Origin of the sequence: Halonotius sp. F2-221B (assembly GCF_046719765.1) — an archaeon.
In the GTDB taxonomy this organism is placed as follows: domain Archaea; phylum Halobacteriota; class Halobacteria; order Halobacteriales; family Haloferacaceae; genus Halonotius.
On the sequence record NZ_JABEBY010000002.1, the window covers coordinates 165,946 to 216,062 of the forward strand.

Annotated in this window: 45 protein-coding genes (1 of these 45 running past the window's edge); 28 read left to right on the forward strand and 17 right to left on the reverse strand. The window is 63.6% G+C overall.

The window, feature by feature from the left end:
* From HKK80_RS02115 to glpK, 3 genes are all read right to left on the reverse strand, one after another.
* Positions 1–597, reverse strand: partial view of a Cdc6/Cdc18 family protein gene (locus HKK80_RS02115; RefSeq protein ID WP_411797959.1) — the 5' portion only. The gene continues 567 nt to the left of window position 1, outside the view; the window shows 597 of its 1,164 coding nt (coding positions 1–597); it begins with the start codon at positions 595–597; its stop codon lies off the left edge, out of view.
* 208 nt (positions 598–805) lie between these two features.
* Positions 806–1,801, reverse strand: coding sequence for a hypothetical protein (locus HKK80_RS02120; RefSeq protein ID WP_411797960.1), 996 nt, complete (start codon positions 1,799–1,801; stop codon positions 806–808).
* Positions 1,802–1,803: 2 nt separating this feature from the next.
* A complete protein-coding gene (gene glpK / locus HKK80_RS02125) occupies positions 1,804–3,354 on the reverse strand; it encodes a glycerol kinase GlpK (protein WP_411797961.1) in 1,551 nt (516 codons plus the stop codon).
* Between the two features lie 280 nt (positions 3,355–3,634).
* On the opposite strand from glpK, the gene glpA reads away from it, so the two are divergent.
* The 10 genes from glpA (at position 3,635) to hflX (ending at position 15,572) form a co-directional block, all read left to right on the forward strand.
* Entirely contained in the window at positions 3,635–5,380 is a 1,746-nt protein-coding gene (glpA, locus tag HKK80_RS02130) for an anaerobic glycerol-3-phosphate dehydrogenase subunit GlpA (protein WP_411797962.1), read from the forward strand.
* Positions 5,380–6,678, forward strand: a complete 1,299-nt coding sequence (gene glpB / locus HKK80_RS02135) for a glycerol-3-phosphate dehydrogenase subunit GlpB (RefSeq protein ID WP_411797963.1) — start codon at positions 5,380–5,382, stop codon at positions 6,676–6,678. Before glpA ends, glpB begins: the two co-directional genes overlap by 1 nt.
* Positions 6,675–7,979, forward strand: coding sequence for an anaerobic glycerol-3-phosphate dehydrogenase subunit C (locus tag HKK80_RS02140; RefSeq protein ID WP_411797964.1), 1,305 nt, complete (start codon positions 6,675–6,677; stop codon positions 7,977–7,979). Before glpB ends, HKK80_RS02140 begins: the two co-directional genes overlap by 4 nt.
* Positions 7,980–8,134: 155 nt before the next feature.
* On the forward strand, positions 8,135–9,397 hold the full coding sequence (locus HKK80_RS02145; RefSeq protein WP_411797965.1) for an FAD-dependent oxidoreductase: 1,263 nt from the start codon (positions 8,135–8,137) through the stop codon (positions 9,395–9,397).
* 91 nt (positions 9,398–9,488) lie between these two features.
* Positions 9,489–10,133 (forward strand): CheF family chemotaxis protein, encoded by a 645-nt coding sequence (locus tag HKK80_RS02150; protein WP_411797966.1) that lies wholly within the window; start codon positions 9,489–9,491, stop codon positions 10,131–10,133.
* Positions 10,134–10,234: 101 nt separating this feature from the next.
* Positions 10,235–11,665, forward strand: a complete 1,431-nt coding sequence (locus tag HKK80_RS02155; RefSeq protein ID WP_411797967.1) for a CRTAC1 family protein — start codon at positions 10,235–10,237, stop codon at positions 11,663–11,665.
* Positions 11,666–11,724: 59 nt separating this feature from the next.
* The gene (locus HKK80_RS02160) at positions 11,725–13,116 is read left to right on the forward strand and encodes a glycerate kinase (RefSeq protein WP_411798007.1); all 1,392 of its coding nucleotides are present in this window, start codon (positions 11,725–11,727) and stop codon (positions 13,114–13,116) included.
* A 64-nt stretch (positions 13,117–13,180) separates the two neighbouring features.
* Positions 13,181–13,363 carry a hypothetical protein gene (locus tag HKK80_RS02165; protein WP_411797968.1) on the forward strand — a complete coding sequence of 61 codons (183 nt, stop codon included), beginning with the start codon at positions 13,181–13,183 and terminating at the stop codon, positions 13,361–13,363.
* 47 nt (positions 13,364–13,410) lie between these two features.
* Positions 13,411–14,136, forward strand: a complete 726-nt coding sequence (locus HKK80_RS02170) for a ribosome assembly factor SBDS (protein ID WP_411797969.1) — start codon at positions 13,411–13,413, stop codon at positions 14,134–14,136.
* 140 nt (positions 14,137–14,276) lie between these two features.
* Positions 14,277–15,572, forward strand: coding sequence for a GTPase HflX (gene hflX / locus HKK80_RS02175; protein WP_411797970.1), 1,296 nt, complete (start codon positions 14,277–14,279; stop codon positions 15,570–15,572).
* A 42-nt stretch (positions 15,573–15,614) separates the two neighbouring features.
* Here hflX and HKK80_RS02180 read toward each other — a convergent pair whose 3' ends face one another.
* Together HKK80_RS02180 and HKK80_RS02185 are read right to left on the reverse strand one after the other, a co-directional pair.
* Positions 15,615–16,253 (reverse strand): TMEM165/GDT1 family protein, encoded by a 639-nt coding sequence (locus tag HKK80_RS02180; protein ID WP_411797971.1) that lies wholly within the window; start codon positions 16,251–16,253, stop codon positions 15,615–15,617.
* A gap of 50 nt (positions 16,254–16,303) precedes the next feature.
* Entirely contained in the window at positions 16,304–16,915 is a 612-nt protein-coding gene (locus tag HKK80_RS02185; RefSeq protein WP_411797972.1) for a metal-dependent hydrolase, read from the reverse strand.
* A gap of 92 nt (positions 16,916–17,007) precedes the next feature.
* Between HKK80_RS02185 and HKK80_RS02190 the strand changes: the two genes are divergently transcribed.
* The gene (locus tag HKK80_RS02190; protein ID WP_411797973.1) at positions 17,008–17,643 is read left to right on the forward strand and encodes a hypothetical protein; all 636 of its coding nucleotides are present in this window, start codon (positions 17,008–17,010) and stop codon (positions 17,641–17,643) included.
* The gene (locus HKK80_RS02195) at positions 17,640–18,269 is read left to right on the forward strand and encodes a hypothetical protein (protein WP_411797974.1); all 630 of its coding nucleotides are present in this window, start codon (positions 17,640–17,642) and stop codon (positions 18,267–18,269) included. Before HKK80_RS02190 ends, HKK80_RS02195 begins: the two co-directional genes overlap by 4 nt.
* A gap of 24 nt (positions 18,270–18,293) precedes the next feature.
* Here HKK80_RS02195 and lpdA read toward each other — a convergent pair whose 3' ends face one another.
* The 4 genes from lpdA to HKK80_RS02215 form a co-directional block, all read right to left on the reverse strand.
* Positions 18,294–19,757 (reverse strand): dihydrolipoyl dehydrogenase, encoded by a 1,464-nt coding sequence (lpdA, locus tag HKK80_RS02200; RefSeq protein ID WP_411797975.1) that lies wholly within the window; start codon positions 19,755–19,757, stop codon positions 18,294–18,296.
* A gap of 221 nt (positions 19,758–19,978) precedes the next feature.
* Positions 19,979–20,524 carry a cyclic pyranopterin monophosphate synthase MoaC gene (moaC, locus tag HKK80_RS02205; protein WP_411797976.1) on the reverse strand — a complete coding sequence of 182 codons (546 nt, stop codon included), beginning with the start codon at positions 20,522–20,524 and terminating at the stop codon, positions 19,979–19,981.
* A complete protein-coding gene (locus tag HKK80_RS02210) occupies positions 20,517–21,959 on the reverse strand; it encodes an NAD(P)H-hydrate dehydratase (RefSeq protein ID WP_411797977.1) in 1,443 nt (480 codons plus the stop codon). The genes moaC and HKK80_RS02210 overlap by 8 nt, the downstream gene beginning before the upstream one ends.
* Positions 21,960–22,243: 284 nt before the next feature.
* Positions 22,244–23,572, reverse strand: coding sequence for a sodium-dependent transporter (locus HKK80_RS02215; RefSeq protein ID WP_411797978.1), 1,329 nt, complete (start codon positions 23,570–23,572; stop codon positions 22,244–22,246).
* A gap of 120 nt (positions 23,573–23,692) precedes the next feature.
* Here HKK80_RS02215 and HKK80_RS02220 point away from each other — a divergent pair, with 120 nt between their 5' ends.
* The 4 genes from HKK80_RS02220 to HKK80_RS02235 all read left to right on the forward strand — a co-directional run bounded on the left by HKK80_RS02220 (position 23,693) and on the right by HKK80_RS02235 (position 28,427).
* Positions 23,693–25,237: an acyl-CoA carboxylase subunit beta gene (locus tag HKK80_RS02220; protein WP_411798008.1), complete on the forward strand. Its 1,545-nt coding sequence runs from the start codon at positions 23,693–23,695 to the stop codon at positions 25,235–25,237.
* A gap of 4 nt (positions 25,238–25,241) precedes the next feature.
* Positions 25,242–25,520, forward strand: coding sequence for an acc operon protein (locus tag HKK80_RS02225; RefSeq protein WP_411797979.1), 279 nt, complete (start codon positions 25,242–25,244; stop codon positions 25,518–25,520).
* Between the two features lie 90 nt (positions 25,521–25,610).
* On the forward strand, positions 25,611–26,510 hold the full coding sequence (locus HKK80_RS02230; protein ID WP_411797980.1) for a methyl-accepting chemotaxis protein: 900 nt from the start codon (positions 25,611–25,613) through the stop codon (positions 26,508–26,510).
* Between the two features lie 105 nt (positions 26,511–26,615).
* Positions 26,616–28,427 (forward strand): acetyl-CoA carboxylase biotin carboxylase subunit, encoded by a 1,812-nt coding sequence (locus tag HKK80_RS02235; protein WP_411797981.1) that lies wholly within the window; start codon positions 26,616–26,618, stop codon positions 28,425–28,427.
* A gap of 24 nt (positions 28,428–28,451) precedes the next feature.
* Here the strand turns inward: HKK80_RS02235 and HKK80_RS02240 are convergent, their stop codons facing one another.
* Complete coding sequence (locus tag HKK80_RS02240) at positions 28,452–28,778, reverse strand: hypothetical protein (protein ID WP_411797982.1); 327 nt, start codon at positions 28,776–28,778, stop codon at positions 28,452–28,454.
* A 121-nt stretch (positions 28,779–28,899) separates the two neighbouring features.
* Positions 28,900–29,394 carry a phosphate-starvation-inducible PsiE family protein gene (locus HKK80_RS02245; protein WP_411797983.1) on the reverse strand — a complete coding sequence of 165 codons (495 nt, stop codon included), beginning with the start codon at positions 29,392–29,394 and terminating at the stop codon, positions 28,900–28,902.
* 165 nt (positions 29,395–29,559) lie between these two features.
* Between HKK80_RS02245 and HKK80_RS02250 the strand changes: the two genes are divergently transcribed.
* The 7 genes from HKK80_RS02250 to HKK80_RS02280 all read left to right on the forward strand — a co-directional run bounded on the left by HKK80_RS02250 (position 29,560) and on the right by HKK80_RS02280 (position 38,498).
* Positions 29,560–30,783, forward strand: a complete 1,224-nt coding sequence (locus HKK80_RS02250) for an HD domain-containing protein (protein WP_411797984.1) — start codon at positions 29,560–29,562, stop codon at positions 30,781–30,783.
* Between the two features lie 64 nt (positions 30,784–30,847).
* Positions 30,848–31,462, forward strand: a complete 615-nt coding sequence (locus tag HKK80_RS02255; RefSeq protein ID WP_411797985.1) for a YIP1 family protein — start codon at positions 30,848–30,850, stop codon at positions 31,460–31,462.
* Positions 31,463–31,517: 55 nt separating this feature from the next.
* On the forward strand, positions 31,518–33,875 hold the full coding sequence (locus tag HKK80_RS02260; protein WP_411797986.1) for an OB-fold nucleic acid binding domain-containing protein: 2,358 nt from the start codon (positions 31,518–31,520) through the stop codon (positions 33,873–33,875).
* Positions 33,876–34,070: 195 nt separating this feature from the next.
* A complete protein-coding gene (locus HKK80_RS02265; RefSeq protein WP_411797987.1) occupies positions 34,071–34,661 on the forward strand; it encodes an archaellin/type IV pilin N-terminal domain-containing protein in 591 nt (196 codons plus the stop codon).
* A 129-nt stretch (positions 34,662–34,790) separates the two neighbouring features.
* A complete protein-coding gene (locus tag HKK80_RS02270) occupies positions 34,791–35,057 on the forward strand; it encodes a hypothetical protein (RefSeq protein ID WP_411797988.1) in 267 nt (88 codons plus the stop codon).
* A gap of 130 nt (positions 35,058–35,187) precedes the next feature.
* A complete protein-coding gene (gene rqcH, locus HKK80_RS02275; RefSeq protein WP_411797989.1) occupies positions 35,188–37,332 on the forward strand; it encodes a ribosome rescue protein RqcH in 2,145 nt (714 codons plus the stop codon).
* A gap of 56 nt (positions 37,333–37,388) precedes the next feature.
* A complete protein-coding gene (locus tag HKK80_RS02280) occupies positions 37,389–38,498 on the forward strand; it encodes a DUF4013 domain-containing protein (protein WP_411797990.1) in 1,110 nt (369 codons plus the stop codon).
* Positions 38,499–38,503: 5 nt separating this feature from the next.
* On the opposite strand, the gene HKK80_RS02285 is transcribed toward HKK80_RS02280, so the two are convergent.
* Positions 38,504–39,043 carry a CBS domain-containing protein gene (locus tag HKK80_RS02285; protein ID WP_411797991.1) on the reverse strand — a complete coding sequence of 180 codons (540 nt, stop codon included), beginning with the start codon at positions 39,041–39,043 and terminating at the stop codon, positions 38,504–38,506.
* A 57-nt stretch (positions 39,044–39,100) separates the two neighbouring features.
* Positions 39,101–39,466 (reverse strand): DUF555 domain-containing protein, encoded by a 366-nt coding sequence (locus tag HKK80_RS02290; protein ID WP_142444275.1) that lies wholly within the window; start codon positions 39,464–39,466, stop codon positions 39,101–39,103.
* 307 nt (positions 39,467–39,773) lie between these two features.
* Here HKK80_RS02290 and HKK80_RS02295 point away from each other — a divergent pair, with 307 nt between their 5' ends.
* Positions 39,774–39,938 (forward strand): hypothetical protein, encoded by a 165-nt coding sequence (locus tag HKK80_RS02295; protein ID WP_411797992.1) that lies wholly within the window; start codon positions 39,774–39,776, stop codon positions 39,936–39,938.
* A 29-nt stretch (positions 39,939–39,967) separates the two neighbouring features.
* On the opposite strand, the gene HKK80_RS02300 is transcribed toward HKK80_RS02295, so the two are convergent.
* Entirely contained in the window at positions 39,968–40,450 is a 483-nt protein-coding gene (locus HKK80_RS02300) for a cupin domain-containing protein (protein WP_411797993.1), read from the reverse strand.
* 141 nt (positions 40,451–40,591) lie between these two features.
* Here HKK80_RS02300 and psmB point away from each other — a divergent pair, with 141 nt between their 5' ends.
* The gene (psmB, locus tag HKK80_RS02305; protein ID WP_411797994.1) at positions 40,592–41,323 is read left to right on the forward strand and encodes an archaeal proteasome endopeptidase complex subunit beta; all 732 of its coding nucleotides are present in this window, start codon (positions 40,592–40,594) and stop codon (positions 41,321–41,323) included.
* A gap of 113 nt (positions 41,324–41,436) precedes the next feature.
* The gene (locus HKK80_RS02310) at positions 41,437–41,703 is read left to right on the forward strand and encodes a DUF2061 domain-containing protein (RefSeq protein WP_411797995.1); all 267 of its coding nucleotides are present in this window, start codon (positions 41,437–41,439) and stop codon (positions 41,701–41,703) included.
* Positions 41,704–41,760: 57 nt separating this feature from the next.
* Here HKK80_RS02310 and HKK80_RS02315 read toward each other — a convergent pair whose 3' ends face one another.
* The 3 genes from HKK80_RS02315 to HKK80_RS02325 form a co-directional block, all read right to left on the reverse strand.
* Positions 41,761–43,914 carry a PAS domain S-box protein gene (locus tag HKK80_RS02315; protein ID WP_411797996.1) on the reverse strand — a complete coding sequence of 718 codons (2,154 nt, stop codon included), beginning with the start codon at positions 43,912–43,914 and terminating at the stop codon, positions 41,761–41,763.
* 58 nt (positions 43,915–43,972) lie between these two features.
* Positions 43,973–45,505, reverse strand: a complete 1,533-nt coding sequence (locus HKK80_RS02320; RefSeq protein ID WP_411797997.1) for a hypothetical protein — start codon at positions 45,503–45,505, stop codon at positions 43,973–43,975.
* 271 nt (positions 45,506–45,776) lie between these two features.
* Positions 45,777–46,805, reverse strand: a complete 1,029-nt coding sequence (locus tag HKK80_RS02325) for an ATP-binding protein (protein WP_411797998.1) — start codon at positions 46,803–46,805, stop codon at positions 45,777–45,779.
* 606 nt (positions 46,806–47,411) lie between these two features.
* Between HKK80_RS02325 and HKK80_RS02330 the strand changes: the two genes are divergently transcribed.
* Positions 47,412–48,866, forward strand: a complete 1,455-nt coding sequence (locus HKK80_RS02330; RefSeq protein WP_411797999.1) for an APC family permease — start codon at positions 47,412–47,414, stop codon at positions 48,864–48,866.
* A gap of 3 nt (positions 48,867–48,869) precedes the next feature.
* The gene (locus tag HKK80_RS02335; RefSeq protein WP_411798000.1) at positions 48,870–49,523 is read left to right on the forward strand and encodes a potassium channel family protein; all 654 of its coding nucleotides are present in this window, start codon (positions 48,870–48,872) and stop codon (positions 49,521–49,523) included.
* Positions 49,524–50,117 lie beyond the last annotated feature (594 nt).

Genomic DNA, 50,117 nt, shown 5'->3' on the forward strand with positions numbered 1-50,117 from the left:
CGCGGTGTCGGCGGGCTTGCTGCGACCGACCGCCAGACAGCTGATCGATGATCGAAACGGTGCGAACTGCTCGAAAACGGTCGCGCTGTCGAGGGTTTCGGGTTCACCAACGTGGTCGACGGCGACAACGATCTGTCGATCCCGCGTTGCCAGCTGCGTCTCAAGCCGGTCGCACATCGCCTCGCTGCTGACCCCTTGTTTTGGGACAGCCGACGACGACAACGCCGCTACAACGGTATGGAGCAGCCCGAACGCCGACTGGGCGCGCCGGCTGTCGACGTAGAGAAACCGCACCTCGGTTGTCGGCTCGGCCCGCGTTGCGGTGTAGATCTGTGTTGTCTGATCGCCGTGCTGGCGGCTACACTCGGCAAACAGCGCGCGGACAACGGCTGATTTGCCCGAACCCTTCGGCCCCCAGACGTAGCTGTCGGCCGGCCGGTCGGCGTCGAAGATCGGTGCCAGCACGTCCAGTAGCTGCTCGATGACGGTACCGCGGCCGACCGGCTCGCTTGGATGTACCAGCGGGCTGATCGCGTCATACGTCGGCCGGGCGTCGTCGGCGTGCTGTCGACGGGCGATTCGATCCTGTAAGTCCATGATGTGCTCCCGGTGGTGAGGTCAGTGCTCGTGTTGTTCGTGGGTGGTGTCGGTGTTCGTGGTTAGTGCCGCGATGCGTCCCTGCTCCGTGCTGTGGGTATGAATGAAAAAGCGAAAACCGCATCACCAGACGACCGCCGTTGAGCGACGGTGTGATCGACTCCGGCTCACCAACGGGGTGAGCAAGGAGTGGTTGGTGGGTGTCGGTTTAGAGGCCGAGGCCGCCGAGACCGCCCCAGAAGGTGTCTCCGAGGACGCCCGCGGCGGTCAGGACAGCCGACAGCAGACCGGACATGAAGATGCCGAATGCCGGCGGGTCAACGTGGGTTTTGCCGTGCATGTAGAAGACACGGTTACAGATCTCACCCATCAGTGCACCGAAGGCACCGAAGAGCGCGCCGACGATCAGCACGACCGCCGGACTGTAGCCAGCAGCACTGGCACCCAGAGCACCGACAGCACCGGGAAGGGTGATGTGGTGGGTGACCGGGATGTTGTCGACACCGGCCTGCAGGAACACGAGGCTGGCTGCACTGATACCGAAGCCGATGAGCGGGCTACCGGTACCTTGGTAGGCGGCTGCACCGAGGATACCACCGATAATTCCGATGAAGGTAACGCCGCTCCATTTGTACTGCCACGGCAGCCAGATGCCGGGTGCTTCGTCCTCGTCGCGCTCCCACGGGCCGACATCGAAGAGGCCGTCACCGGTGACCTCGCCGATGATGCTGTAGCCGAAGGCAACACGGTGGATCAGCGCGGAAACGAAGACCATCAGCGCGATGTTGTCAGTCGGGATGCCGACCGTTCGACCGAGGCCGGTGCCGACCATCCCGAGGATGCCGAAGATACCACCGACGAGCAGTACGTCGGTTTTCTGGGTACCAGCGGCCCACAGGATGTTCTTCCCGTCATCGATGTAGCCTTGCTTGGCTGCGTATGCGGCTGCGGCCGCACCAGCGGCGAAGCTGATGTGCGGGCCGAAGACCGGACCGAAGCCGAGGTAGCCGGTGAACCCACTGGCCGTCAGTGAGGCACCTTCGCCTGCACCGTCAAGACCGATTGCACCTGCAGCCTCACCAGCAATGACCATGAAGCCGGTGAAGATGAAGGCCGGTAGTGCGCCGATAGCAGCACCGAAGGCACCGCCGGCGAAGGCGGCGATATACCACGTCGGATCAACAAGCGTTGGATTCAGTACCATCGTTAGTCACCACCCTCGTCTCGGGCCCAGTCTTCGGATCGCTCGACGGCGTCTTTCCAGCGGTCGTAGTTGACTTCGATGTCGGCGTCTTCGTCGACGGGGAAGCGTCGGTCGACCTGCCAGTTGTCGCGGAGTTCGTCAACCGTGTCCCAGTAGCCGACGGCGAGGCCGGCGGCGTAGGCGGCACCGAGGGCGGTCGTCTCGTCGACGACCGGCCGAACGATCTCCGTGCCGATGATGTTCGACTGGAGCTGACAGAGGAAGTTGTTCTTGACCGCTCCGCCGTCGACACGCAGACTGGAGAGGTCGATGTCGGCGTCGGAGACCATCGCTTCAGCCACGTCTTTGGTCTGGTAGGCGATGGATTCGAGCGTGGCGCGAACGATGTGTTCGCGTCGGGTACCACGCGTCATGCCGACGATCGTTCCGCGTGCGCGCTGATCCCAGTGCGGGGCACCGAGGCCAGTGAACGCAGGCACAACATAGACGCCGTCAGTCGAGTCGATGCTGCGTGCGAGTTCTTCGGACTCCGCAGCGTCCTCGATGAGCGTCATGTCTTCGAGCCACTCGATCGCGGCACCGGTGATAAAGATCGACCCCTCAAGGGCGTACTGCACGTCGCCACCGGATTTCTGGAAGCCGATCGTGGTCAGCAGGCCGTGATCGGAGCTGACGGCCTCGTTGCCGGTGTTCATGAGCATGAACGAGCCGGTACCGTAGGTGTTCTTGGCGTCGCCAGCGTCGAAGCAGGTCTGGCCGAACAGCGCGGCCTGCTGGTCGCCGAGCGCGCCTGCAACAGGCACTTCGGCACCGAGGAAGCCGTCGGCGTCCGTGCTGCCGTAGGTTTCGTCGTCAGAGGACGGACGCACTTCGGGCAGAATCTCCCGCGGAACGTTGAACTCGTCGAGGAGTTCGTCGTCCCATTCGAGCTCGTTGATGTCGTAGAGCATCGTGCGGGATGCGTTGGACACGTCGGTGATGTGATTTCCAGTAAGGTTGTAGATAACCCACGTGTCCGGGGTACCCATCATGAGCTCGCCGTCTTCGGCGCGGTCGCGGACATCCTCGGGCCGCGATCGCTGGAGCTTGATCGGGTCGGCGTTGTCGAGGATCCACTCTGTCTTCGTCGCCGAGAAGTACGCATCACATTCGAGACCCGTTTTCTCACGGATCTCCTCGACGGTCAGCGTGTCGGTGCTTTCGTCTTGGATCTCTTCGACGCGGTCGGTGGTACGTCGATCCTGCCAGACGAGGGCGTTGTGTACTGGTTTGCCGGTTTCGGCGTCCCAGATAATTGTGGTCTCGCGCTGGTTGGTGATCCCGATCGATTCGAGCTGCTCGGCATCAAGATCCTCTTTATCGAGAGCCTCGTTGATGACGAGCTTCGTGTTCTCCCAGATTTCCATCGGGTCGTGTTCGACCCAGCCGGGCTCCGGATAGATCTGCTCGTGTTTTTCGTAGGCTTGCGATACGACGTTTCCGTCATGGTCAAAGACCATGAAACGAGTTCCAGTCGTCCCTTGGTCAATTGAACCAACGTATGTTTCTGACATGTGTATTCACCACACTCCTTGTGGGGGCCGTTCCCCCGTCGGCGGCGAACCGTTCTTTACGACCGGTTCCACCACCACGGGTAAACACTATGGAAGAACGTGATAAATGTTACTCCCGTCCCCAAACTTGACTGTAGTTCCCGGCTGCTTCGGGTAGTTTGCGAGACACTCACACACATGAATAGAACGTCAGACACGCGCCGGTCATGATGGCTCAGTGACGGGTATCCTCGTTAGGGGGTAAACTAAAGTCATTATAGTTCAAACGGGAATTGAACGGATGAGTAGCCAACCACACGTTCTCGTGATCGGCGGCGGTTCGACCGGGTGCGGCATCGCGCGCGACCTCGCGATGCGCGGACTCGACGTGACGCTCGTCGAACAGGGGAACCTCACCCACGGAACGACAGGACGGATGCACGGCCTCCTCCACAGCGGTGGCCGGTATGCGGTTGCCGACCAGGCCAGCGCGAAGGAGTGTATGATCGAAAACCGGATCCTGCGGGATATCGCCAGCCACTGTGTCGAAGAGACCGGCGGGTTCTTCGTCAAACGCCCGGAGGACTCCGAGGAGTACTTCCAGAAGAAACTGGAGGGCTGCAAGGAGTGTGACATCCCGGTTGAGGTACTGTCGGGCGAGGAAGCCCGAAAAGAAGAGCCATATCTCGCCAAGGACATCGAAAAGGCGATCCGCGTCCCTGACGGGGCGGTCGATCCCTTCCGGCTCTGTGTGGCCAACGCCGCCAGTGCGGAGGAACACGGCGCGCGCATCGAGACACACGCGCCCGTGGTCGACGTACTCAAAGAGGGCGACGAGGTCGTCGGCGTCGAGGTCGAACACGAATCGGGCCCGGGCAAACGCGTCCACCGCGAACCCGGCACCCGCGAGGAGATCCGCGCCGACTACGTCGTCAACGCGACCGGCGCATGGGCCGGGCAGATCGGCGAGATGGCCGGCCTCGAACAGGAGATCGAGGTTCGCCCCGGCAAAGGTGTCATGACGATCATGAACACCCGCCAGGTCGACACCGTCATCAACCGCTGTAAACCAAAGGGTGACGCGGATATCGTCGTCCCCCACGAGACGACAGCGATCCTCGGCACCACAGACGTTGAGGTTGATGATCCCGAGGACTACCCCGAAGAGCAGTGGGAGGTCGATCTGATGATCGACACGCTCAAAGAACTGGTGCCGATCCTCGAAGAGGCCCGGACGATCCGCTCGTTCTGGGGTGTCCGCCCGCTCTACGAGCCGCCGGGAACGGGAACAAGCGACTCGACGGACATCACCCGGGACTTCTTCCTGCTCGATCACGCCGAGCGCGACGGCGTCGAAAACTTCACCTCCATCGTCGGCGGGAAGTTCACGACCTACCGGATGATGGGTGAGGATATCTCCGATCACGTCTGTGACAAACTCGGCATCGACGCCGAGTGTCGCACCGACGAGGTGCCGCTGCCCGGCAGTGAGGACTTCTCGGTGCTGGACGATTACATGGAGCAGTACGGCATCCGCTCGCCGATCGGTCGGCGAAGCACCCAGCGACTTGGCTCCCGCACCGACGAGGTGCTCGATGTCGACGGGCCGAATCCGGTTGTCTGTGAGTGTGAAGCTGTCACCCGTGCTGAGGTACAGGACGGCATTGAGGGCTCAGGATCCGATCTCAACGCCGTGCGCCTTCGCACGCGCGCGTCAATGGGTAACTGTCAGGGTGCGTTCTGTACGCATCGCATGGCCGCCGAGCTCTACGACGAGTACGACGAGGAAACCGCCTACACCGCCTGGGATGAGCTCTACCAGGAACGCTGGAAGGGTGAACGCCACGCGATGTGGGGCCGCCAGCTCTCACAGGCCGCGCTCAAATACTCCTTACACGGCACCACGATGAACCGGGATAAGGACGCCGCGACGACCGACACCGTCATCAGCGACTTCACCGCCTTCGACACCGGTGTCGGGGCATCACCGAGCGACGGGACGGCCGGGACGGCGGCAACTGACGGCGGGCGGCGGGGAGGCGACTGATGGCAATCCGCGAGGATGTGATCGTCATCGGCGGCGGCCTCGCCGGTTCGATGGCCGCTCTTGAGGCGGCCGACGGCGACGCCTCAGTCCGACTTATCACCCACAAAAAGAGCACACTGCGCCACGCCAGCGGGCTGATCGACGTGCTCGGCTATCTCGACGAGGAAGAGCCGGTTGCTGATCCCTTTGCGGCAATCAGCGAACTGCCGGATGATCACCCCTACTCGATCGCCGGCGCGGCCGCGGTTCGCGATGGGCTCGCCCGCTTCGATGAGGCGGTCGGCGACACCTATCAGGGCGACCACACCGACAGCAACGCCCTCCTGCCGACGTTCGGCGGCGCGATCAAACCGACCGCCCGGTATCCCGACGCCGCCGCGGCCGGCCTCGCCAGCGACAGCCGCGACATGTTGGTCGTCGGCTTCGAGGAGCTCACCGAGTACAACGCCGGGATGTTGGCCGACCACCTCGACGCTGCCGACGTGCCGTTCGACGTTGACGGCGTTGAGCTCAACTTCCCCGGCGAGTACGCCAACGACTCCCGGGTGACGCGGTTCGCCAAACGCCTGGATGCCAACGAGGATGTCGACCACGACGGCCGGACGATGGGTGCTCGCCAGGCGCTCGCAGCGTCGGTCGAACCCCACCTCGGCGACGCCGAACGTGTCGGCTTCCCGGCCTTCCTCGGCGACGACCACGCGGCCGACGTGCGGGCCGATCTCGAACGCGAACTCGGCGTCGACGTGTTCGAGATCCCGATGGGGCCGCCGAGCTTCCCCGGGATGCGGCTGGCCGACCGGCTGAAAGCCGCCGTCGACGACGCCGGGATTCATATCTCCGCCGGCAATCCGGTCATCGACTACGAGGCTGACGGCGACGAAATCGAGGCCGTCATCGTCGACAGCAAGGGTCGGGAGGTGCCACACCACGCCGAGGAGTTCATCCTTGCGACCGGCGGACTTGTCGGCAAGGGGATCGACTCCGACCGTGACGGCACCGTCAAGGAGCCGGTCTTTGACTGCCACATTCCACACTCAGACGACCGGTATGACTGGTTCGACGAGGAGGCCTTTGGCAACCAGCCGTTCGCCCACTTTGGCGTCCGGATCGATGAGGGGATGCGCCCGTTGGACGCCGACGGCTCCCCGGAGTTCAGCAATCTCCGGGCGGCCGGCGGCGTCGTCGGCGGGACGGATCCGGTCGCCGAGAAATCCCAAAGCGGGATATCGCTGACGACCGCCGCGGTCGCGGGGCAACGGGCGCGTGAACGAGCTGCGAAACGAGAGGTGAGCCAATGAGCGACGCACAACAACCAACTGATTTCGATGCCACGACGACAGTAGATGAGTACGAGCCGGTCGATGTCTTCCCGTCCAGTGAGGATATGGATCTCCGGCCGGGTGCCGACAACTGTTACAAATGCACGAGTTGTGACACGTCCTGTCCGGTCGCGGAGGTCGAAGAGGACTTCCCCGGACCGAAGTTCCAAGGGCCCGAGCAGTGGCGGCTCAAACGCCACGAGGATGTCGACATCGACGACTCGATCCTCGAGTGTTCGAACTGTATGCGGTGTGACGACGCCTGTCCGTCGAGCGTCCCGCTGAGCCAGATGCACAACACCGCCCGCGGGGAGTACGTCGAAGAGCATATGGACAAGCTCTCCAGAAACTACATCCGCAACCGGATCCTCTCGAACTACCGGACGATGGCCTCGATCGGCAGCAAGGTGCCACGGCTCGCCAACTTCGTGATGGGACTGGGCATCACGAGCTACCTCGGCGAGAAGATCATGGGCATCCCCAGCGAGCGGGATGTTCCGGAGTTCGCCACCGAGACTTTCCGGAGCTGGTTCAAGAAGCGCGGCGGCTCGAAGGTCAGCAACCCGGACAAGCAGGTCGCCTATTTCCACGGCTGTTACTCCAACTACAACACCGTCGAGGTCGGCAAGGCGATGGTGCGTGTCTTCGAGGAGTTCGGCTACGAGGTGCTGGTGCCGAAACAGCAGTGTTCCGGCACGCCGATGTTTGCTAACGGGATGCTGAAAGACGCCCGCCGCGAGGCGGAGGTCAACGTCCGCGAGCTCGGCGAGGCCATCGACAACGGCGCGGAGGTCATCGCCTCATGTACGTCCTGTTCGATGGCACTCCGCCAGGAGTACCCTGAGCTGTTCGATATCGACGGCGTCGAGGAGCTCTCCGAGCACACCTGGGAGGCCCTTGAGTTCCTCCGTGTTAACGAGGATCTTGGCCAAGCGATCCAGGAAAGCGAGGTTGACCCGCAGGCATTCGCCTACCACGCGCCGTGTCACGCCCGCAATCAGGGCCTCGACCGACAGGCCGTTGAGCTCTTCCGTGATCTCGACGGCGTCACCATCGAGGATGTCGGTGACTCCTGTTCGGGGATCTCGGGAACCTACGGCTGGAAGTCCAACCACTACGAGACCTCGATGAAGATCGGCGCGGAGATGTTCGAGCATATGGAACACGCGGAGGGCGACGTGGGGATGACCGAGTGTCCGACCTGTGCGATGCAGATGAACCACGGGACGGGCTACGAGATCCGCCACCCCCTGGAGCTGCTCGAAAAAGCCCTCGTATAACCGCTGTTTCTCCCCGCTTGCTGTTGCTGTCGATCACGTCACTCCCAACATCGCAGGCGTCGATCGCTGATGCTGGGGTTTTTGACTGTGGGAACCATACACATGTTGCTCCCGGTTCGCGCACGCGATACTAAAACATGCCGGAAGCTGAATCCATGGCTCACACAACCGTACTCGTAATCGGCGGCGGCGGCACCGGTGTTGGAACAGCACGTGATCTCGCCCTTCGCGGCGTCGACGTGACGCTGGTCGAACGCGGTGGCCTCGCCAGCGGCACCTCGGGCAGCTCACACGGGCTGTTACACAGCGGCGCGCGGTACGCCGAATCGGATCCAGAGGGGGCCGCCGAGTGTATCGATGAAAACGAGACGCTTCGGGAGATCGCTGGCCACTGTATCAACGACACCGGTGGCCTGTTCGTCCAGCTGGAACAGGATGATCCCGACTACTTCGAGGCAAAACTCGAGGCCTGCCACGAACACGGGATCGACGCCGAGGTCATCGATGGCGACGAGGCACGCAACCGTGTTCCCGACCTCAGCGACGGGGTTGAACGGGCGATGGTCGTCCCCGACGCGGCGATCTATCCCTCCCGACTTACCGCGGCCAACGCCGAAAGCGCGGCCAACCACGGCGCGACGATCCACACCAACGCGCCGGTGACCGATATCACCGTGGCCGACGGCCGCATCGAGCGTGTCGAGGTCGGCGGCGAGGCAAACACGACCATCGAGCCGGCGTACGTTGTCAACGCGACCGGCGCGTGGGCCGACAAGATCGGCGCGATGGCCGGCGTTGACTTCGAGATGAAGCCAACCAAGGGTGTCATGCTCAGCGTCGAATACGAGGGCCTTGAGCCGGTGCTCAACCGCTGCCGGGAGCCATCCGACGGCGATATCATCATCCCACACGAGGGTGAGGCTGTCCTCGGCACGACAAGCATCGAGGTTGACGATCCGGATGACTACCCCAAAGAAGAGTGGGAGGTCGAGCGGATGTTCGAGGAGTGCGGTGCGATGGTTCCCGGCATCGAAACCCATGAGATCCGTCGCAAATGGTGGGCGTGTCGCCCGCTGTACGCACCCGACGAAAGCGGCCGGGCGGACTCCGGAACGGGCGACGAACGCGGCATCTCGCGGGATTTCACGCTGCTGGATCACGCCGACGATGGGGTCGAAAACTTCGCCAGTGTTGTCGGTGGTAAGCTGACCACCTACCGGATGATGGCTGAGGCAACCGCCGATCACGTCGCCGCGGAGTTGGGCGTTGCTGCGTCCTCGACGACAGCCACGGAGCAACTCCCCGGGGCGTCTGACCCTGCTGAACTCGATCGCTTGGTCGCCAAATACAGCGAACCACAGCCGACCGACGCCGGTGTCGTCGCCGATCTGTCCGAGTCGACCGCTGCCGGCGACTGAGGCGGCTGGTGTGACCGCCGGTAGCTGCTCGGGGACGGATCCACCGACCGGCTGTCCGGTAGTTTATCGGGTTCCGTTCTTTACGGCAGCTATGCCCTCCGATTCCGACGCCGATGCGGTGCGGGATCGGTTAGTTGAGCAGCCAGCAGACGGTGGTGAGAGTCCGCTTACCGACGCCCCGGCCGGGGTGCGACACCCGGCCCGTCGTGGCGGCCGTGTCACCGACGTGCCCGTCGTCGCCGCGCGGCTGACGCTGACCGACGAGACGCTGCTGTTTCGGGCGGCCGACGGCGACCTCGCTGACTTCGATATCCGGCTCGCCGATATCATCTATCTCAGAGACGGCCAACAGGAGGTCAACGGAGAGCCCGTCGAGAGCCTTGTTCTCCGCCATATCGACCCACCTGCCGATGCCGTGACGACGAAGGTGAGCCTCTGGGATGCCGACGCCCACGACCGACTCACCACGGTTGTCACCGACTACTACCGACAGCACCGGGAGGCTGTCGCCGAACTGGAGCTGTCGACCCAACAGCTGGAGGTTCTCGTCACCGCCTACTCAGCCGGTCGTGAGTTCGATCCTGCGAGTATGCTTCCGAAGGCGGCCGACGACATCGCCGCCATCTTCGACCCGCTTCGCCGCGCCGACCTCCTCCGAGAGGGCGACACCGGCGTCTTCCTCACCGGGCGCGGTCACATGGTTGTCAACGAAACCCTCGATGACGAAACCATGTAACCCCCGGTCGTTGCAGTATCGGCACCGCGCTGGCAGTAGTGGTTGCGCCACCGATGCCGCCGATCCGAGTGTTCTTATTCTCCGGTCGACTCGGTCACGCTATGTTCCGGGATCGGTCGGCCGCGATCGCCGACAATCAGCCGCGAATCGGTGCCGGCGCGGCGGTCACCACCGGTTCCGACGGACCGCTTATTCTGATCACGGGTGTCGGCTGCCCAAACCAACTCCGCTCGTGGGTCGACGGCCGCCTGCAGGATCGCGCCTGCGGGATCATCGCCGACGCAAACCGGGAGGCTGTTGGCGTCGCGGCGGCGGATCTCGATGCCGACGGGACGGAAGAACTCTACGTTCACAACGCTGACACCGACGGCGGCTCCTGTGGGACAACCGATCTCTTGCTCAACCGCATCGATCACAACGGGCGGCAAGTCTGGTGTGATGCGTTCGCCCACGCGGTCAACGCCGACCGTGGCAACCTCACCGCCGGCCGGTCGGTCGCCGCCCTCGACCGGTTTGGCACCGGCCGCTACGGGATGGTTGTCGCCAGCTCCGCGGCGACGACCCGCTGTTATGAGCTCGGCGACGACGGCGAGATCACCGATATGGCCGATGTGGTTGGGTTGGATATCAGCTGTGAGGCGCGCTCGCTGCTCGCCGCTCCGCTTGTCACCGATCGCATGGATCTGTTCGTCGGCGTCGACGGCGGCTCCAACCGCTTGTTCCGCAACGATGGGGGCCACTTCGTCGATGTCGCCGCCGAGCAGGGCGTGGCTGCCCCGGCGGCTGACGCCCGCGGCGCGACGCTCATCGACACCGGTGACGGAGCCTTCGCCATCGCGGTCGCGGGTTGGGAGGCTGACTCCCATCTTTTTGTGCCGAGCAATGGGGGGTTCACCGACCGCTCGCCGTCGGCGTTCACCGCACCGACACAGGCGCGTACGCTGCTGGCGGCGGATTTCGACAACGACGGCCGCCAGGAGCTGTTTGTCAACGTCTGTGGTGGCCCCAACCGCCTCCTTGCGCCTGTCGTCGACATCGACCCTGGTGGCGGAGCAGGCGACCAAACGGCCACAGATCGCCAGCCAGCCGCGTGGGAGTCCCGCTCGCTTGGCGCGGCGGCCGAACCCGAGATGCGTGGCACCGGCGCGGTCGTCGCCGACCTCGACGCCGATGGCCGGCTGGAACTGTTGGTCGTTCACGGCGACGGCGACGCCCAGCCGCTATCGCTGTATGACGCTCCAACCGACAACGACTGGCTCCGCGTCCGGCCAACGACCCAGTACGGCGCGGCAGCCCGCGGCGCGGTCGTCACCCTCGATACCGACTGCGGCCGCCATCGACGCGTGATCGACGCCGGCAGCGGCTATCTTTGCCAGTCGGAGCCGGTTGCCCACTTCGGTCTCGGCGGTGCGACCACGCCCAAACAGACGCCTCGCCGGCTCACGGTTCGCTGGCTCGATGGCCGGGAGCGAACGATCGACGACCCCACCCCGAAGACGACCCACGAGATCGCCCACCCCGCCAGCGAGTAGCGGGTGCGGTGGTCGATCGCCCCGAGCTTTTTGCGTCCGTCCCACCCAGTAGTATGACAGTGATCCGGAACCGCGACCACCTGCCAGATTCCCCTGCTCACGAGGTTGCCCTCGACTGTCTCACCGCCGGGATCGAGGCCGCCGATCCCGCGCGACTGACCCGTGAGGCGGTGTCACTGGCGGACGGGACGCTGACCGTCGGCGACGCGAGCTACGACCTCGCAGACTACGACGAGGTGATCGTCCTCGGCGGCGGGAAGGCCGCGGCCGTCGTCGCCACGGAGCTGGCGGCGATCCTCGGCGACCACCTCGATTGTGGCCTCGTTGTCACCGATTCGCCGGATGCCTCGCCCGTCTCGACGCAGCGTATCGAGGTGCTTGCCGGCGATCATCCGATCCCCAGCGAACGCGGCATCGAGAGTACCCGCCGGCTGTTGGACGCCGCCGCGGCCGCCGACGCGTCGACGCTGATCCTCGGTGTCATCACCGGTGGCGGCAGCGCGCTCATGGCCGCTCCTGCGGCAGGGTTCTCGCTGGCCGATCTGGGGGCGACGACCGACGCGCTGGTGGCCTCGGGGGCGACGATCGACGAGATCAACGCCGTCCGCAAACACTGTTCGGCGATCAAAGGCGGCCGGCTCGCGGCGGCGACTCAGCCCGCCGATGTCTGTTCGCTCGTTGTCAGCGATGTCGTCGGCAACGATCTTGCGACCATTGCCAGCGGCCCCTTTGTGGGGGATCCGACGACATACGCCGACGCCGGTGAGGTGATCGATCGCTACGATTGCGATGTGCCAGCAGCCGTTGTCGACCACCTAGATCGCGGCATAGCCGGCGAGATCGAGGAGACGCCGACGCCCGGCGATCAGATTTTTGAATCGGTGACGACGACGATCATCGGCGACGGGCTGACCGCGGTTCGGGCCGCCGCCGACCGCGCAAGCGAGGCCGGGTTTGAATCAGTTGTCCTCTTCTCACGGATCCGCGGTGAAGCCCGCGAGGCGGCGAAAACACAGGTGGCGATCGCCGAGGAGAGCCACGCCAGCGGCCAGCCGATCGCCCCGCCAGCGGTTGTCGTTTCCGGCGGCGAGACAACCGTTACCGTCGAGGGTGACGGGGATGGCGGCCCGAACCAAGAGTTCGCGCTGTCGGCCGCGGTCGAACTCGCCGCAGCCGCGGCCGACGACAGCAACGACGGCGACGGCGTTGGCGACGGCAACGCGGCTGGCGACACCGTCGTTGCCGCCGTCGACACCGACGGGATCGACGGCCCGACCGACGCTGCCGGCGGGATCGTCGACAGCGAGACGGTGACGGCTGCCGCGGGCCGTCGTGCGCTCGCTGCCAATGACGCCACACCACTGCTTGCCGAGGCCGACGCGCGCATCGAGACCGGCCCGACCGGGACGAACGTCAACGATCTGCGGGTCGTTGTGGTCGGTGATTCGTGACGAAGCGGCAACATCCGTCACGACGAGTAGACAGCTTAACATACCGAGGCCCACCTGTTCCGATATGGTCGATCCGACATCCGATATCGGGGAGGACGTCGACGAGGCTGACGCCCCCGACTGTGCGGTCTGCGGCGAACGTATCATCGAACTGCCGACCCATCGCGTCATCGCCACTGTCGAGGACGGACAGATCGAACACACCCACTTTTGCTCCGACGACTGCCGGGCGAGCTACCTGGAGTAAGCCAGCCGCGGGGAGCGTTTTTATGATCCGCGGTGTAACGCTCTGGTATGATCTCCCTTGAGGATGCAGTCACCGCGCGGCTGGAATCCCACGGCGCGCGCTTTGAGGTACTGATCGATCCCGACGCCGCCCTCGAAATCAAACGCGATGAGTTCGACGGCGAGCTTGAGGATGTGATCGCCGCCGAGGACGTCTTTGAGGACGCCTCCCGTGGCGACCGGCCCGCCGAAACCGACCTCGAAGATGTCTTTGGCACCACCGAGCCACTGGAGATCATCCCCGAGGTGATCACACGCGGTGAGATTCAGATCACCGCCGAGCAGCGACGCGAGATGCAGGAACAGAAGCGCAAACAGCTTATCAATACCATCGCGCGCAACGCCGTTAACCCGCAGATGGACGACGCCCCGCACCCGCCGGAGCGGATTGAGCGCGCCCTGGAAGAAGCCGGCTTCCGGATCGATCCGATGGAGCCCGTCTCCGAGCAGGTCGATGACGCCCTCGAAGATCTTCGCCCGGTGATCCCGATCCGGTTCGACGAGGTGACGATCGCGGTACAGCTTCCGGCTGACTACGCCGGCAGCGGCCAGGCCGAGGTGCGGCAGTACGGCGAGCTAGAGCGCGAGGAGTGGCAAAGCGACGGCTCGTGGGTCGGCGTCATCACCTTCCCCGCCGGCCTCCAGAACGACTTCTACGACATGGTCAACGAGCTCACCAGTGGCGAGGCCGAAACACGGGTGATCAAAGACGAAGACGACATCAAAACCCGGTGACCCGCCGAGAGGTTCTTCATGCTTCCGGCCCATCGTTCGGTATGGACGTGGTTCGCACTGGCCGTCAGTAACGACCGCTTTGATCGGCCGGCTACCTCCCAGTTCGACCGGTTGACATCCGACCAGCGTGGAGGCCACCGATGAACGCCGTGCTCGCCAAGCGCGTCGACAGCGGCACGGCTGATCTGTCGGAGCTCCGTGATCTCGCGGCGGCGGCCGGCTACGAGGTCGTCGGCGAGCTCACCCAGACCAGGAAGGAGGATTCGGCCCACCACTTCGGTGAGGGGAAGGTGACCGAACTTGCCGAGCTGGTCGCCCGCACCGACGCCGAGACCGTCATCATCGACAACGAGGTCGGTCCCTATCAGATGTTTAACATCGGGCGCATTCTCCCCGAGGAGACCGAGGTACTCGACCGGTTTACACTCATCCTCACGATCTTCGGGCAGCGCGCCCAGACCCGGAAGGCCCAGCTCCAGGTCGAACTCGCTGAGCTTCGCTACGAGCTGCCGCGGGCGTCGGTGAAAGCGAGCCTTGCCAAACGCGACGAGCGGCCGGGGTTCATGGGGCTCGGGGAGTACGACGAGAGCCGCGAACAGGATATCAAAGCCCAGATCGCCTCGATCAAAGACGAGCTGGATTCGATCGCCGAGAAGGAAGCCCAGCGACGCGCCGAGCGTCGTGATTCGGGCTTCGATCTGGTCGCCCTCGCGGGGTACACCAACGCCGGTAAGTCGACGCTGCTCCGCCGGCTGGCCGCCGAGCTCGATGTCGACGAAAACGCCGAGAAACACCCCGATCTCGACGAGGTCGCCGAATCCCAGGATATGTTATTTACTACTCTTGGGACGACAACCCGGCGGGCCGAACTGGAGCGACGAGAGGTGTTGTTGACCGACACTGTCGGTTTCATCTCCGATCTCCCCCACTGGCTTGTCGAATCCTTCGAGTCGACGCTGGATTCGGTCTACCGGGCGGATCTGGTGTTGCTCGTCGCCGACGCCAGCGAGCCGGTCGCCGAGATGCGCGAGAAGCTGGTTACCTCTCACGATACCCTCCATGAGCGCAACGAGGCTCCGATCCTCACCGTCTTCAACAAGACCGACCTGCTCTCGGCGGACGAGCTGGCCGACAAACAGGCCGCGCTCTCGGCGCTTGCGCCGAACCCGATCGCCGTCTCGGGGAAGACCGGCGACAACATCGACACACTCCGGGCGCGCGTCGAAGCCGAACTCCCCGACTGGGAACACGAACGCCTGCTGGTGCCGATGGCCGACGACACGATGAGCTTTGTCTCGTGGCTCTACGATCATGCCCACGTCGAGACCGAATCCTACGAGGGCGACCAGGTGCTGTTGGAGTTTGATGCCCGACCGGCGATCGTCGAGCAGGCCCGATCGAAGGCCGCCGCGCTCACCCCCGTTGAATCAGCTTGATCGCCGTTGGGCCATCTGCTAGCGGTGTCGCAGCGATCGCCCTTACAGCGGGAGAAACGATCGCCCGATCGTATACGACGCGACGATATCGAGGCCGAACAGCACGAAGATCCCGGCGGCCACCCGGTGAAACCACGTTTGGTCGAGCCGGTGGGCTGTTTTGCTGAAAAACAGCGCGGTCGCCAGGCTCACCGGGATGATCGCCAGCATCTCGCCGATCCAGATCGCCGGTGTCGCCCCGTACTGGACGGCCAACCCAATCGTGACCAACTGTGTTTTGTCGCCGAACTCGCCGAAGACCATGAACCAAAACGAGGGGAGAAACCCATGGAGTCGCTCCGGGAGTCGTGCTTGGATCGCCGCCAGCCGGCTGCCTTCCGGGGCGACTTCCGGCGTCGCAACGCTGTCGACGGTCGTATACAACAGCCAGCCCCCGAAGATGAAAAACAGGCCTGCGGTGATGGCGTCGAGATACAGTTCCGGGAGCGCGCCCTTCAGCGCGTTGCCCAGCAGGATCTCGAGGATCGTCCAGCCGCCGAACGCCGTCGACGCGCCGGCAACGACCATGTAGGGGTTGTACCGCGTCGCCAACCCGGCGATCACAAGCTGGCCCTTCTCGCCCGGTAAGGCAGTGAGCTGTAGAATAAACGCGGTGCCGACGATGCCGATGAACGACTCCATTCAGTGCGAGAAAATTAGATATGTCTAAGTATTACTTTTATGGATTCGAACTATTGCTCGTCGCGCCGGTATCGTTCGGGGACGTACTCGACGACCGGATCGGGGACGGTGTCGGCGACGACCGGTGCCAGCGATGCGAGCCGCCGCCGAAGCAGCCCGTAGCCGACGGCGACGATGAGCGTGGTGGCGACAAGCCACCGGAACGTTGGCGGCATCACGGCGACAAGCGGGAGTCCGACCAGCAGCGACAGCCCTACATCCTCGGGCGCGCCGTCGTAGCGCACCCACCGCTTGGGTGCGCGCCACTCGCCGGCGACGTGATCGTAGACCGCCCGCTCGGAGGTGTTCTCCCATGGCCGGAGTTCGAGGCCGCCGCCGTAGCGATCCATCTGACAGTGGCCGGCGGCGGCGACGACGGCGGCAGCGAGGCCGACTGCAGGCGGCGACCCAACAACGGCCGCGACGATCACCGCCGGGATCGCCGCCAGCGAGTAGCCCGTCGGGTAGTGGAGGGTTCGCCGATGGCCGACGTACAGATCCAGATCCGGCCAGATCCCCCCGAGGAGGCCACCGATCAGCGCGGCGGTCGCGGATTCGGGAGCCAGCCACAGCAGCGGCGCGCCGACCGCAAGCCCGACCAGCGCGTGGGTTGGCAACATCATAGCCTCCCGGAGGTGGTGGGGTGGAATAAACACGTCGCCCGGTGGGGTGCCGTGTCGCTGGCTTTATCGCCGTCTCAGTGCTTTGGTCTGCCATGACGCCCCAACGGCCCTCCGAGCCGCCGCTTCCCGATGCCGTCCCTGACGCGTTGGAACGGCTGTTTCGTGATGGCCGCGGCAATGCGGTCGTGGCGTGGCTGCTTGTTGCTGTGCTCCTCGGCGTGTTTGTCGAGAGCCTGCTGAGTGTCGACTACCGGTGGATCCTGTTTGTGGCTGCCGTCGGCGGCGTGGTCTGTCTTCCGCCGCTTGCCTACCGGGAGTGGCGGGTAATGCTCCCCTGGGAGTTGCTTGTGTTGGCGTTGCTTCCGATCCTTGTTCGCGGCCTTGTCGGCGGCACCCTTGGCACTGTGGCGACCTACATCTCCTTGGCGGCTCTCGCCTTGCTCGTCGTTGTCGAACTCCACATGTTCACGTCGCTGACAGTGACCCACTGGTTTGCGGTCGCCCTTGTCGTGTTGACAACGCTTGCGGTCGTCGGGGTGTGGACGATCTTCCGGTGGAGTGCCGATCAGTATCTTGGCACCACCTTCCTCGTTGACAACGAGACGCTGATGATCGAGTGGCTCTATGTGACCCTCGCCGGCATCGTCGCCGGGATCCTGTTTGACAGCTACTTCAGCCGGCGGGATCGCCAGCTGTGGCGCGTGCTTCGGCGGGTGATCGGCCGATGATGTTGCCCCGGCCATCGCCATCGACACAGCGGCGACTCACGCTTGTGATGCAGCTCTTGCTGTTTGCTATCGTTGTATACGGTTTATACGCTGGTCAGCCGAAGGCGATCACCAACGGCGGCATCGGGTTGGCGGTGACGCTGTTGCCGGCTGTTTTTCGTCGAAACTACCAGTTTTCACTCGATCCCTGGCTCGGGTTGTGGATCACGACGGCAGTCTTTCTCCATACTCTGGGGTCGGCTGGGCTCTACGCACAGTTTGGGTGGTGGGATAGTGTGACACACGCGCTGTCGGCCTCGCTTGTCGCCGGTGTCGGCTACACGGCCGCGCGTGTGATCGACCTCCACAGCGAGGCAATTCATGTCCCCAAACAGTTCGTCTTCGTCTATCTGTTTATCGTGGTGTTGGCCTTTGGGGTCATCTGGGAGCTGTTTGAGTTTGCGCTCGATCTGCTCAGCACCGAAACCGGGATCACGATGCCGCTGGCCCAACACGGGCTGGATGATACGGTCGTCGATATGCTCTACAACTCGCTTGGCGCGCTGTTGGTCGCGCTGTTTGGCCAAGTCCATCTCACCGGGGTTGCCGAATCGCTGCGTGATCGGCTGTTGGTCTCTGGATCGTAATCGACAGCGGTGCCGCCGGTGTGGTTAGTGGGTGTGGATTGACTCACCCTGGGCGTCGGCTGCGGCCTCCATGACCGCCTCTGAGAGCGTCGGGTGGGGGTGGATGGTTTGGGTGATCGCCGAGAGATCCAAGCCCGCGTTGATGGCGACGGTGAGCTCGCCGATCATCTCAGACGCATCCGGAGTGACCATCTGTGCGCCAAGCAGCCGGCCGGTCGGCTCGTCGGCGACAATCCGGACGAAGCCGTCGGTTGCCGACATTGTCCGCGCTCGCCCGTTGGCAGCCAGCGGAATCTTCCCGACGACCGGTGTGTAGCCGGCGTCCTCAGCGTCTGCTTCGGTCTGTCCAACGGTCGCGATCTCGGGATCGGTGAAGACCGCCGCTGGCACCGCGGTGGTGTCGATGGCCGCCGGGTCGCCCGCGATCGCCGCGGCGGCGATCGCTCCCTCGTACATGGCTGTGTGGGCTAACATCGGCTCGCTGGCCACATCGCCGACCGCGAAGATGTGGTCGTGGGGTGTCCGACCCTGGGCATCGGTCGGAATGAAGCCGTCGTCGGTGGGCTCGATGTTGATCGCTGCAAGATTGACGGTGTCGGGGGCTGGCTGCCGGCCGGCGACGACCAATACCGCGTCGGCCGCATACTCACTTGTCTCTCCGTCCTCCGTTTCGGTGGTGACCACGATGCCGTCGTCGACCTGCTCCCACTCGGTCGCCGCCTCGCCGAACTGGAAGTCAACCCCGAGCTCGGTGGCCTGCTCGCGGACGACCGCGGAGATCTCATCGTCGTACATCGGGAGCACGTCGTCGAACATCTCGACGACCGTCACGTCGGTGCCGAGTTTGGTGAGCGCCGTCGAAAGCTCCATGCCGATGTAGCCGGCCCCGACGACGAGCAGTTCGTCGGGCATCGACGACAGCGAGAGGATGTCGGTCGAACTCAGGACGTGTTCGCCGTCGGGCGCAAAGCCTGGGAGTTCGATCGGCTGGCTCCCGGTGGCGACGATCGCGTACTCGAACTCGACGGTGTGATCACCATCGTCGGTGGTAACACTCGCGTGGTGGTCGTCGACGAACTCCGCGATGCCGTCGACGATGGTGACGCCGTTGGCCTGACAGATCTGCTCGATGCCGCCGGTCAACTGGCCGACGACGCCGTCTTTCCAGTCGATGAGCCCTTCCATATCGACGTCGACCGTCGCCGATATGCCGAGCTCCTCGGCGGTGGTCGCCTCATGGGCGATATCCGCGCCGTGGATCACCGCCTTCGAGGGGATACACCCCGTGTTGAGGCAGGTGCCACCGAGGGCATCTCGCTCGACGAGCGTGACATCGAGCCCGCGTTGGGCAGCCTTGATCGCCGCGACGTAGCCGCCGGCACCGCCGCCAAGTATCAGTACCTCCGTCGTGTCGGGAACGTCGCCAGTGGAGTCAGCAGCTGTTGTCCCATCCGCACCGGCCTCGGTGTCGGTTGCATCAGTTGTCATCCTCTCACGATACACACCCACCATTAATATTGCTTGTGATGCACAATACAAAAAATTGAGATCGCAACATGTTTGTCGCAGGATCACGTTATCCGTGTAGATCCGGAGCAGAAGGCGATATTAGCTCTTTACCGGTAGCTACGTTGAATAGTATTGCCTTAGAAAAACACTATAATGTCTGTGAAATGAACGCTCCACCCCGCCGATCACACCGGAATAAACTATTCAGTGCTATACCGAATCTTTTCCTTGCTGCTGACTCCCACCCCGTCGATCCGTGTGTCAGGATATTGGCCGTCAGCATCCTTTTCGGCCGCCTTACACATATCCCAGACGACGTTTAATCCGGTCGTCACCCCCTCTAAGGCCTCCATCTCGCAGCCGGTTTTGCCCGTTGTTTCGACGGCGACCGTCAGCCGAATCCGGTCGTCGGCGACCGAAAACTCGGTGTCGACGTTTGTGATCGGGATCTGGTGGCACAGCGGGATCGACTCCCAGGTGTGTTTGACCGCCTGAATCGCGCCGATCCGGGCGGTGGCGAGCACATCGCCCTTCCCGATGTCGTTGGCTTCGACCGCCTCAATCGTCGATGGCTGGAGGTGGATCGTCCCCTCGGCGACGGCCCGGCGGTCGCTGTCGGGTTTGTCGCCGACATCGACCATCTGGGCGGCCCCCGAGTCGTCGGTGTGGGTTAGCTCGGCGGCCTCGTCGGTTGGTTCCGTTCCGTGGGTCGTCGGCTGCGTGGGCTCGTCGGTTGGCTCACTCATCGGTTGTTAACGCCTCCGGGAGCCGGTTGAGTAGATCTGTCGCTACAAGGCTGTCGCCGACGGCGTCGGCCGCCAGATCGCCGGCGCGGCCGGTGACGTAGGCGCCGACCGCCGCAGCCGCCCGCGGCTGTTCGGTTGGCAGCAGCGCGCCGACCACCCCCGCCAACACGTCGCCGGTGCCGCCGACGGTCATCCCCGGGTTGCCGGTGCGGTTGATCCGGGTTGTCTCGCCGTCGCTGATGATGTCGTCGGCCCCTTTGACCAGCAGCGTGTGCCCGAGGTCGGCCGCGAAATTGCCAACTTGGTCGGCCAACTGCTCGCGGTCGTCGGCACTCGGCCCGCCCATCCCAGCCAACTCGCCGTGGTGGGGCGTGCAGACCAGCGTCGCGTCGGTGTCGACATCGGGGACGACGCTCAGGGCATCGGCGTCGACGACGACTTGTCCGTCGTAGTGCTCCAGGAACGCGCCCACAGCTGCCCGGGTCGACTCGCTGTCACCGAGTCCCGGGCCGCAGACAACGGTGTCGACTTCGGCAGCCCGACTCAGCAGGTCGTCGACGACGCTTCGTGTCACCTGCCCGCCGGCGAGGGGGTGGACGATCAGGTTCTCGCTGTAGCCCTGTACCTCGTCTGCGACCGACTCGGGGCAGGCAACATGAACGAGATCGGCACCGGCTCGGAGGGCAGCCTGACCGGTCAACGCTGGCGCGCCGGTGTAAGGGCCGCCACCGATCACCAGTAGCTCGCCGTGGTCACCCTTGTGGCTCTCGGCGGCCCGCTCGCGCCCTCGGAGATCACCGGGGCCGACGAACCGCTCGGCGGCTGCCGGGATGCCGATATCGGCGACGCTCACCGCGGCCTCAAGGGCGTCGAGACCGGGCTTCATGTCGTGGAAAGTGACGACGTGATCGGCCGCGACCGCGTCGCCGGCGGCTTTCCCGGTGTCGGCATCGACGCCGGAGGGGACATCGACGGCGACGACCGGTGTGTCGGCGGCGGTGATCGCGCGGGCTGCTGTCGCCGCCGGCTCTCGGAGCGCGCCGGTGACGCCGGTGCCGAGCATCGCGTCGACGATGCAGTCGGCCCCGGCGAGATCAAGATCGTCGATTGCGGTCGAATCGGTGATCGTTGTCGTCGGGATCTCGGCGGCTTGGAGGGCAGCCCAGTTTTCGCGGGCGATGTCGCTGCCGATACGATCGGGGTGGCCGAGCAGGGCGATTTCGACATCGTACTCATCGAGAAACCGGGCGGCGACGAAGGCGTCGCCCCCGTTGTTCCCGCGGCCACAGACGAGGATCACGCGGTCGTTGGGATCGACATACTGTCGGACGACGCGGGCGACGGCGTTGCCGCTTGATTCCATCAACTGCTTGCGTGGGACACCGAGGGCCGCCGCGTTCGCGTCGACGGCTGCCATGCGGTCGGCGGTGAGCATACGCTTGCTGGGTGGTCGAGGGAGTTAATCGTCGGGGTCAGTTACTAACTTATGTTCAGATACGGAGTTGTGTACGACGAATAGGTGTTGAAAGCCCTCGGCTCTCTCGGCTCCCGGGACTCGTTGCGCTCCTCGTCGTTCGCGGTGCTCACTCCTGCGGTGCTTACGTCGTCCGGGTTCGCCGGGAGAGCCTCGCCCTTTCAATCCGCCAGGGATGTGGTTTGATCGGCTGGCCGACTTGACTGCTTGGCTGCTTGTCTCTACAGGGGGGTTATGAGTCGGTCTTAGAAGAACGATTCCTGCAGGAAGCCGATGTAGTCCCGCACCGACAGCGCGAGCGTGATCGCAAGCACGATCGGCACGACGTAGCGCAGCGTCGTCAGCCAGATGGCTTCGATCCGGCCATCGCTGGCTCGTCCCTTGCCGAGTTCTTCGATCGCCTCGCCGGCGTACACCCAGCCGATGAAGATCGACAACAACAGCCCACTGAGAATCAGGAGGATGTTGTTGGCAAAGAGATCGTAGGCGTCGAGATAGGTCAGATCGAGGGCGGTCGGAATCCCCACGACGAACAACACCCCCGCCATCCCGAGGGCCGTCGGCACGCGGTCGACATCGAAGGTGTCGGTGACGTAGGAGACGACGACCTCGAAGATACTGAACGCGCTGGTCAGCGCGGCGACCAACAGCATGAGGAAAAAGACGCCACCGAGGAGCTCACCGCCGGGTAACTGTTGGAACGCGCCCGCGAGGCTGATGAAGATCGAGCCGGCTCCGCCCTCGCCGGGATCGATCCCCTGGGTGAACAGGAACGGGAAGACAACAAGCCCGGCCAACAGCGCGATGATTGTATCGAGGACGACGATGACACCCGCGTCCTGCAGGAGATTGCGATCCTCGCCGATGTAGGAGGCGTAGGTGATCATAATCCCCATCCCCAGCGACAGGGTGTAAAACGCCTGGCCAGCCGCCGCCGGGAGGATCGAGACGGCGTCGCCGACGATCGTGCTGAGATCCGGCGCGAGATAGTAGCTGTAGGCGGCTCCCGCACCATCGAGTGTCGCGCCGTAGCCCGCCAGCCCGACGAGCAGGACGACGACCGTCGGCACCATCACCGTGGCTGCCTTTTCGAGCCCGTTGCGAATTCCCAGGGCGACGATGCCGGCGACCGTCGCCATGAACAGCCCGTGGTAGGCGATCGCGTTGGTGCCGGAGGCCGTACTCAGGAAAAACGCCTCGGCGTCAGCCCCGTAGCCGCCGGTGAAGCTGGCGACGACGTACTGGATCACCCAGCCGCCGACGACGCTGTAGTACGAGAAGATGATGAACGCGGCGATCGCGCCGACCGCGCCGGCGGCCTTCCAGCTAGGGTGGCCGAGCCGCTCGAAGGCCCCGATCGGGTTGCGGTTCGACCGCCGGCCGATAACGAACTCCACGAGCAACACCGGGACGCCGACCCCGACGACCAACAGCAGGTAGACGACGAGAAACGCCGCCCCACCCGACTCACCGGTCAGGAACGGAAACCGCCAGATGTTGCCCAGCCCGACCGCACTGCCGGCCGCGGCGAGGATGAAGCCGATGCGTGTAGCCCAAGTTGCGCGTTCGTCCATTACGCGCCTGTTTTGCGAACAGGCAAATAAGGCCGTTTGTTGCCGACGACAATCGGTTGCGGAACCCTTTTTGCGCCCGTCGCTGTCGGAGGTAGCAATGACTGGTGGTCGCCGATGACGATGGACGACCGCATCGAGGAGCTGCGGGCCAAGCGCGAGGCGGCCCGCCAAGGCGGCGGCGAAGACCGCATCGCCAAACAGCACGACAAGGGCAAAAAGACCGCCCGCGAGCGCATCGACTACTTCCTTGATGACGGCACCTTCCATGAGTTCGACCAGTTCCGCACCCACCGCAACCACACCTTCGGGATGGAGGAACAACAGCTGCTGACCGACGGGGTCGTCACCGGCTACGGCGAGGTCAACGGCCGCACCGTCTTCGTCTTTGCGCACGATTTCACCGTCTTCGGTGGCTCGCTCGGCGAGGTGTTTGCCGAAAAGATCTGTAAGGTGATGGATAAGGCGATGGAGGTCGGCGCGCCGGTCGTCGGGCTCAACGACTCCGCGGGAGCCAGAATCCAGGAGGGTGTCGGCTCGCTCGGTGGGTTCGGCGAGATCTTCCAGCGCAATGTCGATGCCAGCGGCGTCATCCCACAGATCTCGGGGATCTTCGGGCCGTGTGCCGGCGGCGCGGTCTACTCGCCGGCGATCACGGATTTCGTCTTCATGGTCAAGGAGACCAGCCACATGTTCATCACGGGTCCCGATGTCGTCGAAACCGTCACCGGCGAGGAGGTCAGCTTCGAGGAGCTTGGCGGCGCGGTCACCCACGCCTCGACCTCCGGGTCGGCGCATTTCGCCGAAGCAAGCGAGGAGGAAGCCCTCGACAACATTGCGCGTCTGTTGTCCTACCTCCCGCAGAACAACGTCGAAGATCCACCGCGGGTCGACCCCTGGGATGATCCCGACCGTGATACCACGAGGGCCGGCGAGATCGTTCCAGATGCTCCGAAAAAACCCTACGATGCGACCGAGGTCGTCGCCGACGTTGTCGACGAGGGCTCGTTTTTCGAGGTGCACGAGGACTTCGCGAAAAACCTCGTCGTCGGCTTCGCCCGCCTCGACGGCCGGTCGGTCGGCATCGTCGCCAACCAGCCGCGGGTCAACGCCGGCACCCTTGACATCGAAGCCAGCGAAAAGGGCGCGCGGTTCGTCCGGTTCTGTGATGCGTTCAACATCCCGATCGTCACCTTCGAGGACGTGCCCGGCTTCATGCCCGGCACCGACCAAGAACACGGCGGGATCATCCGCCACGGCGCGAAGCTGCTGTATGCCTATGCCGAGGCGACCGTCCCACTGCTGACGGTGATCACGCGCAAGGCCTACGGCGGCGCGTACTGCGTCATGGCCTCGAAACATATCGGCGGCGACGTGAACTACGCCTGGCCGACCGCCGAGATCGCCGTCATGGGGCCGAAAGGCGCGGTCAACATCCTCTACTCCGAGGAGCTTGCGGCGGCCGACGACACCGACGCCCGCCGGCAGGAACTCATCGACGAATACCGTGAGGAGTTCGCCAACCCCTACACCGCCGCCGACCGCGGCTTTATCGATGCGGTGATCGAACCCGCCGAAACCCGGACGCGACTGATCGACGACCTGGAGATGTTGCTGTCGAAACGCGAGGACAAACCCTCGAAAAAACACGGGAACATCCCGATCTAACGCCATGTCGCCGCCAGCCATCGACGCCGATGCCCTCGACGGAGTGGCCGACGCGAGCGACGAGGAAGCCGCCGCGATCGCCGCCGCGATCGGTGCCTATCTCCAGGCTCAGGCAGCCGCTGCCGCGGCGGCAGCCGCCGCAGCCGACGCCGCGGGCGACCCATCTCAGCGGTCGTGGCGTTTTGCCGGCCGGCTCGCCGGATTGGGTGTCACCGCAAACCGCGCTCGATCGTCGACACCGCCCGACGACTGGACGGCCGCCGACCGCGCCGATCGGTTCTGACGGTGCTGGGTCGGCCCGCCGCACGGTATTTCTATCAGCTCCGATACCGTTACCCCGAGGTATATTACCATTGCCCACGTTCGTCCAACAATGACAGCGAACCAGCCCGATATCGATGCTGAAGGGGACTTCGAGTTCGGTGCGGACACGAACGGTTCAAGCGATGCCGCCGTCGGCGGCGATCTCGACGACACGATCGCCGATGTGTACACCGCCTCACAGGATATCGCCGACGGCGTCGATGAGATCTCCGACCGCGCCCACAAACAGTCGAACAACATGCGGGAGGTCTCCGCGGAGGTCTCGGATCTTAGCGCGGCCGTCGAAGAGATCGCCTCCTCCGCCGAAGAGGTCGCCACCGCTGCCGAACAGGCCGACGACCGCGCCCAGGAGGGTGAGGAAGCAACCCAGGAGGTCGTCGAGGCGATGACCGAGATCCAGTCGGCGACCGAGGAGGCCGTCGAGGAGATCCGGACGATCCGGGAGGGCGTCGAGGAGATCACCGCACTGGCCGACGTGATCGACGAGATCGCCGACCAGACGAACCTGCTCGCGCTCAACGCCTCGATCGAGGCCGCCCGGGTCGGCGAGGAGGGCGAAGGGTTTGCGGTCGTCGCCGACGAGATCAAATCGCTGGCCCAGGAGTCCCGCGAGCAGGCCGAGGATATCGATGCGACCGTTCAGCGTGTCACCGAGGACGCCGCCGGCGCGGTCGAGACGCTGGAATCCAGCGTTGATGAGGTCGAAACCGGGATGAACCGCGCCAACGAGGCAAAATCGAGTCTCGATGAGATCACCGACGCTGTCGGCGAGGTCTCCGCCGGTGTCGACGAGATCGCCGCCGCGACCGACCAGCAGGCACAAAGCGCGAGCACCGTCGCCTCGATGGTTGATGAGACCGCCAGCAACGCCGACGAGATCGACAGCGAAACCGAGGAGATCAGCGACCGGATCGACGAGCAGATCTCGATGCTCAACCGGCTTCGGTAGGATCGCTGTTTCGCTCCGCTGTCGCCGCTCTCTGTTTTCTGCTGTCGATGGCCTCGTGATCGACCGATAGAATCACGTAACCCTTCGCTCAAGAGAGGGCCAAGAATGTTCAGGAAGGTTCTGGTTGCCAACCGCGGGGAGATCGCGGTTCGGGTGATGCGCGCCTGCGAGGAGTTGGGCGTCCGAACCGTCGCTGTCTACAGCGATGCCGACAAACACGCCGGCCACGTGCGCTACGCCGACGAGGCCTACAACATCGGCCCCGCACGCGCCGCCGACTCCTATCTCGACCAGGCGGCCGTCCTCGAAGCCGCCGCGAAAGCCGGCGCGGACGCGATCCATCCGGGCTACGGCTTTCTGGCCGAAAACGCCGAATTTGCACAGAATGTCGTCGACAGCGGCTTCGTCTGGGTTGGCCCCGACCCCGACGCGATGGAAGCCCTCGGCGAAAAGACGAACGCCCGCGCGCTGATGCAGGACGCCGACGTGCCGGTCGTTCCCGGGACGACCGCCCCCGTCTCCTCAGTCGAGGAGATCACCGCCGTCGCCGACGACTACGGCTACCCTGTCGCCATCAAGGCCGAAGGTGGCGGCGGCGGTCGCGGGCTGAAGGTCGTCCACAGCGAAGACGAGGTCGAAAAACAGTTCGAAACCGCCCAGCGGGAGGGTGAAGCCTACTTCGACAACAGCTCGGTCTACGTCGAAAAGTATCTCGAAGCGCCCCACCACATCGAGGTGCAGATCCTCGCCGACGAACACGGTAACGTCCGCCATCTCGGCGAGCGTGACTGCTCGCTGCAGCGTCGCCACCAGAAAGTCATCGAGGAAGCTCCCTCCTCGATTCTTGATGCGGAACTACGGGAGAAAATCGGTGAAGCCGCCAAACGCGGCGTTGACGCGGCGGGCTACACCAACGCCGGCACGGTGGAGTTCCTCGTCGAGGACGGCGAGTTCTACTTCATGGAGGTCAACACGCGGATTCAGGTCGAACACACGGTGACCGAGGAGATCACCGGCCTCGACATCGTCAAATGGCAGCTTCGGGTCGCCGCCGGCGAGGAGATCGATTTCGCACAGGACGACATCGCCTTCGACGGCCACGCCATGGAGTTCCGGATCAACGCCGAAAACGCCGCGGCGGACTTCGAGCCCGCGACCGGCACCCTTGAGACGTACGACCCCGCCGGCGGCATCGGCGTCCGCATCGACGACGCGGTTCGGCAGGGCGATGCGATCGGCGGCGACTACGACTCGATGATCGCCAAGCTGATCGTCTCGGCGTCGGATCGGGAGGCGTGTCTCACCCGCTCGGAGCGCGCGCTCGCGGAGTTCGACATCGAGGGATTGCAGACGATCATCCCGTTCCATCGCCTCATGTTAACCGACAAGGCGTTCTCCAACAGCGAGCACACGACGAAATATCTCGACGAGGCGGTCGCCCAAGAGCGGATCGAGGAGGCTGTCTCCCAGTGGGGTTCGAGCGGGGCCGACGAGGCGGGCGATGCTGACGACGAAAGCGAGGAGGCGGAGACGACCGAACGCGAGTTTACCGTTGAGGTCAACGGCAAACGCTTCGCGGTCACTCTGGAAGAACACGGCGCGCCGGCCATCGACGTGGGAGCCATCGACGCCGACAGCGGTGGGATGGATCGCCCGCCACAGGCCGCAGGCGACGACGAGAGCGAGGCGGTCAGCGTCGAGGGTGGCGACACCGTCACCGCCGAGATGCAGGGAACGATCCTCTCGGTCGACGTTGAGGAGGGCGAGGAGATCGCTGCCGGCGACGTGGTCTGCGTGCTGGAGGCGATGAAGATGGAAAACGACGTGGTGACCGAACGCGGCGGCACCGTCACCGACATCCGGGTCGCCGAGGGCGACAGCGTCGATATGGGCGACGTGCTGGTGGTGCTGGAATAATCACCGGCTGGGCGACCGCGGACGCTACTCGGCGTCGGAGAGCGGCTCGACGCGGAACACGTAGTCGTCGTAGACGGCGTCGAGATTGACCGGGCTCTCCTCGGCAGTGTGGGCCTCACAGAGTTCAACTCTCGCCTCGACAGCTCCGTGGCCGCCTTCCTCCTGATAGCGTTCGAGGACGACAAACGCCGCGGGGTCATCACAGCCCCGGCGGTAACACAGTACCGGGCCGTCCTCGGCGTCGGGTTCGGCCTCGTCGGCGCGCTTGCGGGCTTCCTTCAGATCGTGTTCACGCTGGCGTTTGGCTTCGTCGTGGGCCTGCTTGTCGCGACCCTGCTTCGTGTCGGCCATACAGACCAAACGGCCGTCACGGACATAACGCTGTGGCCGCCATCGCTGCGCTGTGGCCCCCATCGCTGACCGAGGCTGTCGCGATCAGCCCCATGTGGGGCTCCCGGGACGGGCGAACCAGTCAGTCGGCTTCTAGGATCCGGGTTCGTCGCTCGACGATGAGTAACGTCGCTAACCCGAGGATAATGAGCGTGTAGGAGCCGGCAGCCAACAGTGCCGCCGTCTCGTCGGCGTACTCGCCGGTACGGAAGATGATCGCCTTTCGGACCATGGCGATAACGCCGGTGTAGATCACCAGCCGGACGATCCGCCGGGTTTCGCTTTCCTGGGTGTAGGCGACGACCGTCTGGTAGACCTCAACGATGATGAACAGCAGCAGCGCGGTATCGATGAAGCCGACGACAACGAGCGGGTCGGTGATGCTCCCGTCGACCGCGCTTTGGAAAATCTGCAGACTGAGATCGAACACCCCGATAGCAAACAGGATAACCAGAACCACCGCGGCGACGACCTCGACGTATCGCAGCACGGTTTCACTGCCACTCAACACCCGCTCGTCGAAGGAGGTTGCAGGTGGCAGCGAGCCGCCGACCGGATCCGTCTCCTCGTCGTCCATACCAACCGAACGAACTCAAGCCTCATTAATGGCTGTTAGAGGCCACCGACAAATCTGCCCATCACGGTGGGCCACACTGTTGCCCGCGAGGACGGCACGGTCGGTCGCGTTCCCGCTGTCGACAGGGCCGGCAACGGTTTTGTGGGTGGCTGCGAAACGCGACCCATGGCCACGATCAAGGACAGCGTGCACGACCACATCGAGATCAGCGGCGTCGCCGAGGCCCTGCTCGATACGCCGACCGTCCAGCGGCTCCGCCACATCAGCCAACTCGGGACGGTGCAACTCGTCTACCCGTCGGCGAACCACACCCGCTTCGAGCACAGCCTCGGCGTCTACCACCTCGCCGACCGCGCGCTGGCCGAACTCGGGATCGAAGGCCGGGAGGCCGAGCGCATCCGGGCGGCCGCACTGCTGCACGACGTGGGCCACGGCCCCTTCAGCCACAACATCGAGGCACTCACCCATCGCAAGACCGGCAAATACCACGACGACGTGGACGAACTTCTCGCGGCGGGCGAGGTCGGTGAGATCCTCCGTGAGCATGATCTCGATCCCGGCCACATCGCCGGCCTCGTCGCCGGCGAGGGGCAGTTTGGCCAACTCGTCTCCGGCGAACTCGACGTCGACCGGATGGATTACCTTGTGCGAGACGCCCACCACACCGGCGTCCCCTACGGCACCATTGACACTGAACGACTGCTCCGGGAACTCACCTTTGTCGATGGCGAGTTGGTGCTCGCGGCGGGCAACGTCCAGACCGCCGAGAGCCTGTTGTTGGCGCGCGCGCTGATGAACCCGACCGTCTACATGCACCCTGTCGCCCGCATCAGCAAGGCCATGCTGCGGCGGGCCAGCGAGCGGCTGTTGGCGACGACCGAACTCGACGCGGGCGAGTTGCGGCGGATGGACGACCACGACCTGCTGGTCGCCCTGCGGACGACGCCCGCGACCGAGGCCTTCGCCGAGCGGTACGACGACCGGCGGCTGTTCAAACGCGCCGTCTGGGCGGAACTCCAGCATGTCCCCGACGACCTGCTTGCCCTCGACCACGAGGAACGCCGAGATCTTGAGACAACGGTCGCCGACCGCGCCGACGTTGTCGACAGCGAGGTTATCATCGAAATTCCGGAAAAACCGTCGATGCGGGAGTCCTCGACGCGCGTCGTCGTCAACGGCGAGATCCGAAACCTCGGCGACCAGTCACCGCTGGTGAGCGCGCTGCGAACCGCCCAGCGCGGCCAGTGGCGACTCGGCGTCTACACCACGCCGTCGGCGACCGAGCGGGTGGGGCGGCTCGCCGCCGAGGAGTTGGGGCTCGAACTCTCCGGTGGGCTCGTGACCGACACGCGACAGGGGCTGCACGCGACGCTCGACGAGTTCGAATAGAGCGGACAACACCAACGACGCCGACTAGTAACTATCATACCGGTGCCAGCCCCTACACTCCGGTGTGACTACGTGGGTCGAAAATCCGACCGGTGGCCGCAGCCGCGGGCCGCGCGGGATCGCTCGCGCGTGGATCGAGGTGCTCCTGCGCCCGCGGCGGTTCTTCACGAACGGTGTCGCCCCCGGCGATCAGGCTCCCGGCCTCGCCTTCGCGGTCGTCGTCGCCGTGATCTATGTGAGCGGCCTCCTGGCCGTCCAACCCGAGACGATCCTCGATACGTCAGTTGTCCCCATACTCGGCGACAGCAGGACGCTGACGATGGTGTTAGTCCTCCTCGTGACGGCGGTCGTCGCCGCGCCCGCCGGGTTGCATCTGACGGCTGCCATTCAGACCGTGTTGTTGATGCTGACCGTCCCAGACCGTGCTGGCGTCAGCGAGACGGTGCAGGTCGTCGCCTACGCGACCGCCCCCTGCGCTGTGACGTGGCTCCCGTCTCCGGCGGTGACAGCGGGCTGTGCGCTCTATGGGGCCGGGCTGTTGGTCGTCGGCCTTGCAGTTGTTCATCGGACGACGCTCCCACGGGCGACGCTGGCGGCCGCGCTGCCGGCGACGCTTGTCTTTGGTGTGGCCTACGGTGGGCTGTGGGCCGGCGAGACGCTGCTAGCGATGGTCGGCTGAGCCGACAGCGACGTTTCGACAACCGTTAAAGGGAGGCCCTCTATTTACTTCGCAAATGGGTACCTGTATCATCTGTGGTACGTCCGTTGACGGCGGCCACGTTTGCGAGAGCCATCAAGAAGATGTCCTTTTCGAGTTCCGTGGCAACAACGCCTCTCAGCTCGTGCCGAACCGCTTCTACGAGGGAACGGTCGACGGCTACGCCGACTTCGGCGTCTTCGTCGATATCGCCCCTGGTGTGACCGGCCTGCTGCACCGCAGCGAACTCGACCGTCGCCTCGACAGCCTCGATTGGGAGCCCGGCGACACCGTCTGTGTCAAGGTGACCAACGTCCGGGATAACGGCAACATCGATCTCGCCAAATCCATCCGCCAGTCCGAACGCGAGTTCCGCGGAAAGATCATCCTCGATGGCGACGGCGAAACGCTTCCTGACGCCGACGAGGAGGCCGTCGACCCGGAGTCGACACCGGCTGAGTCGACCGCCGACGGCGGCTCAGCCACCTCCACGACGACCGGTATCGACGCCGACGCTGACGCCACCGACCACGACGCTGACGATGCTGTCGACGCGGACGAGACCACCGACCACGACGCTGTCGCGGCGGCCACCTCAGAGGCGTCGACACCGACCGACACGCCGGCGGAATCAGCCGACACCCCGGCCGATCCGACACCGGCCGAAACCGACGGCGATGCGGGGGCTGTGACCGAATCCGCTGCCGAAGCCGACGAGACGGCTGCCACCCCGACTGCTGCCGAGGGCGATGCCGAGCCCGCTATCGACGCCGACGCTGAGACGGTTGCCGATACTGATACGGAGACTGTTGCCGACGCCGATGCCGAGACGAACGGTTCGGCCCCTGTCGCGGTCGCTGAGTCGGACGACGACGCTGACGCCGACGATTCCGAGTCAGTCGACGCCGACAGCGAGACAACCGTCGCGGAACTCACCGACAAGGTCGGCGACACGGTTCGTCTTGCGGGTGAGATCGTCAGCGTTCGCCAGACCGGCGGGCCGACGATCTTCGAGCTCCGCGATCAGACCGGCGTCGTCGACTGTGCGGCCTTCGTCGAGGCCGGCGTTCGCGCCTACCCCGACATCGAGGTCGGCGATATCGTCCGCCTTGATGGCGAGGTCGAACAACGACGCGGCGAGCTCCAGGTCGAAACCGAGGAGCTTGCGGCCTTAGAGGGGGCGGCCCGCGAGGCTGTCACCGATCGGCTGGCCGACGCGCTGACCGACCGCGCCCGGCCTGACGAGCTCGATCCGATCGGCGACCACGAGACGGTCACCGAGATGAGCGAGTCACTGTTGGACGTTGCCGAGGCGATCCGGCGGGCCGTCTTGGAGTCGCGGCCGGTCGTGATCCGCCACCCCGCGACCGCCGCGGGCTACGTCGCCGGCGCGGCCATCGAGCGCGCGGTGCTGCCGCTCGTTCGTGAGGAACACGCCCGCTCGGACGCCGAATACCACTACATCGTCCGCCGGCCGCTGGAGAACGCGGTGTACGACATGGACGATGCGACCAACGACGCCACCCAGATGCTCCAGGATCGTGACCGCCACGACGAGAAGCTGCCGCTGTTCTGCTTTGTGGGTGCGGGCTCGACAGCCGACTCCGTCGACGGGCTGGGCCTGCTCGGTGTCTACGGGGCCGAACGGGTCGTCCTCGATGCGATCGCCGCCGACCCGGCGGTGGGCGATGTGGCCGAACAGGTCGTCACCGGCGACGCGGCTGATCTCTCGATCGGCGCGCTGGCGGCGACGCTGGCGGCCGCGCTCAACCCCGATGTGAGCGCGGAGATGCAGCACCTGCCGGCTGTGAGCTACTGGGAGGAGACCCCCGAGGCCTACGCCGGGGCCGCCGAAGCCGCCGGCTACGACGCCGAGCAGGTGCGACACCTTCGAGAGGCGATCGCCCTTGAGGCGTACTACCAGTCCTACCAGGACAAACGCGAGCTGATCACGGATCTCTTGTTCGACGACGCCGGCGGGCTGGCCGGCCACATCGCCGAACAGTTCCGCGAAAAACTCGACGACGAGCTGGACACCGCGAAGGCTAATCTTGACCGCCGGGAGGACGACGGCGTTGGGGTTGCGGTACTCGATACCGATCAGTTCACCCATCGGTTTGACTTTCCGCCGACGACGCTCCTGCTGGATGAGCTGCACTACGTCGAGCGCGAGGGTGCGCAGTTTGTCACCGTCGGTGTCGGCATGGACGAACTCTACCTCCGGAGCACCGGCGACCTGGATATCCGCACGGTCGCCGAGGCTGCCGCCGAGGCTGCCCCCGAGGCCGACGTGACTGCTCGCGGCATCCGCGAGGGGCGCATCGAGTTCCTTTCGGGGCGACGTGAGGCCGCACAGGAGGCCGTCATCGACGCGGCTGTCGCGCAGTTCGAGTAGCGAACGCGCCGCCGACCGGCTGTCGGTGTTCGCGTTGATCGGTGCCGTATTCGCAGTGATCAACGCCGGTGTGTCACGGTGTCGCAAACGTATCGTATCCTTGGCAGGTACATGAAACGTTTTATACCGCCGTGAGCATAGTTTGTACCAAGGCACTGGTGTCGTATCGGCTGCGGCGACCGCACCCTTCCCACCATGTTCAGCACCACCGAACGCGGTCAGGTCGGGATTGGAACCCTTATTGTGTTCATAGCCATGGTGCTCGTCGCCGCAATCGCCTCCGGTGTGCTGATTACGACCGCCGGACAGCTCCAGTCGCAGGCCTCTCAGACCGGCGAGGAGACGACATCGCAGGTCAGCGATATTCTCCGGATCACGGACGTTATCGGTACCGCCAACGAGAGCGGCGGCACCACAGAGATCGAAACGCTTGAAATAAAGGTTCGACTCGCCTCGGGGGCCGATGCCGTTGAGATGAACGAAACGTCGTACACGATCGCCACAATGGGTGATACCAACGCCGCAACCGTCGTTTCAGGCAACGAGTCCACCACCGGGCTGAGCTACAACCAGTCTCAGGGGTTGGCGGACGGCGAAACGACACTCTCCGACCAAGATCAGGTTATTATCGCGAAGCTGGATCTCACAGAGATCGATGAAATAAACACGCTCGCGGCTGACGACAGCGTCTCGATCAGTATCGAGGCCCCCGCCGGCGGCCGAACGGTCACCGAAAAACAGGCTCCCGGCCAGTTGGCGGACGGCAGCTCCTACGTGCTCTCATAATCGCTTCGCCGCCCGGCTGTTTTGGTTGTGTGGCGTCTTTCCACTGTAACACGGCCGTCAGGTTTCGGTTGTGAGCGACGCTTGCGAAGCAGGGGTATCTTTTTGCCCTTGAATCTATAATATACGATTATGAACAATTCTCAGACCACCCGTCGGGTAACAGGGACTGTCACGACCGAACTCAACCGGTACGGTGCGATGACCCTCCGGTCTGAGAACGATCGGACGTATCAGATCGTCGACTGCGCGGCCCCGGATGTTGCCGAGGAGCTTGAGCAGCTGCGTGTCGGTGAGACGGTGACGCTCACGCTCACAGCGGCACCGTGTCGCGGCAACGGCTGGCAGGCGACCGGGGTCGACGCCAACAGCAGAACCGACACGCGCCTCGTCGCCTAACCGCGTCTTCAGGAACCGGGATTCGCTGAGGCGCGACCGGGCGATACCGCCTCGATCTGTCCGCGCTCACGCACGCCGACCCCAGCGGCGGGAACGACACCCCTTTTTCGCGTCGTCGTGAGGAACGCGTATGAACGCCAAGCGGGAGCTTTCCAGCATCGATCTGGCCGCCCTCGTCACCGAGATGGGCCGCTATGAGGGCGCGAAGGTCGACAAGGCGTATCTCTACAGCGATGACCTGCTCCGGCTCAAGCTGCGGGATTTCGACCGTGGCCGCGTCGAACTCATGCTCGAAGTCGGCGCGGTCAAACGCGCCCACATGGCCGACCCCGACCACGTCGCTGACGCGCCCGGCCGGCCGCCGAACTTCGCCAAAATGTTGCGCAACCGTCTCGGCGGCGCGGATTTCGCCGGCGTCTCCCAGTACGAGTTCGACCGCATCCTCGTTTTCGAGTTCGAACGCCCCGACGCCAACACCACGCTCGTCGTCGAACTGTTCGGCGAGGGCAACATCGCCGCCCTCGACGAAACCGGCGAGGTCATCCAAAGCCTCCAGACCGTCCGACTGAAATCCCGTACGATCGCCCCCGGCTCACAGTACGAGTACCCCGACTCCCGGATCGACCCGCTGTCGGTCGGCTTTGATGCCTTCGGCCGCGAGATGGACGATTCGACCACCGACGTGGTGCGCACGCTGGCCACGCAACTCAACCTCGGCGGCCTCTACGCCGAAGAGGTCTGTACTCGCGCCGGCGTCGCAAAGGAAACCCAGATCGAGGACGCCACCGAGGATGACTACCGCGCCATCTACGACGCCCTCGACGAACTCTCAGCTCGCGTCGACGCCGGCGATTTCGACCCTCGTATCTACCTCGACGACGACCGCGTCGTCGACGTGACGCCGTTCCCCCTGGCCGAACGCGAGGCCGCAGGGCTCGACGAAGAGCACTACGACGATTTCACCGCGGCTGTCGACGACTACTTCTACCGGTTTGACCGTTCCGACGACGACAGCGATAGCTCCGAGCCCGACGATGGCAAACCGGATTTCGAGGCCGAGATCGCCAAACAGCAGCGCATCATCGACCAACAGGAGGGAGCCATCGAGGGCTTCGAACAACAGGCCGCCGCGGAGCGCGCCAAAGCCGAAGCCCTCTATGAGCAGTACGACCGCGTCGACGAGATCCTGACAACGATCCAAGACGCCCGCGACGACGGCGTCCCGTGGGACGAGATCGACGCCACCCTTCAGGAGGCCGCCGAATCAGGCCTGCCAGCAGCCGAAGCCGTCGTCGCGGTTGACGGCTCGGAGGGGACGGTTACGGTCGATCTCGGCGAGACGCGGGCGACGCTTGATGCGACCATCGGCGTCGAGAAGAACGCCGACCAACTCTATCAGGAGGCCAAACGCATCGAGGAGAAGAAGGAAGGCGCGAAGGAAGCCATCGAGCAGACCCGCGAGGAGTTAGCAGCGGTCAAAGCCCGCCGCGACGCGTGGGAAGCTGACGATGGCGACAGCGACGCCGATGGCGAAGGCGACAGCGACGGCGACGGTGACAACGACGCGGACGACGAGTTCGTCGACACCGACTGGCTCGCCCGATCGTCGATCCCGATCAAACGCGACGAAGGGTGGTACGAGCGGTTCCGCTGGTTCCACACGACCGACGGCTTCCTCGTCATCGGCGGCCGCAACGCCGACCAAAACGAGGAACTGGTGAAAAAATACATGAGCGGCGGCGACCGCTTTTTCCACGCCCAAGCTCATGGTGGCCCGGTGACAATCCTGAAGGCGACCGGGCCGAGCGAGGCGGCCAAGGAGGTTGACTTCCCCGAGGAAACGCTTCGGCAGGCCGCCCAGTTTGCCGTCTCCCATTCCTCGGTCTGGAAGGCCGGCCAACACGCCGGCGACGTGTACATGGTTGAACCAGATCAGGTGTCCAAAACGCCGGAAAGCGGCGAGTACATTGAAAAGGGGAGCTTCGTGATCCGGGGCGACCGCACGTACTTCACCGACCTCGCTGTCGACCTCGCGGTCGGGATTCAGTGTGCGCCACAGACCCGCGTTGTCGGCGGGCCGACCGCCGCAGTTGCCGAGGCCGCGGCGACGCATCTCCAACTCCAGCCCGGCAAATACGCCCAAAACGATATGGCAAAACGCTGTTACCGGGAGCTCAAGGGTCGGTTCGCCGACGAGAGCTTCGTCCGGTCGGTCGCCAGCCCCGACCTGATCCAGGAGCATCTGCCGGCCGGCGGTAGCGAGATCATCGATTGACCACACTGTCGCCACAACACGCAGCTATAAATCTCGGGAGCGTCTGGGTGTAGGTGATGCTGAGTGAGGCCCTCCGCGTCCCGTCCCGCGCCGCCGATGCGACAGGGACGCTTCTGGTCGGAACAGTGCTTACCGGGGCGACGGCGATCGCCGCCGTCGGCTGGATCGCGTTGCTGACCGTCGATCTCCGCTTTGGGATCGCCGCGACGCCGATCGTCTTCCTGTTGGGCTTGGTGGTGCGGGGGTATCTGGTTGGCGTCGTCGCCGCCGGCATCGATGATCGCTCCGTGGCACCCTCGTTTGTGCGGTGGGGGTCGCTGCTTTGGGATGGTGTGCGGTCGGCGACTGTCTCGGTGGTGTATGCCCTGCCGGCGGCGGTGTGTCTTGGCCTCGCCGCGGGGGCCGGCGCGGCGACGGTGCTCGACCCGCCGGGGTTCGAGGGCGCGCCGCAGGTGCTCGCCGCGGTCGCCATCCTGATCGGTGGCTTTGGGCTGCTGTGTTACCTGCTCGTCTATCTGTATCTCCGCCCCGCTGCGCGGGCGGTGTTGGCTGCGACCGGATCGGTACGGGCGGCGATCGATCCCCGCCGGATTCTGGCTGTCTCGCTGTCCGGGCCCTATCTCACCGGCTGGCTGATCGCCATGGGGTTGTTGACCGTCGGCCCGCTGTTGGTGACACCGCTTTTTATCCTGTCGGGGCTGGCCGGGCTTTACGATGTGGCGTTGGCCGCGATCGGCGGGTTGCTGACACTGGGGGTCGCCGTCGTCCTCGTGTTTTGGTTGCGGATGTCGGCTGCCTGGGCGATCGGCCGGGGGGCTGGCCCCGCGTTGGCGACCGAGGCCGGTGTCGCCGTCGGGGCTGGCGACCCACCCGGCGCCTCCGGAACAACCGCTGTCACGGTTCCGGATCGCCCTACCGAGGCACCAGCAGCGGTACAGGTCGGTCGCGGGATCGATGACGCACTCACCACCACACAGCAGACCGACGGCGGTGCCGATCGATCGATCAACGCCGGGAGGCCGGAGCCGTCGACCGGGTCGCCCGCGGCGTCATCACCCAAAGCGACCACGGAGTCAGCAGGCGATTCGATGCCGGAACCGGCGTCGCCGACGGCGGCTGAGGGTGATGATGCGTCCGATGGCCTCTGGGATACCGTCGACGAGTAGTGTGGTCAGGAAAACTGGGCGGCGATATCGGCCTCGGTGATGATCCCCACCGTTTCGCCGCCGCGGGTGACCATCACGGCCTTGTAGTGTTCCAAGAGATTCCGGATCTCGTCGACGGTGGCGTCCTCGCTGACCGTCGGAAACGATTCGCTCATCACCTCACTCACCGGGTAGTCGCTGACATCCTCGCCGGCCTGGATCACGTCATGTTGGCTGATCGAGCCGACCGGGACGCCGTTCTGCAACACCGGTAGCTGTGAGTAGGCTTCGGACTCCATCGTCTCGACGGCCTCGCCGACCGCGTCGTCGGGGGCGACGCTGATCACGGTCTCGTTCATGAGGTCGGCCGCGCGAACAACCTCGCCTTCGGCCTCGTCTAAGGCTTCGACGATCCGCCGCAGCGTCGAGAGCCGCGGGTCGACATCGCCACCCTCGATGCGGGCGATCAGCGGCTGTGAGACGCCGGCGGCCTCGGCGAGCGCGCTTTGGGTGAGTTCCAAGGCGGTGCGGCGTTCCTTGAGATCCTGTGGCGTCGGCAACTCCATACAGGTCTATTACCCCAAGTTATTGAAAAGCTTTCGTCGGCGACAGCCGACCGAGAATCAGGTCTCGCGCTCCTCGTCGTCGGGCTCCTCGATCACGTCGATCACCGTCAGCGGCACGTCTCGCAGCGCGCCGCCGACCTCGCTTTTGGCGATCCGAGAGGCGTGTTCGACGCTGTCGGCGTTGAAGACATCGATCTCAAGCAGCAGGCCGACGAGGGCGGTGTCGGCGGCGATAAACGCCGAGTCGAAGGGTTCGCCGCAGGCCGGACAGCCGGTGACGCCGACCTCGACGTCGACGTACTCCTTGTCGGCCTCGTTCAACCGCTTGCCGGCGGAGCTGACGGCGACACCGATCGCATCGTCGACATCCTCAACATCACGAACCAACCAAGCCGCTTCCATAGCGACGAGATAATTGCTCATACCCACTTCTTGGGCCCGAGGGTTTCGTGTCTTGTGATTCGTTCCGGCCGCGCCAGCGACGGAATCGCGGGTCGCCAACTCGGGTCTCTCATACTCACTTGGATAGGCGCACGAACGCCGTTGGTTTCTCATAAGTTATACCGATCAGGCCGGTTTGTCACACGGTTTACGCGGGGTGAACGGCCGCGCGCCGACCACACGGCTTCGTTTACGGTGTCAAACCAAAACCGCATGACTGCGTCGCCATTAGCGTTGAAATCGTCTCCAAAAGCTTATATAGGGCTACTGGCAGGGACTCGGTACGGATATGATCGAAACGGTATCGCGGTTCACCGCGCTCGCGCTGTATCAGCTGACCGTCCTGCTCGGGATCGTCCTGCTGCCGGTCGCACTCGCCGCCAAGCGGGTCGGTCTTCGACTCCCGGTTCGGAACCTCCTCGACGGCATGGCAGCCACCGCTGACTCGATCTGAGCGGTCACCCCCCGCTTGTCGTCGGATCGCTACGTTTCGCCGTCCCAGTAGTCGGTGGTCGCGTCCTGTTGGTAATACCCCTCCAGCGTCCGCTCATCGCGGCCGCCGGGCGGGGAGCCCACGTAGACGCCAAACTTCTCGGAGTCCGGATAGACGGTTACATCGGGCTCGATCATCGTCGAAACCGCCAGATACCGGAGCGCCTCGTCGGTGTCGTTGATCACGCGATGGCCACCGCTGGCGTCGGCCGGGAAGTTGAGATAGTCGCCCTCGCTGATGGCGGCTTCCTCGCCCTCACACCGGACGGTTCCCTCACCGGCCAGCACGAAGATGGCCTCCTCGTTGGCCGTGTGATAGTGGTAGGGCCACGATCGCTTGCCGGCTGGGAGCTCATAGAGGCTACAGCCGAGTTGGTCGCCGCCGGCGTCCTCGCCGAGGTGTTTGCGCTTGAACTCGGTGTCACCGCCGTCGACTGTCGTCCATTCCATCTCGTCGGCGTTGGCGCGTCGCATACGCGAGCGTATGTCGGCAGTACTGAATGTCTTCCGCCGGCCGGCGGCACGTGTCGGTGAGTCACGGCACCGATTCATCGCGTCGCGGCGAGGGTTCGCCGAATGGTTGCATTTATCCGCGCGCCGACCCAATCGCTTATAATGCGAACTCCGACACGCGATGCTGCGAGTGAGTTAGGTCAGCTCGACGGTGAGGACAGCAACGTCTTCGGCCCGGAACTCGGCGAGTTCAGCGGCAACGCCGACCGCGAGGGGTCGGCCGCCGACGACGCCGGCATGAAGACGGGAACGACGACAGTCGGCCTCAAAACCGAGGAGGGCGTCGTCCTCGCCACCGATATGCGGGCGAGCCTGGGCAATATGGTCTCCAGCAAAGACGTCCAAAAGGTCGAGGAGATCCACCCGACGGGCGCGCTCACCATCGCGGGCTCGGTGTCGGCCGCCCAAAACCTCATCAGCTCGCTGCAGGCCGAGGTGCGGCTCTACGAGGCCCGCCGTGGCGAGGATATGAGCATGCAGGCGTTGTCGACGCTGACCGGGAACTTCCTCCGCTCGGGTGCGTTCCTCATCGTCAGCCCGATCCTTGGCGGCGTCGACGACGAGGGCAGCCACATCTACTCCATCGACGCGCTGGGTGGGACAACCGAAGAGGAGTACACGGTCACCGGCTCCGGCAGCCAGTTCGCCCTCGGTGTGCTCGAACAGCACTACGAGGAGGATCTCTCCTTGGACGAAGCCGAGACGGTCGCCGCCCGCGCGATCAAGAGCGCGGTCGAGCGTGACCTCGCTTCGGGTAACGGGATCAACGTCGCCGTCGTCACCGACGAGGGCGTTGAGGTCAGCAAGTACAAGGATATCGACCAGCTGCTGTAGGCGACTACTGTCTGTGTTCTCGGTTTCGGCGGTGGCTCGACTACCACCGGCTGGGCTGCGGTTGACGGCGGTAGAACGCTATTTGTTTCTGGAGCGAGTTGCTACGGACAGCAATGGCGCTCTTCGACCGGCTGCGACACGCAGCCCAGCGTGTCTTTCGGCAGTCACCTCACCAGCGGATGTCGCGTGCGCTCGCCAAGACGCTCGGCTACCGTGTGGTGATGATCGTGATCACCATCGTCGTCGCCTTCTGGTTCACCGGTAACACGGGGGAAGCACTCAGCATCGGTCTCGTCGCCAACGTCGTCAAAACGGGGACGTACTACGGCTACGAACGCCTCTGGGATCGGATCTCCTGGGGGATTGCATCGACAGAATAGTGCGGCACTCTGTGTTTGGGACGCACATACTGGCTCTCGGTACGTCCCCGAACAGGCTCATCGACGCCCTGTCTGTGGGATGGTAACCGCGATCGTATTTCCAACCTGACCTGTCTCAACAAACTGAACGGTGCCACCTGATCGGGACACGATCAGCTTCACGAGCCAAAGCCCGAGTCCGCTGCCGTGATAGAGCGGACTCCGACTCTCGGGATGCTGTATCACATCACGCTCCATCTCGGGGATCCGCGGCCCATTATCGGCGACTGTTATCTGCACCTGTTCGGCCGCCTGTTCGACTGTCACCGCAACGCGTGGCTCCTCGCCGTCGTTGTGAATGATCGCGTTTGTCATGAGCTCTTCGAGCGCGTACACAAACTTATCGCCCACCTGCAGTCGTGGTGTCGCCACACCGTCGATCTGTATCGTCGCCTCCGGATAGGTCGACTCAAATTTTGACTCTACCTCCTCTAGGATCGGCTGTAGATCGATCTCCGACTGCGTCGGCGGTTCACGCAGTAGCTGTGTGATCTCTCGTTGTTTTTCGGTCGTTGCGAGCAGCTTATCACACATCTCGCGGATCTTCCCGGCGAGCCATGTGACATCTTCTGCCCCCTTTTCGTGAATCGTATCCGCCGAGCCGCGGATGACGTTCATATCGTTGCGAAGGTTGTGCCGGAGCACGCGGTCGAACAGTGCCAACTGCTGTTGGCGTTCCTTGCGGGCGGTGATCTCTTGGCTGTTGATCAGATACCCCTCGACACCGGGGGTGTCGGTGTGGGCTCGCCCGCTGGCCTCCATCCACCGCCATGAGCCATCGGCGTGTCGCGCGCGATACTCGATCGGCTCAAGCGTTGGTTGTCCTGTCGCCACCCACGAATTGAACGCTGTTTTCACCTCGTCGCTGTCGTCGGGGTGGATGTATTCCCAAGCGATCTCGCCGATCGTCTCAGCCGGCGGGTGGCCCAAGATTCGTTCGATCGAGGGGCTTTGATACTGAAACCGGCCATCGGTGTCGACGACAGAGATGATATGGTTTGTCTCCTCGATCAGTGCTTGGAAGCGGTGCTCCCGTTGTCGCTGCTCGGTGATATCGCGGAGCGTCCCAACCGACCCGACAAACGAATCGCCCTCGTACGGCAACACCGCCATCTGATCCTCACAGAGGAGTGTGTCGCCATCCGCCCGCTGTATCGGTATCTCGAATACCACCGTCTCCGGCCCCTCACTGGAAAGCAGTCGGCCGAGGTGTTCTTCAGCCCGCTCAATCGCGGCCGCGTCTTTCAGCAGTGCGGATGTGCTCCCGATGATCGTCTCCCGGTCGTAGCCGACCAACTCGACGAACTCGTCGTTGACAAAAGTAAATCGGCCGTCGGCGTCGAGCACATAGATCCCGTCGGTCAGTGCCTCGATGATCGTCTCGTTTTGTTCGAGTTCGGCTTTCCGTTCCACACTGTCGGTGACATCATGGAACATTGAGAAGATCGACCGGACAGCTCCATCGGGGTCAGTCACAGCCCGGTTGTGCCACTTGTAGATGCGCACCTCGCCGTCTTTGTGGACGTTTTTGTTCACGACGTGGATGCCGCCGTCGGCACTGAGCAAGTTTTCAACGGCTGCGCTAACGTGTTCTTGATCCTCCTCGGCGACGATGTGCTCCCAAGATTTGCCTGTGAGTTCCGCTTCGGTGTAGCCGAGCATCGCTTCGGCTCGTTTGTTGAGGCGTTCAAACCGAAACGACTCGTCCCACTGGACGGCTCCGAGCGGTGACTCCTCGAAAAAGTGGTTGAGCGTCTGTTCCTGTTGGGCTGCAACCCGCTGTGCCCGATCGGCTCCAACCGCGTTTTGAATCCGGTTCAACAGCACCGCCGTCGCCGGCCCGCCGTCGCCGGCAGCGACATAATCTGTGGCCCCGGCAGCGAGCACCGCTTGTACGACTGATTCGCCTGGCGCTGACACAACACAAATCACCGGGAGCGTCGAATGCTGGGTACGAATGCGTTCGATGAACGTTGTCGCCGCTTCCGCCGGGCGTGGCACCCCAACGAGAACGCAGTCAGGCCGGTAGTCGGCAAGTGTCGCCAGTGCCGCGTCGGCGTCTGCGGCTGTTTCGACGCGACCGGCTGCTTCGCTGTCTTCGACCGATGCGATGACCGCTCGCTGCACACCCACAGCGAGCATCGTGATCGGTGCATCGGCCGGGGTTGTCATACCTCAGTCTGGTGTTCCATCGATAAAACAATTGGTACGCACCCGCAGGGGCGTCGTGTTACCAATCCCGAAAGTCGCCGTCGATCAGCGTCTCGGATTGGTGGTCGATATACTCCCGCTGCATCTCATGAATCGCCGTCTCGAATCCCTCGCCGTCGTCGAGTCGCCCCCGAACCTGTTCGCGCTTCCAGCCGGCGGGGGTCAGTTCGTTGTCGACGCGCCACATCAGCGGCTGAAGATAGGCATCGACCGCCTCGTTGTCGAGGCCGACCGCGCGCAGCCCCTCGGCGGCGTGATCCAGGAGGTCGGTGATCGCGGCGGTGCTGTCGGTTGTTTCGGTGCCATCGGCAAGAATCCACTCGATGTCGGCCGCAAGCCCATTGCGCATGGCGGCGTAGAAATTGTCGCGGGCCGCGTCCCACGGAAGGTCGCCGACCGGGTGTTCGGTGCGGGTGAGTCCTTCCATCGCGCCCGCGAAGGCGACGGTGAGTGCCATCGAGTCCCGGACGGTCGGTTGGGCGGGCAGCGGGCGGAACTCGATTCTGGCGTTGGCCGCCGACCGGGAGGGGCCGCCGAAGACCGGTCGCACCCACCGCCAGAAGGTGCCGTGTTTGCGGCGGAGCGTGGCGAAGTTGTCGTGGAAGCGATCGCTGCGGTCGACATCCATCGGCACGATCACCTCGTCGTTGACGACGCGGCGGATCGCCGTCTCCAGGCTGTCGATATCCTCGGGGAAGGCCACCTTGTCGGTCTCGGTGGCGGTGTTGAGCACCGACTCGAAGACGGCGATCCGGTTTTCGTGCCAGCCCTCCGCGAGGATTGTCTCGGGATCGACGCCCTCCTCGTAGAGATCCGGCGGGAAGAACGGCGCGTTGACGCCGAGGGCGAGCAGCGGGCCGGCAAGTCGGAGCGCGTAGGTGAAACACCGCGGGAGATCCATCGCCTGCTGCATCTGGTAGTGTGGCTGAATGGAGGTGATCAGGCTCTCGGGCATCAGCGTCTCGGCGGCGATATCGACGTGGGGGGCCTCGACGCGGAACGTGTCCGCAAGATTCCCGTTGGCCATCGCGTGGTACCGGACGGCATCTGTCATGTTGGTGGCGATCCGAACCCCGTCGTCGTCGACGCTGTCGGTCAGATACTCACGGGCGGTTTCGCCGGTCGGTGGGATCGTCCACAGTCCGTCGCTGACGAGTCGCAGCCCCTCGGGGGCCGTACAGTCGAGGGCGGCCGTGAGCTGGCTGCGAACCTCCGATTCGATGGCGCGGACGCCGTCGGCGTTGAACGGCTGGGGGGTGGCGGTCATCTCGGCGTTGTGGAGGCCGAGTTCCTTCTCGAAGCCGATCAGCTCCAGCAGGCGGCGCGGAACGCGAGCCAACCCGTGGGATCCGTCGTCGCCGGGGTTCCAGCGGTTTTCCGAGACGGCGTAAAACTCGTATTCGAGGCCGAGGATCGACTGGTGGTTGTCGAAGGTGCCGTCGCTCAGCTCCGACAGCACGAAGTCGGCGTCGGTCGCGGCGTCCGTCCGGTACGATTCGGGGTCGACGGCCAGCACGTCGCGGACGGCGGCGGCCAGCGAGGACTCTGTCATCGCACGGGTGTGTGTTTTCAAGCCTCTTGAAGGCACCTAGCTCGGACGGCGGTGCCCCCGAGAGGCGAGGTGTGTTGTCGTCGGGGTACTGGCATCACGATCAGCGGTAATCATCGCTGGTGGTTGCGTGATCGGTGTCAGTGGTGATGATCGGCCGTGGTCGCGTGATCGGTGCGATCCCCGATCAGCGGCGGCCATCGGTGTGGAAGCTGTCACGCAGCAACCGGAGACAGCATCGCTCCCGGGGTGACGAGCCGTCACCGGGCCCTGGTTATTTCGGATCGGCCAGCGGGACTGTGATTTCGATCACCGTTCGATCTGTGCTATTTTCCGCGAGTTTCAGGATTCCTTGATGCCGATTTACGATCGTTTGTACCTCCCATAAGCCGATTTTGCTGCCGTGTTTCAGCTGATCGGGCTCCTCGTTGTGTAGCAGGGGTGCGACCTCGATATCCGGGATCGGGTCGCCGGTATCAATAATCCGAATATCTATCTGTTGATCAGCGACGTTTTCGCTTGCAGACACCGTGATATCCAAATCCTCGTGGGGGTTGTGTCTCACCGCGTTGTCAATGAGTTCGTGGACTGCCTTCTGTAACAGCGGATTTGCGTCGATATACACGTCTTCACCCGCAAGCTCCCAGTTGATGTCAGGATAGTTTGATTTGTATTTCTCAACCTCCGTCTCCAACATCGTCTGGACGTTCACCCGGTCTGTGTTCTCTTCGTCGTCGGTGAGTGATGTGATCTTATTCACCCAGTTGGTTAGTCGAACCAGTTCAGTGATGGCCCGTCGCATCTGGTCGAAGACCTTTGTTCCATCATACTGTCTGTCTATCTGGGAGAATCCGCCACTCACAATCTGGAGCTTATTGCGGAAATTGTGGCGAACAATCCGATTCAGGAGGTGAAAATGACGGAGCTTCATCTTGTACTCGTCGATATTCTGGATGACCGCGATAACGTACGACTGATCCTCTACGGAAAGCTCCGACAGGCGCATTTCGATCCACAGTATCTCGCCTGATGGCCGTGTCACGCGCCATTCGAACTGCTGGGGGTGGCCCGCTGCTGCGGCCCGTATCTGTTTGATAAACTTGGATTTTGATAGTGAATCGGTGCCGACATCAACGATATCGATTGTTCTGAGCTTTTCGGCCGGATAGCCGTACACGTCTTCGGCATACTCGTTCGCATAACAGATGTCCCCGCTCGTCGAATCATGAACCGTCACACCGACCTCTAAGGTACTGTAGAACTGGTCGGCCTCGTCGTCAAATTCAAATGATGATGTGGTCATCTGCGTTGCTGTGTGATTTAAGTATCGGCGGTCTGTGTAAATAATTAATGATAGCTAAGTGATTAGACTCGACCACCGCAGCTGTGTGAAACTGTTGATATCGTCATGATTCTGTTTTTAAACCCGTTCGATACAGTCGGTGCAGCCTGGTTGCGTCTGGGTTCCTCCGGCACCTCGCTCGTTCTTCACCGCCTGTGCACGTGGCTACGGGAGCACGGTTTCGACGGCAGCGATGTGCTGCGACCCGGGTGCTGATCGCTACAATGGTGTGAGCGATTAGCTGCGTGTTCCTAAAACCTGATACGAGTGCGTATGGAGTGATGAATACAGAGGATCTAGTCGCTATCTCTGCCCAGCTCTTCTCCGGTGTGAGAAACTCTGTGATCGACTCGCTTGGGTCAGCGTTTGGTGTTTTGAAGTGTCTGCTTTTCGACCGTTTTTCGTCTCAAGCGACCGGACGCACCCACGAGTGCCGCAGAATCTTATATAGGTTTACTAAATCCTGACATACTTCTCAATATATAAGAATTTTCCCCGGGTTATTAACGGGGGTAACCGATTGTTGAACCGTATGATATACAACGAGCGAACCGGTGATTGTGAGTAGTGAGCGGGAGCCAAACACGATCCCCAGAAGCCGAACTCGGGTTACTCGACGCGACGATGATTGGTATGGGGGCGATGATCGGTGCTGGCATTTTCGTGCTGACTGGGCTGGCCGCCGAAATCGCCGGTCCGGCGGCGATCCTCGTCTTCGCGCTGAATGGTATCGTCACCGCATTCACCGGACTCTCATATGCAGAGCTGGCCGCCTCGATCCCAAAAAGTGGCGGCGGATATGCCTTTGTCCGGGAGATATTTGCGGATCTTCCCTCGTTCATTATGGGCTGGATGCTCTGGTTTGCCTATATGATCGCTGGGGGGCTGTACGCACTCGGCTTCGCGCCGAACTTTCTCGAACTGTTGCACGTCTATGGAATCGTTCCGCCGCCGGACGAGGTGGGTGCTGTCGTACTACCGGTTGTTGACGTGGGAGTACCACTCGCGTTCCTGTTAGCGTTCGTTGCCGTTCTCGGTCTGGTGGCACTCAACGCTGTCTCGACGGCTGCCAGTGGAAGTGCTGAGACGATCTTCACCATTATCAAGGTGAGCATCTTGGTCGTGTTCGTCGCCTTTGGTTTCGCCTCACCGATGTTCTCCGGGGCTGAGTTCCAGCCGCTGTTCCCCGAGGGGGCCGGAGCTACCGCGATCCTGCCGGCGATGGGGCTTACGTTCATCGCATTCGAAGGCTATGACCTTATCACGACCGTCACTGAGGAAGTCAAGAACCCCCGTGAGAACATCCCAAAAGCGATCTTCGTGAGTCTGATCGCGACCGTGATAGTCTATTTGGCGGTTGTAACCGTTGCTGTGGGCACCCTCGGAGCAGAGGGGCTCGCCGACGCCGGCGAGGCAGGCATCGCTTCGGCGGCGACATCGTTCATGCCGACTGGTCTACCAATCATCCAGAACGGCGGGGCACTCATCGTCTTCGGGGCGGTGTTCTCTACGCTGACCGCTCTTAATGCGGTCGTGATCGCCTCCTCACGGGTGGCGTTTGCGATGGGTCGAGAGGGACAGTTGCTGCCCTCGTTCGGCCAGATTCACCACCGATACGGGACACCGTTCGTTGCGATCCTCGCCAGCGCAGTCGTGATGCTCGGGTCAGTGGCACTCCCGACACAGAGTGCCGGAAACATGGCGAGCCTATTCTTTTTGCTGTCGTTTATTATTGTTAACGTCGCCGTGATCAGGCTGCGTCGGGAGCGACCGAACATGAACCGCCCCTACGAGATCCCCTACTACCCGGTTCCGGTGGTGCTCGGTATCGCTCTCAACCTGCTTCTGGCCGGGGTGCTTGTGGAGTACTTGATCCGGACTGACCCGCTGGCGCTGGCACTCAGCGTGGCGTGGATCCTGCTCGGGGGGCTCGTTTATGTAGCACTTGAGCGGCTACGAGTGTCATCGGAAAGCAATCCGACGACTACCGATACCGGAATAACGACGGAGGCTGAAGATTAACTCATGACCAGCGATCTCGACACCATCATCGCAGGCGGTGGGCGCGTCGGCTTTCAAACAGCGGAGATACTTGCGAACCGCGGCCACGATGTGACGATTATCGAACGTGACGAACGGGTTGTCTCGGAAATTGCCGACGAGTGGATAGCGACGGTCATCCAGGGTGATGCGACGAATCCCGACATCATCGAACAGGCTGGCATCGAGCAAGCTGACGTGGTCGCGGCACTCACAGGTGAAACAGGGCTGAACCTTGCGGTCTGTCTGGCGGCCTCAGAGCTCAATCCCGGTATCCGAACCGTAGCGCGCATCGACCGCGCGGCTGGCGAGGCCTACACCCGATTTGTGGACGCGATTCTCTTCCCCGAGCGGGCCGGTGCCCAAGTGGCGGCGAATCAAATCGTTGGTGGTGATGTCCAGATGCTGGCGGACGTGACGGGCACCCTCGACATCATGCTCGTTCGCGTCGCAGAGGAGGCCCCGGCCGCCGGAAAGCAACTGACCGATGTACGCTTTCCTGCGGGGACATTGATCATCTCTGACGATGACGGTCACCGGATTGCCCGTCCCGACACGACGCTGACACCCGGCAGCCGCTACGTCGTTGCTGTCGAACCGGATGTCGCCGACGAAGTGATGAATTTGATGCGAGGGTAGTCACTGTCTCCGTTCGAAAAGGCGGATCTTATCAGGACACCTTTTTTGAATGCTGATTGTGCGCTTTGCATTCAGCAGTTGGCGAATCAATCTATACGATGATTGGTAGATAGCCGGGTGACCGATGCAGAAGATAGATCGCGCGGAGGCGACTGTCTTGGGATGCCACCGTGCTTCCATCGCTTCCTCGTGTGTGAGATCCTCATTATGTGTCGTCTCTTGTGTTGCTTGCCGCCGACAGTATCCACACTCACAGGGTTCGTGTTGCGGAATGCGGAGGAGCATCCGATCCCAGTCAAGCCACTCTGCGTGGAAGTGAGAAATCTCACCAGCGCGAAGTCCAAGCCGACCAGCTGCCAGACACACGAACCGTGTTTGGAGATCCTTTGGCTCCGGGAGTGAACCACATGCCTCTAACAGTAATTCGAACTCTCGATCTGTGAGGACATCCTCGTGGGTATGTCGCGTGGTCAACGATTCCCGATGCTGTTGAGCCCATTCGCTTGATTGCTGATAATCGCTAGTTGTCCAATCTGTCATAACGGCCCAATGGCTGACACGTAGTATTGAGTGAAAGCGGGTGAATCAGGTGAC

What these genes read in the sequence shown, in the direction of transcription:
- HKK80_RS02155 (WP_411797967.1), top strand. Translation starts at nt 10,235, where the DNA reads ATGTTCCGGGATCGGTCGGCCGCGATCGCCGACAATCAGCCGCGAATC.
- HKK80_RS02285 (WP_411797991.1), bottom strand. Translation starts at nt 39,043, where the DNA reads ATGGAGTTGCCGACGCCACAGGATCTCAAGGAACGCCGCACCGCCTTG.
- HKK80_RS02265 (WP_411797987.1), top strand. Translation starts at nt 34,071, where the DNA reads ATGTTCAGCACCACCGAACGCGGTCAGGTCGGGATTGGAACCCTTATT.
- moaC (WP_411797976.1), bottom strand. Translation starts at nt 20,524, where the DNA reads ATGAGTGAGCCAACCGACGAGCCCACGCAGCCGACGACCCACGGAACG.
- HKK80_RS02290 (WP_142444275.1), bottom strand. Translation starts at nt 39,466, where the DNA reads ATGAGCAATTATCTCGTCGCTATGGAAGCGGCTTGGTTGGTTCGTGAT.
- HKK80_RS02270 (WP_411797988.1), top strand. Translation starts at nt 34,791, where the DNA reads ATGAACAATTCTCAGACCACCCGTCGGGTAACAGGGACTGTCACGACC.
- HKK80_RS02210 (WP_411797977.1), bottom strand. Translation starts at nt 21,959, where the DNA reads ATGCTCACCGCCGACCGCATGGCAGCCGTCGACGCGAACGCGGCGGCC.
- lpdA (WP_411797975.1), bottom strand. Translation starts at nt 19,757, where the DNA reads ATGACAACTGATGCAACCGACACCGAGGCCGGTGCGGATGGGACAACA.
- HKK80_RS02150 (WP_411797966.1), top strand. Translation starts at nt 9,489, where the DNA reads ATGCCCTCCGATTCCGACGCCGATGCGGTGCGGGATCGGTTAGTTGAG.
- HKK80_RS02180 (WP_411797971.1), bottom strand. Translation starts at nt 16,253, where the DNA reads ATGGAGTCGTTCATCGGCATCGTCGGCACCGCGTTTATTCTACAGCTC.
- HKK80_RS02195 (WP_411797974.1), top strand. Translation starts at nt 17,640, where the DNA reads ATGATGTTGCCCCGGCCATCGCCATCGACACAGCGGCGACTCACGCTT.
- HKK80_RS02120 (WP_411797960.1), bottom strand. Translation starts at nt 1,801, where the DNA reads ATGGTACTGAATCCAACGCTTGTTGATCCGACGTGGTATATCGCCGCC.
- HKK80_RS02315 (WP_411797996.1), bottom strand. Translation starts at nt 43,914, where the DNA reads ATGACAACCCCGGCCGATGCACCGATCACGATGCTCGCTGTGGGTGTG.
- HKK80_RS02250 (WP_411797984.1), top strand. Translation starts at nt 29,560, where the DNA reads ATGGCCACGATCAAGGACAGCGTGCACGACCACATCGAGATCAGCGGC.
- HKK80_RS02190 (WP_411797973.1), top strand. Translation starts at nt 17,008, where the DNA reads ATGACGCCCCAACGGCCCTCCGAGCCGCCGCTTCCCGATGCCGTCCCT.
- HKK80_RS02300 (WP_411797993.1), bottom strand. Translation starts at nt 40,450, where the DNA reads ATGCGACGCGCCAACGCCGACGAGATGGAATGGACGACAGTCGACGGC.
- HKK80_RS02145 (WP_411797965.1), top strand. Translation starts at nt 8,135, where the DNA reads ATGGCTCACACAACCGTACTCGTAATCGGCGGCGGCGGCACCGGTGTT.
- HKK80_RS02165 (WP_411797968.1), top strand. Translation starts at nt 13,181, where the DNA reads ATGGTCGATCCGACATCCGATATCGGGGAGGACGTCGACGAGGCTGAC.
- HKK80_RS02335 (WP_411798000.1), top strand. Translation starts at nt 48,870, where the DNA reads ATGACCAGCGATCTCGACACCATCATCGCAGGCGGTGGGCGCGTCGGC.
- HKK80_RS02140 (WP_411797964.1), top strand. Translation starts at nt 6,675, where the DNA reads ATGAGCGACGCACAACAACCAACTGATTTCGATGCCACGACGACAGTA.
- HKK80_RS02310 (WP_411797995.1), top strand. Translation starts at nt 41,437, where the DNA reads ATGGCGCTCTTCGACCGGCTGCGACACGCAGCCCAGCGTGTCTTTCGG.
- rqcH (WP_411797989.1), top strand. Translation starts at nt 35,188, where the DNA reads ATGAACGCCAAGCGGGAGCTTTCCAGCATCGATCTGGCCGCCCTCGTC.
- glpA (WP_411797962.1), top strand. Translation starts at nt 3,635, where the DNA reads ATGAGTAGCCAACCACACGTTCTCGTGATCGGCGGCGGTTCGACCGGG.
- HKK80_RS02295 (WP_411797992.1), top strand. Translation starts at nt 39,774, where the DNA reads ATGATCGAAACGGTATCGCGGTTCACCGCGCTCGCGCTGTATCAGCTG.
- HKK80_RS02215 (WP_411797978.1), bottom strand. Translation starts at nt 23,572, where the DNA reads ATGGACGAACGCGCAACTTGGGCTACACGCATCGGCTTCATCCTCGCC.
- psmB (WP_411797994.1), top strand. Translation starts at nt 40,592, where the DNA reads ATGCGAACTCCGACACGCGATGCTGCGAGTGAGTTAGGTCAGCTCGAC.
- HKK80_RS02280 (WP_411797990.1), top strand. Translation starts at nt 37,389, where the DNA reads ATGCTGAGTGAGGCCCTCCGCGTCCCGTCCCGCGCCGCCGATGCGACA.
- HKK80_RS02235 (WP_411797981.1), top strand. Translation starts at nt 26,616, where the DNA reads ATGTTCAGGAAGGTTCTGGTTGCCAACCGCGGGGAGATCGCGGTTCGG.
- HKK80_RS02185 (WP_411797972.1), bottom strand. Translation starts at nt 16,915, where the DNA reads ATGATGTTGCCAACCCACGCGCTGGTCGGGCTTGCGGTCGGCGCGCCG.
- hflX (WP_411797970.1), top strand. Translation starts at nt 14,277, where the DNA reads ATGAACGCCGTGCTCGCCAAGCGCGTCGACAGCGGCACGGCTGATCTG.
- glpB (WP_411797963.1), top strand. Translation starts at nt 5,380, where the DNA reads ATGGCAATCCGCGAGGATGTGATCGTCATCGGCGGCGGCCTCGCCGGT.
- HKK80_RS02325 (WP_411797998.1), bottom strand. Translation starts at nt 46,805, where the DNA reads ATGACCACATCATCATTTGAATTTGACGACGAGGCCGACCAGTTCTAC.
- HKK80_RS02230 (WP_411797980.1), top strand. Translation starts at nt 25,611, where the DNA reads ATGACAGCGAACCAGCCCGATATCGATGCTGAAGGGGACTTCGAGTTC.
- HKK80_RS02245 (WP_411797983.1), bottom strand. Translation starts at nt 29,394, where the DNA reads ATGGACGACGAGGAGACGGATCCGGTCGGCGGCTCGCTGCCACCTGCA.
- HKK80_RS02170 (WP_411797969.1), top strand. Translation starts at nt 13,411, where the DNA reads ATGATCTCCCTTGAGGATGCAGTCACCGCGCGGCTGGAATCCCACGGC.
- HKK80_RS02320 (WP_411797997.1), bottom strand. Translation starts at nt 45,505, where the DNA reads ATGACAGAGTCCTCGCTGGCCGCCGCCGTCCGCGACGTGCTGGCCGTC.
- HKK80_RS02220 (WP_411798008.1), top strand. Translation starts at nt 23,693, where the DNA reads ATGGACGACCGCATCGAGGAGCTGCGGGCCAAGCGCGAGGCGGCCCGC.
- HKK80_RS02260 (WP_411797986.1), top strand. Translation starts at nt 31,518, where the DNA reads ATGGGTACCTGTATCATCTGTGGTACGTCCGTTGACGGCGGCCACGTT.
- HKK80_RS02225 (WP_411797979.1), top strand. Translation starts at nt 25,242, where the DNA reads ATGTCGCCGCCAGCCATCGACGCCGATGCCCTCGACGGAGTGGCCGAC.
- HKK80_RS02240 (WP_411797982.1), bottom strand. Translation starts at nt 28,778, where the DNA reads ATGGCCGACACGAAGCAGGGTCGCGACAAGCAGGCCCACGACGAAGCC.
- glpK (WP_411797961.1), bottom strand. Translation starts at nt 3,354, where the DNA reads ATGTCAGAAACATACGTTGGTTCAATTGACCAAGGGACGACTGGAACT.